Raw genomic sequence first — 40,456 nt, forward strand, 5'->3', positions numbered from 1 at the left:
TGGGGCAGTGTGCCCCTTTTATTATACAGAAAATGGCGTCGACAGATTTCTCTATCAACACCAAATATCATAGAACCTAATTAAGCAATCGTGTTTGAAACGGGTAACTACCAGTGATGGTGGCGCCCGTTTTTTTGTGCGATTTGGAGAGTGTGGCCTGAGTTAAATCGGTTACATGAAGAAGGTAATATTAATTTAATTGTAAATGGTTTATCCTATTTACTTTAATTTTTGACTCTGCTATCTTAGGAGTAACTAATAATTGGGAGACAGTAGGGGGAAATAGGCGTGACAAATGCGGATTTTTCAGCGCTGGTGAGTTACTTGGGGCAGCATTTACAGCACGAGCGGCAACGGCAGGGCATCAGTCTGGCACAAGTGGCAACAGGTCTGTGTCCAATCGGGCAAGTGAAGGCTATCGAGGGTGGACTGACGATTCCGGCACCAGAACTGTTGACAAGCCTCTGTCGGCGACTAAAGCTCCCACTGCAGCAACTGACCCAGACAGGGTACGTCATGCGCCGCCAGCTGGCTTTTAGCCAACGGGTGGAGACGCTAGCTCGGCGTCAGCAGCCCGTTAAGTTAATGACGTACTTGGATAACCGCGACCGCTTAGCCACGTTACGGACGGATCGGGATCTTCAGGTCTACTATTACTACTATGGCTGCAGTGTCTTTCAGGCGACTGGGGATACGCGGCGAGCGAGTCAGTATTTTCAAACGACCTTGACGTTGATGACCCCCCAGCATCCGCGGTGCTATCAGTCCTTGGAATTGGTAACACTGGCAACGCAAAATTATATCGAAATGTTGGCTGGCCGAACGGATGATGCAGGGTTCACCTTGGCCGTGAAAATGATTCGTGAGGACCGGGTACTCGATAGCCATGCGGGTATCAGCACCATTTATTACCTGTACGCCGCGACCCTGTTTCGGCGAGGGCAAGCTAATTTGGCCGGTCAGATTCTCCAGGAGGGGGTCAAGTGGGCAGTCCAACACCAGACGTCTGCCCGGTTAGCGGATGATTTCGGTTTGTTAGCCACCCATGCTGCCGCCGTTAAAAGCGTGTCCAGCTAAAATAAATAAAAAAGTTGTCCCAATAAAAAAATATTCGCGGTCGTTTTGCGGAGTTAACTATATAGCGTAGGCAATACCCCGTCGGTCGGCCCCGATTTGCTTAAGTTTTAGATATATGCTATACTACTAGCTTGTGAGTATCTGGCTTACGCTAGTGTCTCTCCTTGCTTCCGCATTGCAGCGGGGGCCTGAAGTCCATAAGGAGGTGTAACATTCATGGAATCTACTAAATACGAAATCACCTACATCATTCGTCCAGACCTTGACGATGCCGCTAAGACCGCACTGGTTGAACGCTTCGACAAGTTACTGACTGACAACGGTGCAGAATTGATCAACTCGAAAGACTGGTCAAAGCGTCGGTTCGCATACGAAATTGGTGGCTTTAACGAAGGTATCTATCACGTTATCACGTTAAACGCTTCTGATGACGAAGCTTTAAACGAATTCGACCGTTTAGCTAAGATCAATGACAGCATCTTACGTCATATGATCGTTAAGCGCGAAGACTAATTTAAACTTAAATTTGAGAGGAGTTATTCAGCAATGATCAACCGAGTAGTACTTACTGGCCGACTGACACGGGATGTTGACTTACGCTACACCCAAGGCGGTGCTGCTGTTGCCACATTTACGCTGGCCGTTGATCGGCGGTTCACCAACAAAACTGGTGAACGAGAAGCTGATTTCGTAAGTTGCGTCATCTGGCGCAAGTCTGCGGAAAACTTTGCGAACTTCTTCCACAAGGGTTCCCTTGTCGGAATTGAAGGACGCATCCAGACCCGGAATTACGAAAATCAACAAGGCCAACGTGTTTACGTGACCGAAGTTGTTGTCGAGGACTTTTCATTCCTCGAACCACGTTCTCGCAACGCGAACAACAATGAGGGCGGTAACTACAATGGCGGCTCTATGAATAATAATGCTCCTCAAAATCAGAATCAAAATGCCAATCCGTTTACGAGCGGGAACCCGACGGCAACCCCGTCAGCTCCTGATCAAAACATGAATTCCAATCCGGCTGGTAACCAGGGTAATTCTGGAAACCAAGGAAATGCTGGGAATAATAACGCAGCTGATCCGTTCGCCAACACTGGGGATTCAATTGACATTTCCGATGATGATTTACCGTTCTAATTTCTAAATCACGAGGAGGGAAATATCCTATGGCAGGACAACGTCGTGGCGGCCGTCGCCGTCGTAAGGTTGACTTTATTGCAGCCAACCACATCGAATACATTGATTACAAAGACACTGACTTATTACGTCGGTTTATCTCCGAACGAGGCAAGATCTTACCTCGTCGGGTTACTGGCACGAGTGCCAAGAATCAACGTAAGTTAACCATCGCTATCAAGCGTTCACGGATTATGGGCTTAATGCCTTTCGTCAGTGAAGAAGGTTAATTCTAAATTAACGGGAGCCAATCACAGAAATGTGGTTGGTTCTTTTTTTGACCAATCTTTAGAAAAGCCTGATGTCGTTAGCCCCCGCGGCGGTTATCGCTGTGAATGGTTTTTATGTGATTTAATTTACAAGATTGTTTGGTAGCGTAGGTCCATGAGAAGGCCGTATACTGAGGCCACGATATTAATCGAAGGCCAAGATTAAATCGCCGGCTCGAGCCAGGTGCGACTGTCCCTGATTTTTTCGTTTGGTAAATAAGCGTGTACCCCCCTTGCGTACGCATAGAAACATTTTGTCCGTTTCGGCTAGCCACGTACCGTTAAGTTTTAGCAGTCACAACCACTTAATGACCTAGATCTTGAGCCACGGCATTACTTGGTTGCTTGGTTGTTGGCACTTCCTTTACCAGGTTAGCTTAATTAAGTCAGTGCCTAAACCTTTTCATTGAAAGCGATTACAATGAAGCTATTCTTACTATATGGAGGTATTACCGATGATTACAGCATTCGCAAGTCCATCTACTTACGTCCAAGGCGACCAATTGCTCAAGCAAGCGGCACGCTACATTGCACCATTTGGCGATCATGGGTTACTGCTGGCAGACGACATTGTGTGGGGCCTGATTGGCAAGGAATTCTACGAAGACTTAACGACGGACGGCTTGAAAATCGAGCATATTCATTTCAACGGTGAAAGTTCACCCGAAGAAATCGATCGGATCAAGGCAATCGGTGAGGAAAAGGATGCCAAGTTTGTGATTGCACTGGGTGGTGGAAAGACCAACGATACGACTAAAGCCGTTGGCGACCAACTTCACGTTCCGGTAGTTATCGTCCCGACGTTGGCGTCCAATGACTCACCATGTACTCGACTGAGTGTCATTTACTCGGCTAACGGGGAGTTCCTGAAGTACCAGTTCTACGACAAGAACCCCGATTTAGTCTTAGTTGATTCTTCCGTCATTGCTGGTGCACCGGTACGGTTCCTGATCGATGGGATCGCCGACGCGTTATCGACCAACGTGGAGGCGCAGACCGTTGCGCGGGCGCGGGCGACAACGTTATTGCCGTTGCAGACTGACCAGACTGCGGCTGGGATTGCCTTAGCTGAAAAATGCGAAGAGCTCCTGTTCACCTACACGGACCAAGCCGTCGCAGCGGCGGCCGATCACGTTGTTACGCCAGCACTCTCACATATCATTGAAGCCAACATCCTACTGAGTGGCGTTGGGGCAGAAAGTTCCGGACTAGCCGCAGCACATAGTTTTCAAAATGGGCTGACGGCATTGTCCGGTGACGTCCATCACATGTCTCACGGGCAAAAGGTTTCGTTTGGGACGTTGGTCAACCTGATCTTAGAGGGGGCGAGCGACGAACGCTTTGCACGCTACCTGAACTTCGAAGCCAAGCTGGGTCTGCCAACCACTTTAGCGGACCTGCACTTGGCCGATGCTACGGATGAGGATTTACTGAAGGTTGCCACGTTGACCACCCAAGAGGGCGAAACCATCCACAACATGGGCTTCCCAGTAACGCCTCGCGATGTGGTCGCAGCCATCAAAGCAGCAGATAGTCTGTCACGACGAATTCAAGGGTTAGATTAAATCGCGCGACAAAGAACGCTGCGGCCGGTGAGGGTCGGAGCGCTCTTTGTTAACTTTGAAAACAATGTTTCACGTGAAACAACAAGTCACCACTTTCGTCGCGGTCGCGGCCAATGAGGAGCAATGGCCCAGCGTGCAGCTTCTTCGGCAATGCTCAGTGAAACGATAAGACTGAAAACACTGGCGATGATCATGAATGGCCCACTCCCCAGTAGAAGGTCAATGAAATAATTTAACACGTAGAACGTGACGCCAAAAGCCACAATGAAAGCAGTTAGCCAGACGATAATTTTTTTGAAGTTCACAAGATTCTCTCCCATACATGCTGGTCTCAGTTTACAGGGACCGCAGCGGTAACGTCAAGGAAAGGTCTGCTTACACAATTTTATTTATTAAAGGTGGAAGAATTGCTACACTGGAGCTAATCAAAAGTTGAGGAGATGTTTTACCATGCAATCCCGTTTGATTCCCAGTTTTTCGTTCACCAGCGCTAAGGAAGCCTTGGCGTATTACCAAGATGTGTTCGGGGCCAGTGATGTCTACCGGTTTAGTCCATCGGCGGAGCAGGCGCAACAGTTCGGTCTGCCCACGGATGCTGACCTTGAAAGGATGACCATTCACGCCGGTTTTAGCATCTTGGGTATGAGTTTTCAATGTGCCGATGCCTTTCGCGGCGCGCCCACGCCGTCGAATCAGGTCGATATGATTCTCGATATCAACGGCGATGATCCGGTAAGCGTTCAGGCGGCCGAGGACTTTTACGACCACCTAAAAGCGTCCGGTAAGGTCACCATTGATATGCCATTTGCGCCCCAGTTCTGGGGCGGTAAGATGGGACATTTCACTGACCAGTATGGGATTGCTTGGATGCTACACGTGATGCCATGGAGCCAGATTCAAGAGCCAACTGCGAAATAATGAAAAAATGAATAGATTAGCCTTATCAACCCCAGCAAACGAACCAGCTTGCTGGGGTTGATTTGGTTATGTTATAATTAATCTAATTATTTTTTAATTATATTATAATCTGAAAAGAGGAAACAAGTTGCGTAAATTTTTCGCCTTCGCCAAACGCCAAACGGTTTTACTTCTTCTACTAATTCCGGTCGCCGCTTTTATCGAAATTTCTGTGGCGACGTTGTTGCAGCTTATCACGGACACGGCTAGTGGGAAGGGGCAACTGAGTTATGGGCACCTACTCTTATTGGTCGCGGGTTACGTGGTAATCGACGCGTTCTTCTACTTTTGGAGTGCCTACGCGAAGGCCAAGTGGCAGAACACCATCAGTACCGGGGTCCGGTCGAGCCTGCTAAAGACGTATCTGACGACGACGGACCTGGCCGTTCCCGCTGCTAATGGGCAGGACAGTCGGTTTAATCAGCTGACCAATAACTTAACTATTTTTCAGGATGATTACTTGCGGTCGACCATCAATATTTATGCTGAGCTGTGTCAGTTCGTGATTGCCATCGGGATGTCGCTGTTTATCCAGCCACTACTGTGCTTAGTGGTTATAGCGCTTTGTTTGCCGGGATTATTGATTCCATTGCTGAACCAACACCTGTTAAAAACGTCTAAGAACCGGGTAATCAAGGCTTCAGCAACTTACACGCAGACCCTCCAAAATATTCTGGGCGGTTTGCGGACGATTCAGCTATTCAACGTCAATGGCCTGATGCGCCAACTGTTTGACCGGTCGAATCAAACGTGGCTTCAGGCACAAAATAACGACCAGCGTAATCGTAAGGTCATCAGTGGTTTGGCACAATTTCTCGATAACTTTTTGTACCTGGGAACTTGGGTCGGCGGTATTTATTTTGTGATGCACGGCCATATTTCGTTGGGGCAATTGGTGGCGTTCTCCCAGTTGATGATTTTTATTGCCGAGCCGTTGCAGATGGCCTCGGACCTGATCACGGATTTTGTCGGTGGCAATCAGGTCGCTAAGAAACTCCGTCCAAGTCTGTACGTGCCTAAAAATGTGCGGAAACAGCCAATCAGTCATCTGCGCACGTTAACGTATCAGAAGGTTAGCGTTACCCGAGGGCAACAGGCTATTTTAAAGGATATTTCGCTAACAATGGCCGCTGATCGGCACTATTTAATTGTCGGCAAGACTGGTAGTGGTAAATCAACGTTACTCAATTTGCCGTTGCGTAATCAGTCTGGTTATCAGGGCACGTTACGCGTCAACGACCAACCACAGGCCACGGTAGACTTGCCGAGTTTACGGATGCGAGTGGGCGTGGCCGAACAGGATGGGTATATTTTTACCGGCACGTTGGGGGAGAATCTGAGCCTGTTTCGGACCGAGTTCACGGCCGAACAATTGTATACCGCTTTGAAACGGGCCCAACTCCCGAAATATGCGACGACAGCGGGGCTAGCGAAGCCTTTGACGACTACCGGCGGCCAGCTTTCGGGTGGTGAGGTCAAACGGCTCTTGATTGCGCGAACGTTGCTCCAACCAGTCGATTTCCATTTGTTCGATGAGCCGGCAAGTGGGTTGGACCCGCAGACGGCGACCGCAATTGAACGACTGCTGATGACGATTACTGGCGGTTGGGCAACCATTACCCACCGGTATAACGCGGAGCTATTTGCGTTTGCCGACGAAATCATTGTGGTTGATGCTGGTCGGGTCGTGGCGCGGGGTGTTGCTAGGGATAGTGTGATTCAGGCCCAGCTGAAGCGGTTGAATTTAACGCGTGATTAAGGATTAGGCAATCAAGGCTAGTCCTTTTTGCTTTTGGAGAAGCAAATATTGACCACGTTCTGAATAGAGCTGGATTAATGTGGCTGACACGTACCAAAAAACAGTTGGCCAGTGTATTGATTGTCATGAAAATTAGCGAGGCGTAGTCAGTCCACGATAGCGAGATCAGATGTAGATCCATCTAGATGGTAAATTGGTTAGAGGCTCCGGCTAGTTACATAACCTTAATATGTTCAAAGGAAGAAGTCAGGTATACTAAAGATAAATTAGGGGGGCTTATAATGAAGAAAGTAGCACAGGGGTTATTAATGATTGGCGTGGCACTTAGTGGGGTGGGTGTCTTGGCGACTAGCCAACCAGCCCAAGCTAAAAGCTATGCCAAGGTGACGAAATATGGCACCAATCACAAGGAGTCATCCACGTATTTCTCCTTTACGGGCAAATATGCCCTTTACACCAAGCCAGGGACAATCAAGGGTGCAAAGTTAGTTAAGAGTAAACAGCAACTTCTGACACTGAACGCGGCCAAGACGGGTGAAAAGACCTTTATGTGGCGGCGCAAGGCAACGACTAATCGTGGTGCGGTGTACTACAAGGTCGAAACCTTCGACCACAGCATCAAGGGTTGGATCTATGCGGGGAAGACGAAGCAACCTAGCTCAGGGATGATCTATTATAAACACACAGAAAAGGACCCGGCCGGCGGGGTGCAATTCTTCTCCTCGTTGGCGGATAGCGCGTTGACGACCGAAGAAAAGACGCACCTTTACCGCTTAACGACGCCAGGGACTGTAGATGATGGGACGCAACTCTTCTATTCAATTCCGGACTGGGCAGGCTTTGATGGCAAGTCCCAACCCAACAAGAAGAGTACGGTGGTGAATAAGAACGATGTCTTTGCCATTGATAATGCCAAGACCCGTGTTCGCGAAGGGGACCGGTGGGTCGTGGCGTACGATGTTAATCGTCGAGGAGTTGGTGGTTATATCAAAGAAAGCGGCCTGACAGCAATTCCAACGCCTAAGGCTAGCGAAGGCGTGACGATTAATTATCGTGATACCCAGACCGATAAATTACTCAGCTCATTTATTTTGCCGATATTAACGGGGGGCAAGACGACCTCAATTGTGAATATTAATAACTTCCAAATGCCAGCGGGCTATGCGAATGACACAGAAAATGTGTCATCAAAGGTTAAACTCGGCTTTGCCAATCAAACGACGACGAATGTCAAAGTGGGCAGTCAGTTGAACTATTACGTTATCAAGTAATTCGGGACAAAACGGGTAGAAATTATAGAATATGCGCGAACTGAACAGGTGAGAGTGGAACACAACTCAAAAAGTTGCTCCTTTCAGAATTATTAGATTCTGAAAGGAGCAACTTTTGTTTTACGCCACTATGGTACCGAAACGTGGGACACCAGGCAGCTTGTTGCGCTTAACCCGATAGCGAGAATTAAGCCAGGATCAAGGATAATCCCTGCTATCACGTTAATACACGCAAACTAACCGTCTTGTATCCCACTTTCGTTTATTTTTGTCAGACGCTGGTTACTGTGCATAACGCTGAATCACGGCTACTAACGTTTCAGCGGCGTTAGGTAGACCAACGTGATCGTTGTAATAGCTGGCAAACCGGCCATCGTCCACGTACATCTGAGCCAAGCCTTGATGGGCCGCGGTTGTGTAATTGTTCCACGTGAAACATAACCATTGGCGGTGGAGTTGGTAGACTTCCTTTGCCGTCGAACTGGTCAAGTCGCCACTTGCCGCGACCTTTTTGAGGGCGATAAACAAGCGCTTTTCTATCTCTTGCATGGCTTGATAGTCGGCTTCACGCAACCTACCAAAGCGGTGTTCGCTGGCCGCCACGGTTTCTTGACCGTACAACTGGCGGGCTTCCGCGCCAAATTCGCGGTCATTTTCGGTGAGCTGTTGCCGTTTAAATGCAGCAAATTTTTCTGAATCGGTCATCTGGGGACCTCCTTTGCGGGCCGCCAATGTGCGGTCCAATGTTTGCAGCAAGTTGGTCAGGTGATCACGTTGCGCGGCCAATTCCGCACGTTGTTGGGTTAAGGCGGCCGTTTGGTCAATCGATGATTTGGTCAGTAACGACTGAATTTCTGCTAGACTAAAGCCGAACGTTTGGAAGTAACGAATCAGTTGTAACCGATCGACAACTGCTGGTGAATATTCCCGGTAACCATTATCCGGATTACGACTAGCGGGCAACAGCCCAATTTGATCATAGTAGCGTAACGTCCGCGGGCTGACACCGGCAAGTTGCGCGAGTGCTTGAATGCTGTAGGCCACGAGGACCACCTCCTGTCTTGCTTAAAATCTACTATACGGGTTGCCGTAGCGTCAAGGTCAAGGATAAAATCCGGCCACACTTAAATCTGCAATCAGGCCCGTCATAGCGGGCTTTTATCCGGGAGACAAGTTTTGTGATTACCCCGGAGTGTGATAAAATAGGGGTATTATTTGTAAGTTGCGGCTGGTGCTTTTTCCTGGTCCGCACAAATTTTCCAGACGAATCAGATGAGGAGAAAAATGAATAAATTATTTTCGCGAGCTAACGTGCCTGAATTCTTACAGAACCGGCGCTTGCGGGGCATTGCTGGGATGACGGCATTACTTGCCATCTTGGGAATCGTCCTGTCATTTTTGCTCAATTGGATCTTCGGCATCGTGATTTTGATCCTAGTGGGGATTTCAACGCTGGTGACGTTTAATACCATGGCCGAAATCGGTGCCGACACGACGCAGTACATTTCCGACCTGTCGTTTCGGATTCAACAGGGTGAGCAAGAGGCGCTGATCCGTATGCCGCCTGGTGTGATGATCCTGGGAGACAACAATCAGATTGAGTGGGTGAATCCTTACCTCCAGAAATATTTTGGTGATCAGGATATCTTGAACCGGACCATCGCAACAGTCGCTCCAGACTTGGCGAAGTTGATTGACGCCGCCGAGCCCAAGACGATGACGACGGTTCGTTGGCAAGATTACCGCTTCACACTGTATGTCCAACCGGATTTTCATGCCATTTACCTCTATGACATCACGCACTACGAGTTGATTCAAGAGCAATATGACGACGAAAAAATTGCGATCGGCCAAGTCTTCTTGGATAACTACGATGAAATTACGCAGTCAATGACCGATCAAGATATTTCGAACCTGCGAAATTACGTCACCAATGAGCTCTCGGCGTGGGTTCAGCAGTTTGACATGTACTTAAAGCAACTGGACGATGATCACTACTTCATTCTGGCCTACGCCAAGTCGCTAGCCGCCATTGAGGCCGATAAATTTAAGATTCTGGATACCATTCGGGAAAGTACGTCGAAGCAAAACTTCCCGTTGACCCTGAGTATCGGAATTGCATATGGTGATCCGAACTTAAACAAGCTGGCTGACCAGGCGCAAAGCAACCTCGACCTTGCCCTCGGCCGGGGTGGGGATCAAGTTGTTGTGAAGGCCGCTGACCAGGAAGCCCGCTACTATGGCGGGAAGACCAATCCGATGGAAAAACGGACGCGGGTGCGGGCTCGGATGATTTCACAAGCCCTCCAAGAGCTGATGAACGAGTCCGACCAAATCTTCGTTCAGGGCCATTCACAACCCGACATGGATTCCCTGGGAGCTTGTCTGGGGATTCGCCGGATTGCACAAATGAACCAAAAGACCTGTTGGATTGTGCTGGATAAGGAAACTGTTCACTCCGATGTTCAACGGTTGCTGGACAACTTGAAGGCCTATCCCGAAATCGATGCCGCAATCATTTCGCCGGAAGAGGCGTTGGAAAAGGCCACTGACCAGAGCATGTTGCTGATGGTCGACCATTCCAAACCGTCGATTTCGATTTCCGCCGAGCTCTACCATCGTATGGAAAACCGGGTCATGATCATTGATCATCACCGGCGAGGGGAAGAGTTCCCTGAAAATCCACTGCTGGTCTACATCGAACCGTACGCTAGTTCGACGTGTGAATTGATTACCGAGATGTTTGAGTACCAGTCACAAGAGAGTGAACCCATCAATAAGCTGGAAGCAACGGCGATGTTGACTGGAATCTTCGTCGACACGAAGCACTTCTCGTTGCGGACCGGGACGCGGACGTTTGACGCTGCCAGTTATTTGCGGTCTGCCGGTGCCGATGCCGTCAAGATGCAGCAATACATGAAGGAAAATGTTGACAGTTACCTGCAACGGAATCATTTGATTGAGATGGTCGAGTTCGTCAATGAGGACATGGCCATCGTTGCTGGTGAAGAGGATCAGACTTATGATCCCGTCACTGCGGCCCAAGCGGCGGATGATTTGCTCAACATGTCCGGTGTTGATGCCTCATTTGTCATCACGCGCAGAGCGGATGGTCGCGTTGGTATTTCCGCCCGGTCACTGGGTGAAATCAATGTGCAGCTGACCATGGAAGCCATGGGCGGTGGTGGTCACCTGTCCAACGCCGCGACGCAGATTGCCGACAAGACGGTAACTGAGGTCAAGCAACAGTTGCTGGACATTTTGAACAAGTCGGACGAACCGGAACCGGTGACAAGTTAGGGATAATTAGGGTGCAACGACGTATGCCATTTTAAATCTGTGCGTCAGTTAAGCGGGACTGTCAGGGGAGGCAATACCGCAGCTTGTGATCTGAATGATGCGCGCAAAATCACGCTCACAACGAGCCACCCGGTTGTGACCGACTGGTAAGGCGAAATGGCGATAGCAATTTCGCCCCACAATGATTAATTGCTTCTTACCAGTAGGTAGCGTAGGATTAATTTAGAAATGAAATTAGAGGAGTGACCGCCATGAAAGTCATTTTTATCAAAGATGTTCGCGGGAAAGGTAAGCGCGGGGAAATTAAAAACGTTCCCGACGGCTATGCCCAAAACTTTTTGATCAAGCGGGGGCTGGCTAAGGAAGCCAACCAATCCGCCATGAGTCAGTTATCCGCAGAACGCAAAGCTGAACAACGGCGTGAAGCCGAAGATTTGGCCGAAGCAAAAGAATTGCAAAAGCACTTGGAAGACAAGAAAACGGTTGTTGAAATCGTGGCTAAGGCTGGGGAAGACGACCGGTTATTCGGTTCCATTCCTAGCAAGCAAATCGTCCAGGCCTTAGATAAGCAGTTCGACCTAAAAATCGACAAGCGTAAAGTCGACTTACCAGAACCCATCCGGACGCTTGGGTTCACCAACGTTCCAGTTAAATTACACAGTGATGTGATCGCCAAGATTCGGGTTCACGTGGCTGCTAAGCAAAAATAAAGTTTTAAGCAGAGTCAGTTGTCTTTTGTCCCACGTTTCAGCCAAGTAAATTTGAAGATACCAAAAGAGTCTGGGGGTTGTCCCAGGCTTTTTTTCGTCTTCACAATAGCGGAGTGGATTGATTCCCTCGTGCTGCGAAGTAGTGTATGCTTCAGTGTAATAGCTGGAGTCACGTGAGGAGGTGTTGACGAAATGTCTAAACGAGATAATACAGCATTGGCACGGTTTATAACGTCGCTAGGTAGTCTAAATGATTATGGGAGTACCGTTGCTCAGACGAAACAGGCACTAGATTTGAAGTCGTCACAACCGTTGAATCAGAGTGGGGAAGACATCGCCATTTTTCAAGACGCACTGGGGGGGATTGCGGCAGTGAAACAGACTGGTTTTTCCGTCGCTGGCATTATCGCCATCAATTGCGCGTTCACGACACCATCGGTTGAGCAGCCAACGTTACCAGGTCACTTACGAAATGGGTTTTATAACGCAGATGACCGCATTGCAATCACGATTGATTCGCGGGCAAGACTGAGTTATTTTCCACCGGAAGTCGTCACTCAAGCAAATCTCCAAACGATTGTGACAGCTTTTCAGGAGTCAAAGCAAGATGAGGTAGCAGCTTGGCGCGTTTTCGCTGACCTGGCAAAGCTACAGCCATTTCAGGATGGGAATAAGCGGACCGCCCTGATTGCGGCTAACGCGGCGGCGAATACCTGGGCACACGAAAACTATTTGGTATTGCCATTTAATGATCTCGACCGCGTGGATTTTACGACGGCGCTGATGCGCTATTATTTGGCAACAGATAAATCTGCGTCCCAACTGGCTTTTGATCGGATGATGGCGGTCTTACCGTCGAATCGTGAGCAGCAACTCCACCGGCCAATCTCGTCCACAGAGGATGCGCGACCGCAACAGGTACGGATCAAACCGATGCTACGTAAGGGTTGAGGGATAGCATTTACCTAGTATGAGATTACATGGTAAAATGTAGCTTTAAACGTGTATAATCGAATGGAATTATAGTTGAGAAATTACCGTCGTCAACCAATAGTTGGCAGCGATATCGTTGAAGCCAGTAAGCAACAAGTTAAGAGGTAATCGGTTAAGCATGGATAATAATGTACTGACAGACCACACACCACCACAGAACCTCGATGCCGAAAAGGCCGTCCTCGGGGCGATCTTTTTGAGTACCGATGCCTTGGTAGATGCGCTGGAATATCTGGAACCGGAGGACTTTTACCGCCGGGAACACCAGATTATTTTCCAAGCGATGATTGATTTGAACGACCGCGATGAGGCCATTGACGTGGTTACCATTACGGACCGGTTGACGGCGAAAAACGAGTTGGAAGATGTGGGTGGGATCACTTACATCGCTGACTTGGCTGGTGCCGTGCCGACCGCGGCCAACGCGACCTACTACGCAAAAATTGTGCAAGAGAAGGCCATTTTACGGCGGCTGATTCAAACGGCCACCAACATTGTCACCCAGGGGTACCAACAGGACGAAGACGTCTCTGACTTGCTCGACAATGCTGAACGCGACATCATGAGTGTTGCCGAGACTCGGAACCAATCTGGATTCAAGCCGATTCGTGACGTGTTGAACTCCTCCTTTGAAGAAATCAATAAACTGTCCGAGCAAGGTGACGTCATCACCGGGCTGTCGACAGGTTACGCCGAATTGGATAAAATGACGACCGGACTGCATAACGACGAATTGATGATTCTCGCTGCTCGTCCAGCCGTCGGGAAGACCGCGTTTGCACTGAACATTGCGCAAAATGTGGGGACCAAAACGGACAAGACCGTCGCTATTTTTAGCTTGGAAATGAGTGCCGAGTCGCTGGTCAACCGGATGTTGTGTGCGGAAGGGTCGATTGATGCCAACCATTTGCGGACGGGACAACTGTCTGAAGAAGAGTGGCAGAACCTGATCGTCGCCATGGGCAGTCTGGCTAAGGCCAGCATTTATATCGATGATACGGCCGGAAATAAGATTACGGAAATTCGGGCAAAATGTCGCCGACTCGCTAAGGAAAAGGGCAACTTGGGGTTGATCGTAATCGATTACCTGCAACTGATCGAAGGGACCAACCACGAAAGTCGACAGCAAGAAGTTTCCGATATTTCTCGGCAACTGAAGAAGCTCGCCAAGGAACTGCATGTGCCCGTTATCGCGCTATCGCAACTCTCACGGGGAGTCGAACAGCGGCAGGATAAGCGGCCAGTATTGTCTGATATCCGGGAATCTGGGTCGATCGAACAAGATGCCGACATCGTCTCCTTCCTGTATCGGGATGATTACTATGAACGTGAGGGTGATGAGGATGGCGGTGGCGACAACAGTGACCCCCGTGATGATGGCGACCAAGATGTCGGCGAAGTCGAAGTCATTATTGAAAAGAACCGGTCGGGTCCTCGGGGCACGGTCAAATTGCTCTTTGTGAAATCATTTAATAAATTTTCGTCTGTCGCGTATACACCGGACCAAAATTAAGCGTCATTGTGGAGGAGTCTGAGGACACACCCGTTAGAACCAAAAAAGCGTATAAATTTATCCGGATGAATTTGATATTAATCAATTTACGGGGCATCATCATTATGGTTAACGTTATAATTAGAGGATAAATAGTGTTTATACGCAAAATTCATAGGAGTGTGCCAGAAAGTTCACACTTTCATCATATTTTCCGATTAGTATATGAAATATAGAAGTTAACCAATCGGTTGCTTCTACCAAAGATTAACAATCTTTTTTCATGTACTCCTCCTCCCCTGGAATAATGAAAAAATAGTTAACGTCATTCTTATATAATGACGTTACCCCTACTCCGATGACCATCGCTTTCCCCGAGCGGTGGTTTTTTTGTGTCTACAGAATCTAAAATCGAGCCTGGAGACTCAGCATTTTCGAGGCTTCAAGTTGTGTTCGCACCGATCCAGCCCATATCTGCTGGCCGGTAAGGCGATGGTTGGAAAACGTTGCCCAATTTTAGACCCAGTATCGTGGTAACAACGGTCATAATGTGTGTTTTGGAACTTTCAACCTTAATGCTCGCCAGCTAATCGCCTTTTTGTCCCACGCTCTGGTTAGGTTGCTTCGTGAAATTAGGCGGCCTAAATGCGGACTGCTGTGGGTTCATGAACGCACTGTGTATTTAGCAACGGCGACAAGTTAGGCCACCGGCCAATCCAGGTGCACGCATAACGCGTCAGGTCGAAGAATAGCGTATGGTGTATTGAAAACTAGTGGTCGGGTGTAGGTGTGCAGTGTGCGGTGCTAAGGGGGAATCGTAATGACCGTAATTGGACTTTTTCGCACAAATCGACGTCGGTTTAGTTTAATTGTGGGACTCATTATTTTGTCAACAATTGGCATGACGTTGGGGAGTTATGTCTTGACGTATGCAATCAATGGCTTAAAAGCGGGTCGGATTGACTTGTTCGCATGGAATCTGGTGGCCATGATTAGCAGTATGCTTGTGGGATTTGGCAGTGACACGCTAGGAAGTTACTTATTTAGTCGACAGACTCAGCAATACTTACATGTGATTCGGGAAAGACTTGTCCGCGGGTTTCTGGTATCCGGGAACCAATCAACGGCTAAAATGCAGAACACGTTAACGAATGACTTGAGAATTTTAGCGGCTGATCGGGCGCATAGCTGGTTGACGCTATTTACGCAGTCCCTCGGTTTTGTGTTTTATAGTGTGGCACTGCTTACCTTCCATTGGTCGTTGTTAGTTCTGGTTTTAGTTCTGACTGGAATCATGTTGTGGGTGCCAAGGTTTTTAACCGCGCGCTTACAGGTGGCAACTAATCGGGTCTCGACGAGTAACAATGCCTATTTGGAATCGATTAGCCGGTGGCTGGGTGGCTTAGCCGAAATCAAGCGGTATGCAGCGCAGTCCAAGCTCTTTAAGGTGCTCCAAAATACCGGCCACGATTTGGAAGACAGTACCGTTCATCGCACCGCGACGATTTCCCAGTTGGACATAGTCAACATTACGTTCAATGTCTGCTCGCAACTGATAATTTTATCGTTTGTTGGTTTTCTGATTACGCAAAAGATGGTGATGTTTGGGGTTATTGTGAGTGCGGGAAACTTCACCAGTTTAATCTTCGGTAGTGTCGTGCAGATTTCAAATGCGTTAGGGACTGCGAAATCAACGCAGATCTTGAGCCGTCAAGTTCAGACGCAATTAGACGCTGTGCCGGAAGTAAAAGCGACTGCGGATACGACAGATTTACCAATCATTCAGAGTATCGTGGGGCAAGGACTGTGCTTGAAGTACGCTACGGATGAGGTGATTACATATCCCGACTTTGTTATCCGTCGTGGCGAGAAGATTCTGCTGACGGGAGATAGTGGGAGTGGCAAAACAACCCTTTTTAAATTAATTCTAGGCGAGTTACAGCCGACCCAGGGGAGCATTCGCTTTTTAGACAAACAGGGACAACCAATCGAGAGGGTCCCCGAGCTATTTGGCTACGTGCCGCAAGAATCGGTCTTGTTCCCGGTAACAATTGGCCAAAATATTACGATGTTTGATTCAAAACTGGACGATCAGGTTCCTAATATCGTCAGAGATGTGGCCCTAGACGGTGACCTGGCGAAAATGGCAGCCGGTATCGATACCGTCGTGGACCTGAATAACCTCAACATCTCCGGTGGTCAAATGCAACGGATTGTTCTAGCCCGCGCACAGATACACGACTGCCAACTGCTGTTGATCGATGAAGGGACGTCGGCAATTGATCGGGCGAATACGTTGCGGGCGTTGCACAGCTTGTTGCGAAAAGACAACACGGTTATTTTTATCGCCCACCACTTTGATCAGAGCTTGGTCGACTTATTTGACCGTACGATTCAATTAAGTAAATAAGGATAAGAAAGCCGTGACCAGCAAAGAAGTGTGCAGGTCACGGCTTATTTTGAGTAATTCAGATGTTTCACATGAAACATTCTAAACTATTTTCTCTAAATTTAAACGTAATGCCCCAAAGCTAGCCGGAAACGTCGTCATCGCGGCGATATCATGGGGACCATCGGCTGTAACCGTGGTCACGCCACAAAAGTCCATTTTTAACCACGCGCAGGAATACCGAACAGCATTGGCAATGCCGGCCGCCTTGATTTCCGGTTGGTCAGCTCCCACTATGAGCAGGTAGACACGTTTACCTGCAAAGGGAAAGCCGTTGGTATAGCTGTCGAACCAGCGGTCCATGAAGACCTTCAGCGGAGCAGCCATGTCATACCAATAGACCGGGGTGGCGAGAACAATATCGTTGGCTGTCGCAAATTGGGCCATCAGCGATTCGTAGTCATCGGTAGGGTCTGCTTGCGGTCGGCCGGTGTCACGGTTGTCCTGAACGAAATTCAAGTGGTGATCCATGAGGTGAATCGTCGTGTGGGGAATATCGGTCAGCAGGCGTTCGCCCAAGGTTGCGGTGTTGCCCTGCTTGCGGGCACTAGCGTTAAATAGTAAGACTGTCATACACGTCTCCTCCTTAAAATCAGTTTAGGGAAAGCCACTGGCAAATGCAATTGACAACCCTCATGCAACGTCGTATAGTGTGCGGGGTCGTGGTCAAACGTGTTCGACATGGCCGAACCCCCGACTTAAACGGGAGGTATTTCAGATGAAAACAGTTGTCATTACTGGCGCCACGTCCGGCATGGGCCTTAGCGCCGTCAAACTTTTTAGTCAGCGGGGGTGGCAGGTCGTCTTGGCCGACTTAAACCCTGAAAAGGGGGCGCAAACGGTCACGGCGCTCACGCAGGCCGGGTATCAGCACCTCTTCTTTCACGCAACCGATGTCAGTCAGGCCAACTCGGTTCAAGCGCTAGCCACCGCAATTAGTGATCACGGCTGGACCGTCGATAGTGTCATCAACAACGCCGGAATCTTTGTCCCCGGTGAACTCCACGACGTCGAAGAAAGTGCGTGGGACCGGATCATGGCGGTCGACGTGAAGGCAATTTACCTGACCAGTCGGGCGTTCGTTCCCGGCATGATTACCCAGGGTCACGGAACTATCGTCAATACGGGCTCCATTTCGGGCCTGCGTGGTGACTACAATATGGCTGCTTATAACGCCGCGAAGGGGGCCGTGGTCAATCTTGTACGGGCTATGGCACTGGATTACGGGAAATACAATATTCGCGTAAACAATGTCGATCCGAGCGCAACCAAGACGCCAATGTTCATGGCCAATCCGCCGGAGGTCGTAGCCCAATTCGAGCAGGCTAATCCACTCAAACGGATCGCCAAACCAGAAGATATTGCCCGCGTCATGTACTTCTTGGCGAGTGACGAGTCCGACCCCATCAACGGGGAGAACTTGCCGGTGTCAGGTGGTCTAGAACAGCATTCCGGACAGCCCGTGCAATAGGTTAGGCAATTTGCGAACGGCGAGCAAGTCGTTGTTCCCCTGACACTTTAAGGCTATAATTCAGATAGTGCCAGGAGGGAGCGAGCCGAGCTGTGAATAAGAAAATCAACTATCTTTTTTTCGTGTGGGGCTTCTGTGCCTTTGCCGCGCTGCGCTTTCTGGGTAACGTTCCCAATGGCAGTTGGTTAAAGATTGGTGTGTGGGCGGTCCTAATTATCTTCGCCGTGATTCTCGGCGTTGTTGATTATAAATATAAGCATAAATAGAGAGTGGGCTCAAAGGCGATTAACTGGCGAGCATTAAGGCTGAAAGTCAAAACGTTTGCGTTACTCTTGCGACCGTAGAAATTATCATGGCTAAATTAGTGAAAACAGTCGCACTCCGGCTGCCAGGGATTCCGCTTGCTGTGGGGAACGCCTCCAGCCAAAGGACGGGCTTCTGGCTCGCCTGAAAGCCGCCAAGATCAGGCGTCTCCCAGGTCGTCCCAAGTTTAAGCACTGTAAATTCGGAGATACCAAAGGAGTCTGGGGGTGGTCCCAGGCTCCTTTTTGCATATGGTTGAAGCGGACCAAAAACAGCTGGTTCCGCTTAAAATTAAAGGTTAAAAGCCAAAATGTTCACCTTACTCTTGTGACCGTAAGAAGAGTCACCGCTAAATTAGTGACACTGGCTGCATGCCGGCTACCCGGGAGTTCACTTGCTGTGGGGAACGGTCTCCCGCCAAAGAACGGGCTTCCAGCTCGCCCGAACGCCGCCTTCTGTCCCGGACGGGTTACAAGCGTTCTTTCAATCGGGCTACTAAGTCAAGTAGGGCCGTTTCACCCGTCGCTAAGGCCGTTGCATCCCCGGGCGCCACGATACTCAAGCTCGCTAGCAATTGGTTGCGGTGGTTGCGTAAGCCGACAGCGACACAGCCAATGTGGGTGGCCTGTTCGCCGTGGTCGTATGCCACGTTATGCGCCATGATTCCGGGAAGTTCGGTACGGAATCGCTGCGCGGCAGGGGCCGAGACTGTGGTTAAATAGTGGTGTTGAAAGTCGGTCGTGGTGGCACTCAGCAAGAGTTTACCGGCAGCCGTGGTCGCCAGAGGGTCGTCCGTTCCGGGGGCTGCCGAGACGTGCTGGGGATGTGGTGCTTCAATTTTGGCTAGGTAGTGAGCGACGTCGCCACGGCGAACGGCCACGTGGACAGCAAGGTTGAGGTCGGTAGCCAGATGAATCAATTCAGGCTGCAACAGCGCCAGAAGCTGATCAGCTGGTAGGGCGTCGGCCAGAGCTAGGGCAGCACGTCCCAAGGAATAGGCCGTCGTTTGGGGGTTCTTGTAGAGGATCTCATCGGCAGTCAGCGTCGCCAAAATTCCGAATAAAGTCGTTTTGGGTAACTGAAAGACATCCTGGAGCGTTTTTAGAGACGTCTCTGGGTGACCGGCGATATAGTGGCAGATAGCAGTGGCCCGCTGAACGGATTGAATGCGTTTTGTCATAGTTTTCTCCTAAGTGGGGCTAGTGTTCTTGGAAGTCCCGTGCTAGAATTGATAAAGTCTAATTAAATTTTAATCTTAGATGACTAAAGGTGAATGGGCTTGAAAGCTGACTGCACGTGATTCGACGACGAGATTAGTGTCAAAGCGAGGTCGTCCGCGGTTTACTGACCAACAGAAAGCGTTGTTGACTAAGCACCATACATATATCTGACGGCTGATTAGGCAACGGGGTTGTCTTGTGGGCATCGTAAAAGGATGCCCATAAGGTGGCCCCCCACTTGTAGGCTGGCATTTGGCAGCTGTCGTGGAAAGTGCATGCGGGTCAGGTTACACAGGTTTATCTTTAGTTACGTAAGCCTAAGGAGGCGAGTTGGGTTGCAAGAGATCCGTTTACGCTGGTTATTGCTGGGTGCTTTGTTCAGCAGTATCGGCATGAGTTTTATTTGGCCGCTAACGACGATCTACCTCCACAATCGGTTGGGGGCGTCGCTAACGGTGGTTGGGGTGATCCTACTCCTATACTCCCTAGCAAATGTGTTGGGAAGTGTCCTGGGTGGTCGGCTATTTGACCGACTGAATCCGTACTATCTGACAATCGGTGGGGTGTGCGTCTCGCTGGCGACCTTGGCGGCTTTGATGGTCAATCACGGCTGGCCGGCGTTTCCAATCGCACTGATATTCCTGGGATTTGCCTCGGGGTGGACCCTGACGATGGTCAATTCGCTGGGGACCACGATTCACAGCCGCGATGGCCGCTACATCTTCAATATGCTCTACTTCGCGCAAAACTTAGGGGTCGTCCTGGGGACCGCCCTGGTTGGCTTTGTGTACGCGACGAGTGTGACGTTACTCTTTGGCATCGCCTTTAGCCTGTTCGTGTTCTTCTTTGTCGTGGTCGTCGTCTGCTACAAGGCACCGGCCGTGATGAATCGGCAGGTCGGCACCCAGGAAAAGACGGCCGTGCATATTGCGTTGCCCAACCGGCGGATCATGGGGACCTTTTTTGTGTCGCTAGTGGTCATCTGGATCATGTACGAGCAGTGGGTCTCCAACCTCTCCGTCTACATGACGGGGATGGGGATTCCGATGAAAGAATACAGCCTGTTGTGGACGTTAAATGCGGGTCTGATCGTCGCGTTTCAAGCCGGATTAAATTGGCTCGGTAACTACTTTAGCAATCTCTACTTACAGGTGTATGCTGGAATCTTCTTCGTGGCGTTGTCATTTGTCACGTTGATCTTTGCCAAGGACTACCTACACTTCGTGATCGCCATGATTATTCTTACGATGGGGGAGGCCACGGCCTTTCCCGCGATTCCGGCAATCGTTAACAGTTTAACGCCCAGCGTGGTCAAAGGAAAGTACCAGGGGATGGCGAACGCGTGGGCGTCTATGGGGCGGGCATTTGGGCCGCTCTTTGGCGGAGTCGTCATCGATAACTCTTCCTATACGTTGCTCTTCATCATTGCGGCGGTCGCTAATCTGTTGATTTTAGGACTCAACGGGTTAGTCATTTCCACGAACCGTCGTCACGTCGAAATTTTCAAATAATTTTGCTTGCATTTGGGTGTATAATTGGTTTAGAGTAACAACTAGGATTTTTAGGGAAATCGGGGAGAAGCAAAATGAAAAAGAGAGCACGGGGAATCAGCGGTCTGCTGATCGGCCTGGTTGCTGGGGGACTCCTGTTCGCTCAGACACCGCGCAATCAGTCGACCGTGACGGATTCGGTCGTTCAACCAACTTCTGGTCAGACGATGGTTAAATTGTCCAGTCAAACGGGGAAGGGTCACGTTCAGATCAAGACGCAAAAAACGACGAGTCAAGCGGGGAAGACGGTCAGTCGGCAAACGACAACGACGGCGACTACCCAACAACAGCATCAGCGCTGCGTGAATAAATAAAAAATTTTAGTCGATTTTTGGACATTTAAACACGACCTATACATTTGAGTTAACCTACGGCGACGCGGGTTAGCTCTTTTTTTGACGATTTTCCCCTGAAATATACATAAAAATGAATGTTTATAAAAGCATTGACATTAAAAATGAATGATGATAAATTAAATATCAATCAAACAGACGTTATCAAGAAGAGTAACTTCACCACAACAATCAAGCGAGCTTGGGACGATGGAAGCCAAGCGTGGACGGAGAAGCGAAGCGCATCTTGTAGTCGTGCCGGTGAATGTAGTAGCCGCCACTGGGTCGTGCCCATTACCGTACGGTGAGTTGGTCAGCGCCAACTCCACGAGAGATAAAACAAGGTGGTACCGCGAGCGAGTCGCCCTTGTTGACCTGAGGGGGTCAACGAGGACGGCTGGCTTTTTTTGATTCAGACAAACGAATGAGGGGTAATTAAAATGAAAAAATTATTGGGATTAGGATTTGGATTATTGGCAGTTGTTGCATTGGCCGGTTGTGGGACCACAGAAGCTCATAGTAGCGCGGACAAGGCATTGAACGTCACGATGGTTGGCAATCCCGCCACCGCTGACCCCGCCATTTCGGGGGACAGTAACAGTTCCAGCATGATCGGCCAGACTGAAGAAGGTCTGTATACGTTGAATGCGAGTGGTAAGGTGGTTGCTGGTGTGGCCGAAAAGGTGGTCAAGCCAACTGTGGGCGGCACCGTTTATACCTTTAAGATTAAGAAGAACGCAAAATGGCAAAACGGGGATCCCGTGACTGCCCAAGACTTCGTGACGAGTATGGATTGGCAGGTCAATCCCCAATCCAAGTCACAGGTCGCCAACAAGCTCCAGTACGTGAAGAACTACGCCGCCATTCAATCTGGCAAGAAGGACCCGTCGACGTTTGGGGTTAAGGCCTTAGATAAGAGTACCTTACAGATTACCCTATCGAAGCCGCAACCGTGGTTACCCGACATTTTAGCCACGGCAGTTTACCCCATCAAGACGGACCTCTTTAAAAAGTACGGGAGCAAGTATGGGACGTCTTCTGAAAAGACCATGTCCGAAGGGGCTTACAAGCTGGTCAACTGGAGCGGGGCCAACGATAGCTGGTCTTACGTGAAGAATGACCATTACTGGAACGCTAAGAATGTCAAAATCAAGAAGATCAACGTGCAGGTCGTCAAGGACCCAGGAACCTCGTCCAACCTCTTCAAGTCCGGTAAGGTCCAAGAAACCACGCTATCTGGTCAGTACATCAAGCAAAACGCCAACAATCCGGAGTTGACGACCACACTGAACAGCTCGATGCGGTTCCTAGAATTTAACGATAAACGGACAGTGACGCATAACACCAAGGTTCGGCAAGCCTTCTCCTACGTGGTCGACAGAAATGCGCTGACCAAGAACGTCTTACAGGATGGCTCTGCAGCCGCTAAGAGTCTGATTCCTTCCGGCGACGGCAATGATCCGAAGACGGGCGAAGACTTCTCTAAGGAAGTCGGAAACCTGGTGAGCTACGACCCCAGCAAGGCCACGAAGCTATGGAACGAAGCCAAGAAGGAACTCGGCATTAAGAAGGCGAGTCTGGAACTCCTGACGGCCGATACCGATGAACAGAAGCACACGGCGCAATATCTCCAGCAACAAGCACAGAAATACATGCCAGGCCTGACATTAACCATCAAGTCGATGCCATTAGCCCAACAGATCGCCAAGGGGGCAGCTGAAAACTTCGATATCGATTTGGACGGTTGGACCACTGATTTCCGGGACCCAGCAGACTTCTTACAAATGGCAGACGGCACGAGCTCGGTCAACTTCACTAAGTGGAACAACGCCCACTTCACGGATCTGATGAACGAAGTCAGCGACACGGCCAGCCACACCACGGAACAACGGTGGACGCTCATGAAGGAAGCAGACACCTACGTCACCAAGCAAGCGGGCTTAGTCCCACTGTATCAACAAGCCAAGGCCCACTTAGTCTCTAAATCCGTTGGTGGCTTGAAATATACCATGATGAGTGATGCGCAGTATAAGTATGCTTATTGGAAATAGAGTGCGGAGCGGGGCGCTTAGGTCCTGAGCATTAGTGGGAATAAATTTTCCGTTCGGCTATGCCGGACAGAAAATTTATTGTTACTAAGCGCAGGGACCTGCCCCGCGGAGCACGTTTCAGAAGCTGCCAGACTAGGGATGTCAACTACGAGTCCCAAGCTTAACGGTCTAAGGAAGTATCGCCTGAAAGTACCCGGTTGAGTACTGGGTCGGGTTAAGCGCAGGAAGCTGCCTTGTGGAGCACGTTTCAGAAGCTGCCAGATTAGGGATGTCAACTACGAGTCTCAAGCTTAATGGTCTAAGGAAGTCTCGCCTGAAAGTACTAGGTTGAGTACTGGGTTGGGTTAAGCGCAGGGACCTGCCCCGCGGAGCACGTTTCAGAAGCCGCCAGACTAGGGATATATCAACTGCGAGTCCCAAGCTTAACGGTCTAAGGAAGTCTCACCTGAAAGCGGGTGATCAAGCCGAGACTAGATTAAGCAAACCAATAGGATCGTTCTACTCGTCTACGAAACAATCGTTGTCCCAATAGGCCTAGACCAAATTTGTACCGCTATATTTTCACAAACTTTACCCCCACAGTGAGCGTCCGCCCTGAGAGACGCCACTCACTAAGTAAATTGAAACTAACCCCGCTAGAAAAAGTCGTTACGACAACCAGGTCGTAGCGGCTTTTTTGCTAGGTCAGCTATTAAGTCAGTTGCTAGTTTGAACCAACTGGTGACGATAAAACTATTTTAAAAAGATAGTCTATAATCGTGGTAATTAAGGGTAAAGTTATGTTACCCTAAAACATAGAGGGTTGGGGAACCCCCTGAATTGTTGCTTGGTCACGAGAAAGTTGGTCAGCAATGAGTCGCGTCAGAACACATGGTGAGACTATCGAGGAGGATGGTGTCATGCATTTACATGAGGTGTTTTTGGAGAAGGTTCATCAGACGGTTGACCTGTTAGAGGTCTTTATCTGTTTGTTGATACCAGTATTCCTGATCAAAGCCGCCGTGGACTTCTTCGTTCAGGGACAGTTGTTTTGGCGGGATTACGGGGTGTTGTTTTTACAATCAGTAGGCGGTTTTATCGTGGCGTTCTTGCTGATTGATTTGGTAGAAGTGATTCAGGATTATCGGTCACGGTAAGTACATAAGCATCGGTGGATGACGGACTCGTAATGGGTGCACCGGTTGCAATAAAAAACGCACGGCGGAAACCATCGGAGGTTCTGCTGTGCGTTTTATTGGCCATTGAGCGAAAGGTTGAAAGTGCAAGAACACCTAGTGTGACTGCTGTAACAGCAATACTGAGCCTAAAATCATGCCAGAATCAGGCATAATTCCTGTTATCACGTTAATGCTCGCAAACTAATCGCCTAATGTCCCACTCTCATTGCTTAATTTTGATGGGAGACCCGAAAGTTGTGATGCAGTCCGGGCATGATATGCTTGTCGGCAGCGGCGATAATGACGCCATTAAAGAGGATCGAGTAGAGCGTCCCCACGTTGACCGAGTACAGCTGATGGGTGCCGATGACGCAAACGGCGATCATGATGATCGGTGGGATGAAGTCGACGAACTGTGACGCCGTGGCGCGACCGCCGAGGTACATGAACCGCAGGATGTTGGACGTGTCATCGTTGGGATGCATGATGAGATTCGCCCGCTGGTAAATGGAGATGGAACTGGCGAAGATGGTCACACCAAGTACACTCAACAGCATTCGCCAACCGAGGGGCAGGTCGGGAATTCCCCATTTGGCAAAGAGATCGACGAACAGGTCGATGAAGTAGCTGAAACAAGAGATGAAGGCGACCTCACCGATGAAGCGGGGGATGTCGACCTGTCGAATCAGAAATTGGTTTAGCAGGGCACTGCAGACCCCGACAATCAGGAGAATGACCCCGACGTTGCCGTGAAGCCAGTAAGCAATGTTGACGGCCGCAGCGGTCCAAATCCCGCTACCGGCGTTGGCTGAGACGCTCAGCGCGTTACCAAAGGCATTTAACACGAGGCCAATCAACAGGGCCACGACCCGATAAGACATACGATTCTTCGTTTGTTGCTGTTCCAAAACCAATCACCCCTACAAAAGTTTCCGGTTGCGCTATCGGCTTCATCAAGATGGGGTGTCGATGATGGTTAGGCGGCCTCGGGAACATGCTTGTGGGGAGCAGGTCTGTACGACTTAACCCCAGTCAGTTCCCCCTCGGTTACGCCAAGCTGAAACTGACTGACACTAATACGTAAGGTCCAGTCGCCCCGCGCACACTCATAATGAATAAACATAAGCGTAGCGGATATTTATTAATTTGCTATACAAAAAAATCAGCAACCACGAAGTTAACTTCGTGAAAGCTGATTAGTAAGTGATGGGCAGTCAGGGGATCGAACCCTGGACCCACGGATTAAGAGTCCGTTGCTCTGCCAGCTGAGCTAACTGCCCATGTGATTAAGTTGTTGTGTGTCTTCCATATCAACGAGAACTATCATATCATGCAGACGGGGGGTGCGCAACCCCTTTTTAGAAAAAAACTGATTTTTATTCAAAAATATTGAGTATTTTATCAAACAGAGGGACGGAAAAACCGCGGGATACCGGGAAATTTGCGACTAGTCTTTTGCTACGAAAAAATTTTAGAAAACTTCGGATTTTTAGCTTGCCGGGTGTTGGCAGACGTTCAGGGCGGGGCTACCAACGTCAAAAAAAGTTGAAATTATTTTCTAATTGACGAAATTACGGTAAATTGTGCGGCCCCTATACCACCTTGGCGGCGAATTGTTTTCCGAGATAGTTGAAAAAAGAACAATTATTTCAAAATTAATTAAATAAACTATTTGATAGACAAAGTAAAACGCGTCTCTGACTGGCAGTCACGGTTCGCAACTAGTACGCCAAGCACCAGTAGAAATAGCGACTGTGGGCGTAAAGTGATGTTGACCACCTTAGAAGCTAATGGAAACGCTGTAGTCGGTAAGAATTGCCTGCATCAATCGTCAAAATAGACGGATCACACTGCAAATATTAAGAACCACATCTTATTTCCCGGGAAATAGTTCGTTAAGGGAAGCTTAAATCCCTAGTAGAACGGGACTGAAACGTGCCTCATGATGTGTTATAATTCAGATAGCGTTCTTTTCCCCGACACTGGAAACTTATCAGGTCGGACAACGCCACCTTAAAAACACCGGGTCAGCAACAAAGGCTGATCCACTATTCCTTGACTTTAAACGAAGAACCATAACCGTACATTAATCGTAGTGGCCCCATTGACGGTGGTAGTATGACACCCAACGGCCGGCCTGCCGGTAATCCTGCAATTATCGGACTCATTTGTATTTCCCTTTAAGGAGGAAATTTTTACTATGCCTAAGAAAATTCTCGTTGTTGATGATGAAAAGCCGATTACCGATATCATGAAGTTTAACCTTGAAAAAGAGGGCTATGAAGTTGACGTGGCCTACGACGGTGAAGCCGCCATTCAACAGGTCGAAGAGGGCAACCCCGACCTGGTGATCCTAGATTTGATGCTGCCAAAAGTTGACGGGCTGGAAGTTGCCCGTGAGATTCGTAAGAAGCATGACATGCCCATCATCATGGTGACCGCTAAGGATTCTGAGTTAGATAAGGTCCTGGGCCTCGAATTGGGTGCCGACGACTATGTGACCAAGCCGTTCTCTAACCGGGAACTTGTGGCCCGGGTCAAGGCAAACTTGCGGCGCCAGAATACAGCGGCACACGCCCAGCCCGAAGAACCAGAAAACCAAGACATTGAAATCGGTGATTTAACGATTCATCCGGAAGCTTATTCTGTGTCCAAGCGGGGCGCCAACATTGAGTTGACCCACCGGGAGTTCGAGTTGCTCCACTATTTGGCCCAACACATTGGGCAAGTTATGACCCGTGAGCACTTGTTACAGACGGTGTGGGGCTACGACTACTTTGGTGATGTGCGGACCGTGGACGTGACCGTTCGGCGGCTCAGAGAAAAGATTGAAGATGCGCCGAGTCACCCAACGTGGTTAGTGACGCGGCGGGGTGTCGGTTACTACTTACGAAACCCTGATTCCGACCAGGCTTAAGCTAGCGGTAACGCTAAATCTCGCATTGAGGAGTATGTGACTTCGTGAATAGCAAAATTAAATTCTTCCAGTCGATTCACTTTAAAATCGCGCTGGTCTTCGCGCTACTCCTACTATTGACGCTGGAAATCGTTGGTGCCGTGTTCGTGCGGCAGTTGGAGCGGCAAAATTTAAATACCTTTAAAGCCCAACAGGTCGTGCAAACGTACATCGTCAACCGTTTTTCTGACGAGTTGTCGACGACCAGTACGACCAAGGCCAATAAACAGATTAAGTCAACGTTGTCTGAAATCAACAATACCAATAACGCCCAAATTCGGATCATCGATAACAAGGGGACCATTCGGGGAACCAATGAAGTCGATAATCAAGGAATCGTTGGGCAAAAAACAACCGATAATAATATTAAAAACGCCATTTACAATAACCGCGACGTGGTCCGGACGACTTATAATTCGCAGAATAATAGTCGTTACTACACCACGATTACGCGGCTGATTCGTACTCAAGGAAATAACAGCGAATTAGTCGGGGTTATTTACATGCGGTCGAGTCTGGACTCGGTCTATCAAAATATCAATCAAATCACGCTGATCTACTTCTCAGCAACGTTTGTGGCGATTATTTTGGGACTGGTCATGGCCATCATTATTTCCCGGGCAATTACGCGACCAATCGATGAAATGAAGAAACAAACGCTGCGAATCGCGCGGGGAGACTATTCCGGGCACGTTCACGTCTACGGTAACGATGAGCTGGGGCAATTGGCGAGTGCCGTCAATAACCTGTCTGTGCGGGTCGAAGAGGCCCAAGAGTCGACCGAGTCCGAACGGCGGCGACTGGATTCCGTCATGGCCCACATGACCGACGGCGTTATCGCCACCGATCGTCGGGGGAACGTGACCATCATTAACGAAACGGCCACGAGCTTCCTGGATACCGATACGGATGACGCGGTGGGGAAATCCATTCTGGATCTGTTGGCAATTCGTGACGACTATACGTTGCGCGAACTGTTGGAAGACCCGGACGATTTAGTCTTGGATTTTTCGACCAAGGAACACGATCTCATCTTACAGGCCTACTTCTCACTGATTCAACGGGAATCCGGCTTCATTTCAGGACTGGTCTGTGTCTTGCATGACGTCACCGAACAGCAGAAGATCGATCAGGACCGGAAGGAATTCGTGTCCAACGTGTCCCATGAACTACGGACGCCGTTGACCAGTGTCCGGGCCTACATCGAATCGCTGTCTGAAGGGGCCTGGAAGGACCCCAAGGTGGCTCCGCAATTCTTGAAGGTCACCCAAGAGGAAACTGACCGGATGATTCGAATGATCAATGATCTGTTGACCTTGTCACGGATGGATTCTGGCACGCAAAAGGTCGATCTGGAAATGGTCAACTTAAACGAGCTCTTTAACTACGTGCTGGACCGCTTTGATATGATGTTGAAGCAAGACGACCGTCCCGAAAAGACCTATACCATCAAACGGGACTTTACGAAGCGCGATTTGTGGGTTGAAATCGACACCGACCGCTTCACGCAGGTGTTGGATAACTTAATGAATAACGCCATCAAGTACTCGCCAGATGGTGGGGTTGTAACGGCCCGCTTGCTGGAGACGCACAATAACGTCATTCTTAGTGTCTCTGACCAAGGGTTGGGGATTCCACGGGCAGATATTCCGCGGATCTTTGACCGGTTCTACCGTGTCGATAAGGCCCGCTCTCGTGCACAAGGCGGGACCGGACTGGGCTTAGCGATTTCTAAGGAAGTCGTCCAGATGTTGGGCGGCCGAATTTGGGTCGATAGTCGTGAAGGTCGCGGGTCAACGTTCTACATTTCCTTGCCTTACAAGCCGTACGATGAGGAGGATCTCTGGGATGAAGATAACTAAAGCATTCTTACCACTGGGATTGACCCTTGCCGTCGTCGTGAGTGTGACGTTGTCCGCCATGATTTGGACGAACCCTGCGCAGTATGAGCGCAACCGGCAACGGAGTTCGAATACGCCGACAACGGAGCTGAACACGCGCCCCCAGAAGGACGTGTATTTACCGACGCAGGTCTTATATACCAATGATTTAGGCAATCAAGAACTGTTAAATAACCGAAAAGTTAACTTAACGACGGAGATTCGTGAGTCTCTGGCAAAATGGGACTTGGGTCGGGTGCAAAAGCTGCAGGTCAGCTCGCAGGCGGCCTACATGCGCTATCTGAGAATGAATAGTAGTATTTTGATGTCGTATGCGGCCCCGATTAACGTTAAAATGTTCAATGAGGTCTTTGGCAGTCGGTTGAATCGAAATAACGCGGAAATCTCGCGAATTATGATTCCTCTAAATGACAGTAAACATCTGTACCTGTTGAACGATAAGAATCAGGAAGTCTATCAGGTTACCGTTCGTGACCGCAACGTCAAGGAGCTCCGTAAGATTCTAAAGGAGAACCTGTTTCGGATCAACGTGAAGATGCAGTGGCTGAATCAGGAAGCCGTGCCATACGTTACCAGCAGTGTGACGGTGCCATCCTATAGCTACTTGGTCAACCAGCAGTCCACGGACTACTTTACGACGCGCCTCCTGAACAAAGGGGAGTCAACCAACGTTTCGGCCAAGAAGAACAAGGACAATACCATTTATAGTGATGGGGCGTCGCGGCAACTGACGGTCTACAACAAGCGCGGAACGGCGTTGTACGAGGACTACAGTGCCTTACAGTCGACGTTTACGTTCAGTCAGGCGCTGACGGCTAGTTATAGTGCGGTCAAGTCCATTGGAATTCCGATGGAAAATTTGCGTTATTACGGCTACAACGATGCGAAGTCGACGGTCACGTACCGGAGCTTCGTTGAAGGGTTCCCTATTTTTAATCAAAGTAATTATGGTGCGGCACGGATTCAAATGTTGTCGCAGGGTGTCCGGCGGTATAATTTCTCGCTCTACAGCCTGCAGGTGCCTGTGCCGACCGATAGAAAAGCCGTTTCGCTGCCAAGCACGCAGAATGTGATGAATCGTTTGGCGGCAGCGGGATACAATAAGAGTAAAATTTCGACTGTGCAGTTAGGGTATCAGTGGGTGACGTCCACGTCGTCCGATAAGGTGGTCAACCTGACGCCAACCTGGTACGTTTACTACAATGGCGGCTGGAAGACCTACACGCAACTGCTGAAACAACAGCAGTAATTCCGGTAAAGGAGGGCGGTCCAGCATGGATTTTCGACGCATTGAATGGTTATTTTTAGTGGCGTTCATTGTCATTGATATTTTCTTGTTCGTCGCCTTCCAGCGCGATACGACGGGTCAGACCGATACGACCTCAAGTAAATCCGCGGATAGCGACACGACAATCGTCAAGGAAATGCACGCCGACGAGATTTCATTTAGTAGCCCGTCCAAGAAGAGCGGCGAGGGTTACTACATTTCCACGACCAATAACGATAGTATCAAGAGTGAATTGACAGCGCTGAGTGACCAAACTGTTCGTTACGAAACGGATGGGCTGATTACCTCGACGTTCAAGACGCCGGTGACCAACGTCGATATTAAGCATCCGGATAAGACGCTGGACACGGTGGTCAATAACGGCGCGCTGATTCTGTATGGCACGCACTACATGTACAACGCGCAGTTGTCGAGTCGCAATACGATTGTTTACACACAACACGTGACGGATGGGCAGATCTACTCGCGGTTTGGTGAAATTCGTTTCAGTATGACCAACGATGGTACGGTGACCGGCTATACGCAGGGATACCTAGCTAACGTCGCGACCTTGCGGGAAAAGACGGATACCATTTCCGAACGTAAGGCGTTGATTTGGCTGTACCAATATAACCAGATCTCCAATAACACCAAGGTCGTCTGGACCCAGCTGGCCTATACCCGCTACTTCGATCTGAAGAATAGTAGCGTGTATATTCCGACCTGGGTCATCGCGGTCAAAGCCAATAGTGGCAACAACGCGGGCGTCCTACAGATCAAGCGGGTCAACGCATTTACCGGGGCCATTCTCGATACAAACAGTAGCGTGAAATCGGTCAGTGGTGCGACGAGCGTGAGTGAATAAAAGAAAATTGAAACGGGAGATGGGGACGGTTCGTGATGGGCCGGCCCTTTTCCTTTGGACTGATATTTAGTTACAAAGCTGGCAAGATGCGGTATGATTACGGTATTGAAATTTACGTGTTCCCGGGTAAGTGGTTTGGCAGGTGTCTGAATTTGCCAGGAGCTGCCGCGGGAATAAGCGTTAGAAGCTAAGGAGAGGTCGAATTGGATTTGCGGACGAATACAGCAGTAGCAGATGATTTACGCATCAGCGTGTTGTCCAGTGGGAGTACGGGCAACGTATGCTACGTGGAGAGCCCCAACGAACGGATCATGATCGATGCGGGGTTGAGCGGCAAGAAGATTGAGAAATTAATGGGCGACATCGACCGCAATATGCAGGACGTCAATGCCTTGCTGGTGACGCATGAGCACTCGGATCACCGGCAGGCCGTAGGTATCTTGGCGCGGCGCTATGAACAGCTGAACGTCTATGCCAACCAGGGAACCTGGGATGCGATGAGTTCTAAAATAGGCAAGGTCGATTTGGCCCAAAAGCACCTGTTTGCGCCGGATACGGTCCAAACGTTTGGCGACATCGACGTCGAGAGCTTCTCCGTGTCACATGATGCGGCGGAACCCCAATTTTATGCGATTCACTACCATGGCAAGACCTTCGTCATTTTAACCGATACCGGCTACGTCTCAGAACACGTCGAGGGCGTGATTGCGGATGCGGACGCTTACTTGCTGGAGTGCAACCATGACGTGGAAATGCTGCGGATGGGCGAGTACTCGTGGCCACTGAAGCAGCGAATCTTGGGCGACAAGGGGCATCTGTCAAATGAAGAGGGTGCCGACGCGTTGATGGACGTGTTGGGTAACCGTACGAAGAAAATCTACCTGGGTCACCGGAGTCTGCACAATAACATGCAGTCGCTGTGTCACTTGACGGTGGCATCGATGATGGAGAATCGCGACTTTGGCGTGGGCCATGACTTCCAGTTGATCGATACGAATCCGGAAGAGGCAACACCACTAGTGGCGCTGTAGGTCAATTTGCTGCAAGTGAAATGACGTGTGACAGTGAGTGGTAGCACGCACAATTTTCTAAATTTCGGTAAATTTTAGGACTTCAGCACTGATTCATCAAAAAAACTTCACACTCGGTCGTTATGATAGTATTTATAAAAGACGGTCGGGGGACGTTGGCCAACTGACCGACGAATGAGGAGGGTTCGCGCGTTCGCGCAATGCTATGGATAATAATAACAATAATCAGTTTAATGATAACAATAATGATAATAATCAAGAAACTAATAATAACCAAACTACTAATAATAGCGAGGTAACGCCGACGCCAGAAACGCCAAAACGGCCACGGAAGAGCTTGACCTTAACCAAGGTCGCTGTTACCGCAGCCGTTGCGGGGCTCCTGGGTGGGGGTGTCGCTTACGGTGGGATTAATTATATTAATAATAGTGGCTTAAATGATACAGCTGTTCCTAGTGGTAGTAATTCGACCGGGAATACCAAGACCTCAAACGTCACCGTCAACGTAAATAGTCAGTCGACCAAGGCGTTTAACCAGGTCAAGGGGGCCATGGTCTCCGTGATCAATTTGCAAAAGGAAAGCAGTAACAGTACGCTAGGTCAACTGTTCGGGCAGGAGTCCTCTAGCTCGAGTTCCAGCAGTTCGAAAGCAGCGCTGGAAGAAGCATCCGAAGGTTCTGGTGTTGTCTACAAGAAGAATGGGAATACCGCGTACATCGTGACCAACAATCACGTGGTGTCCGGGTCATCCGCACTGCGCGTGGTAACGAGTTCGGGTAAGCAGCTACAGGCGAAGTTGGTCGGGAAAGACTCCGTGACCGACTTGGCCGTGCTGAAGGTGAACGGCGCTGACTTGAAGACGGTCGCTTCCTTTGGGAATTCCGACAAGATCAAGGTCGGTGAAACGGCGTTGGCAATCGGGTCACCACTGGGTAGCCAGTACGCGACTTCACTGACGGAAGGGATCATTTCTGCGAAGAAACGGACCGTGGAAACGACAAATTCGGCCGGCACGCAGACTGGGAACGCGACGGTTATTCAGACTGATGCGGCCATTAACCCCGGGAACTCTGGTGGGGCTTTGATCAACGTGGCCGGCCAAGTCGTCGGGATTACGTCGTCGAAGATTGCCAGTGACGCCGAAGGGACCAGCGTTGAAGGGATGGGCTTTGCCATTCCGTCGAACGAAGTGGTCAACATTATCAATCAATTAGTCAAGAAGGGCAAGGTCGTCCGGCCAGCGTTGGGGATTACCTATGTTGATTTGGCGAACGTGTCGAGTTCGCAACAGAAGTCGATCCTGAAGTTGCCATCTAGTGTGGAAAACGGGGTCGTGGTGATGAGTGCGAGCGCTGGGTCGCCGGCGAAGAAGGCTGGCTTGAGCAAGTACGACGTGATTACGGAGATGGGCGGTCACCAGATTTCAGACCAATCCACGCTGCGTGATATCCTGTACAAGTACAAGCTGAACGATACGGTCTCGATGACGTACTACCATAACGGTAAGAAGAAGACGACTACGGTCAAATTGACCGAAACGAGTTCGCAGCTAAAGACAACGACTTCGGCAAGTTCTGAATCCTAATTTAGACGAAATGAAAGCGACCGGTGGGATTTCTCACCGGTCGCTTTTTGGTTATGATAAACTGTTTAATGAAAAGCCGAAGTTTAGACGGAAGTAAGGGTGGATGAAAACGTCTCCGTTGGTTGTTCGGCCGAACGAAAGTGTCAAAATGGGGAAAGTAATTCAGACGGCTAAATCTGGTTGTGGATAACTGTGGATAACTCGGGGGACAAAAAAAGAAACGCCCCGACAGAAAAGTTATAAACAGGGTCGGACCGGTGATGGAACCGGTGCGAAAGTTATCCACAGGCCTTGGGAATAGCTGTGGATAGAAAAAGTTTTTATTGATGTGAGTAGTGAAAAAGCCAGTATCCATGCGGATTGTAAGCGGACAGCCCGAACGAACGTTTCGCTAAAAAACGGTGGATAACTAATTAGAGATTGACATTTTGCCAAAAAATAAATGTGGGGGGTCTGTAGAATGACCACCCCAATATCTAGGAAAACAGGTTGTGCACCTGTGGATAACTTTGTGGACAACCTGTGTATAGGAGGCTAATTATGAACATCAAGTTTGTCGTTGTGGGAAAGTTGAAGGAAAAGTACTTCAAGCAGGGAATCGAAGAGTACGCCAAGCGCCTGTCCAGATTCTGCAAATTTTCAATCGTCGAGGTTCCGGATGAAAAAGCGCCAGAAAGCATGTCGCAAGCAGAAATGGATCAGGTGATGGCGGCAGAGGGCGAACGCATCTTGAGTAAAATCAAGGACCGCGAATACGTCTATGCGTTGGCCATCCTGGGCAAGGAACGCTCGTCGGAGGAGTTCGCCAAGGAATTGAAGGACTTGACCACCTACGGCCACTCAGACATCACCTTCGTCATCGGGGGCTCGCTGGGTCTAACACCAGCGGTCTTGCAGCGCGCGAACACCCAGATTTCCTTTGGCCGCTTCACGTTGCCCCACCAGCTGATGCGATTGGTGCTGACGGAGCAGGTTTATCGGGCGTTTATGATTAATGAGGGGTCGCCGTATCATAAGTGATGCGATTAACAATGAGTATATATTTAAGGGGAGATACTAATTGGAAACCATAGATTTTCGAAAAATACGAGCAATTAATGGGAGCCAAGAAAACGGATTTGAAGAGTTTATTTGTGGACTGGCCAGGGAGTTTAATTTACCAGAGAAAAATTATTTTGTTGATAATAATGGTACAGGTGGTGATGGGGGTGTTGAATGCTATTGGGAACTAGAGGATGGTTCAGAATACGGTTGGCAAGCAAAGTATTTCCTAGACTCGCTAGGTCCGAGTCAATGGTCCCAACTAGATAATTCTGTTGAAACGGCGTTACGTTGTCATTCAAAACTGACCAAGTATTATATCTGCTTACCGAGAAATTTAAGTAATAGTAGAAAAAGTGTGAATGGAAATCGGGTAACTGCTGAACGAGATAAATGGAATAAGCATGTGGAAAAATGGAGTAAAATGGCGGTCGAAAAGAATATGCATATTGATTTTGTTCTTTGGGACTATGCAGAACTTAGGGATTTAGCTCTAAAATCAGATTATGCTGAAATGCTATCTTCATATTGGTTTGGTACGGAAAGTCTATCTGTAGAGAAGTTGGAAGCATTATTTAACAGTAGTCGACAATCATTAGGAGTCAGATATTCGGAGGAAAATAATATTGTTCTTCCCATTGAGAAACAGATGGGAGTATTGGTAAAGAATAAGGATTGGAAGAACGATACTAATAAGCTCATAAGAGATTTTTACACGCAGTTGAATCAAATTAATGGATGGGATAAAAAGACAGATAGTGAAGATATTGAGAGGGTATTGGAAGCAATTCGTGTGTGCCTTTTATCAATTAGAGACGTCGTTAACGATTATAGAAAAGACGATAATTGCATATTTACTAATGGTGAACTATTAAGAGAAAACTCCGAAAAGATTCTAACGAGTTTTGAAGATATTTTAAAGTTATTGCCTTATTCAGATTCCCAAAAAACAAGTATGGAAATGGAACAACTTAGTCGATACGAAGTAAATGTGACTAAGAACTTTTTTGTGGAATTAAGAGATTATCTTGGTGGTACATTATTTGAGGCTGGAAAAAATAGAACGTTGCTAGTTACAGGAATGGCAGGATGCGGTAAATCACATTTATTATGTGATTTTTCAAAGAGACAATTACGTGAAGGTACTCCTGTTGTTTATTTATTAGGTCAACATTATCAGGGTGGAGATCCTAAGGATTTCATATCGAGTGAGTTGGGACTGAGTGGTAATAGTTTAGATTTATTAGAGGTAATGGGGAATTCGCTACAAAAGCAAATTTTGATAACTATTGACGCTCTAAATGAAGGGGGGCATGGGCAAGAGTGGAAAGATTTCATGGTAGGATTTATTGACCAGGTTAAACGACATCCGCATTTGTGTTTATTGATTAGCTGTCGGGATACTTATGAGAATTATGTGGTTGGACATAATTTGATAGAATCTATCCCTAATATAATTCATAAAGGATTTGGTGGCAGGCGCGATGTAGCAGCACGAAGGTATTTAGAAAGTTATGGAGTGGAAGTACCAGATATTCCATTTCTGGCGGATGAGTTCATTAACCCATTGTTTTTACGAACGATTTGTGAGTCAATGAAGAAGAAAAATGAGCATTCCTTTGAGGAAAAGTCACTTAAGATTAAGCGGGCTATGAAGGATTATCGAAGATCTATAGAAGAAAACGTTAAAGAGAGGCTGGGAATTTCATCAAGAAGCATAGTTTCAAAAGCAATTAATGCATTTATAGATATAATATATCCAGAGAACATGTGGGGTGTTTCCTATGAGTTAGCGCATGAAACTTTTCGGAAGTTTTTTCAAACGGAAGGTAATGGGTCGTTACTGGAGATATTACTAGATGAAGGTTTATTAGCACGAGAGTTAGTTACTGACGGTGATGAAGATGAAAGAGAAATAGTTAGATTTACATTTGAAAAACTTACAGATTTTTATGTGGCAGAAAAAATTATTAAAAATCATTCCAGCGTTGATGAACTAAAGCAAGCATTTCTTCCGCAAAACGAACTTGGAAGATTATTAGTAAAGACCATAGGGTTACGTGGGATAATTGAAGTTTTATGTATTGAGATTCCAGAAAGTTATGGGGTAGAACTGGTTGATATTATTGATTGGGACCAAGACATCTTTAAGAGGAGTTTTGTTAACGAACAGGAATTCATTAATAATGAATTTTTACGCAGCCTTTCGCAAAGATCAGCGAAGAGTATTACTTCAAGAACAAATGAGTTGCTAAATAAAATCCATGTTAATGTACCTGGTGATATTAGATATGATGTGCTAATTCAGGTTTCGTTAGAAAGTGGACACCCTTGGAATGGTTTTTTTTTAGATAGGAATTTAAAAAGGATGAGTCTGGCCAATCGAGATGCCACATGGTCAGAATATACGGCAATAAGTGATTTCGATAGTAATCAAGAAGAATGGGCCGAGGGATCAGTGCGTGCTTTAGTTAATTGGGCGCTGAATACAAAGCTAATTAATTCAACGCCTGAGAGGGTTAAGTTGTTATCTATGGTACTTCTTTGGATTACGACAACGGTTAATATTCAGTTAAGAGAAGATGCGGTTAAGGCTCTATCTAAAGTATTAAGTATGAGGCCGGATAACTTGATATATTTAATTGAAAAATTTTCATTCATTAACGATGCTTATGTAATTAATAGCTTATACAGTGCGATATATACTGTAATTTTGAGTTTTAAAGATAGTAAGCGGATTGAAAGTATCGTCACAGCCATCCCTTGGGAAAGATTGATTACAAGTGAAACGTCTAATATAATTTTACGCGACTATTTGACGGGGATTTTTGAATATGCGAAGTTAAATGGAATCAGTAAGTTTAAAGGGTCTAATTTATTTCCAATTCATAAAAGGCGAACACTGCCTACATTAATATTTCCAAGTGATGATGATATAAAGAAACTGGATACTGAAAGTTCCAGGATTAAAATGTCAATTTTAGGGTATACGGGTGATTTTGGAACATATGTTATTAATAGTACTATTGATAAGTGGTCAAATACTAAAATCGAAGGAGGTAGGAAGGCTGAAACAAACCGAGATTTGGCAAGAAAAAAGTTTGAGAAATTAAGCGATAAAGAGAAAAATACTCTATTTGAGTATAAAAAGTTGAGTGGAAACAGGGATGCAATGGAAGCCATTGACATCTTAGGACATCTGGATAAAAGTAGCATATCATTATGTGCGAATGCAGAAGCCCATAAACCAATAGCAGAGATTGAGAATAAGATGAAGTTGATTCTGGACAATCTTGATAGTTCGGAAATTTCAAGGGAAGAATTTGAAAGAATTTCTAACGACTGGAATTCTAACTTCATTGTAAAGTTTAATGAAAAAGACGCTCAGCGTTGGATTGTTCAGCGAGCTTATAGTTTGGGATGGAATTCGGATTTATTTGATTCTTTTGAAAGAGCGTACTGTAATAATTCGTTTCGTTCTTATAAAAAGATTGAAAGAATAGGGAAAAAGTATCAATGGATTGCATTTTATGAGTTCTTAGCATATCTAAGCGAACAATATATCTATATTCCGGAGAAATGTTCAGATACTAATGATTCTGAGTTTAAGGGAGTTTGGCAGCTTGGACTTAGAAGAAAAGATAGTACTTTAAACAATAATTATTTAGATGCTCCTGAGAGCATGTGGTGGGAAACTTTACCCTACAAGGATCTTCCGAATATGAATCTAATAGAGCAAGATGCTTGGGTTGATAATGATGATATTCCAGATTTTAAATCGAGAATTCAATATAATAATCAAGAATGGTTGTCTTTATTTGAATTCAACGATTGGTCCGACAGACCAGAAGATGATCAGTCTGATAATTATACATCGAATCTGTGGTACCGTATAAATACTTGTGCAATTCTAAAAAATGATCTTTCAAAATTACAGAAAATAGTAGCTAAGCAACCATCGTTGATGTCACCGTATTTATTGCAATTACCAGGAAATAGCTCCCAACAGTTTTTTCAAGAATATCCGTGGCGCAACATATATTCAGAGGTAGCAGAAAATAATGAGTTTATTGATGTAGATGACGATAAGTCAGTTTATTGTAAAACGCTACTGTACACGTATAGATGGGAAGATGAGGATCTTCCACAGGATAGTATGGATACAGATATATATATGCCATTGAGAGAATTGATTAACGAGATTAAACTTACTAGCGATGGACGTGGTTCTTGGTATGATAATAAAAATAAAGTTTTTGTTGATCCAAGTGTATGTTATGGAGGACGGTCTAAAGCTTTGATGCGTAAAGAATGCTTGGAGAAATGGGTAGATGACCAGGACATGATGCTGGTTTGGCTTATTGGTGGAGAAAAGCGTATGTATAGTAACCGTAGTTATGCTGAAAATAATAAAGTTTCGGAATTTGGCGGAATGTATTACTTAAGTGAAGATGGAGTAATTGAAGGAGAAAGTTGGAAAAAGTAGTTATTTAATGTGTTACGCAAGTCCGTATCATAAATGGCTCTTTGTCAACCGGTGTTGATGGAGGGAATTTCAGAGGTTCAATTCATTTACGAATTGGGCCTCTTTTTTGTACCCTGATGTTGAATTCAATTTGTATTCTGTAACGGAAGTTAATCCAGTTTCGATAACCGTAAGCAGTACGTTTGATTTGCTTGATTTTACGATTGATACCTTCAATAGGCC

General features: G+C 47.8%; 33 protein-coding genes and 1 tRNA gene. 27 read left to right on the forward strand and 7 right to left on the reverse strand.

The window, feature by feature from the left end:
- Window positions 1-288: 288 nt before the first annotated feature.
- The 5 genes from EKM89_RS10250 (at window position 289) to EKM89_RS10270 (ending at window position 4,087) form a co-directional block, all read left to right on the forward strand.
- On the forward strand, window positions 289-1,077 hold the full coding sequence (locus EKM89_RS10250) for a helix-turn-helix domain-containing protein (RefSeq protein ID WP_164510568.1): 789 nt from the start codon (window positions 289-291) through the stop codon (window positions 1,075-1,077).
- A gap of 216 nt (window positions 1,078-1,293) precedes the next feature.
- Complete coding sequence (gene rpsF / locus EKM89_RS10255) at window positions 1,294-1,590, forward strand: 30S ribosomal protein S6 (RefSeq protein ID WP_125688267.1); 297 nt, start codon at window positions 1,294-1,296, stop codon at window positions 1,588-1,590.
- Window positions 1,591-1,623: 33 nt separating this feature from the next.
- Window positions 1,624-2,214 (forward strand): single-stranded DNA-binding protein, encoded by a 591-nt coding sequence (gene ssb / locus EKM89_RS10260; RefSeq protein ID WP_125688269.1) that lies wholly within the window; start codon window positions 1,624-1,626, stop codon window positions 2,212-2,214.
- A gap of 29 nt (window positions 2,215-2,243) precedes the next feature.
- Window positions 2,244-2,483: a 30S ribosomal protein S18 gene (gene rpsR, locus EKM89_RS10265; protein WP_048733694.1), complete on the forward strand. Its 240-nt coding sequence runs from the start codon at window positions 2,244-2,246 to the stop codon at window positions 2,481-2,483.
- 494 nt (window positions 2,484-2,977) lie between these two features.
- Window positions 2,978-4,087: a glycerol dehydrogenase gene (locus EKM89_RS10270; RefSeq protein ID WP_125688271.1), complete on the forward strand. Its 1,110-nt coding sequence runs from the start codon at window positions 2,978-2,980 to the stop codon at window positions 4,085-4,087.
- 86 nt (window positions 4,088-4,173) lie between these two features.
- Here the strand turns inward: EKM89_RS10270 and EKM89_RS10275 are convergent, their stop codons facing one another.
- Window positions 4,174-4,392, reverse strand: coding sequence for a hypothetical protein (locus EKM89_RS10275; protein ID WP_125688273.1), 219 nt, complete (start codon window positions 4,390-4,392; stop codon window positions 4,174-4,176).
- 145 nt (window positions 4,393-4,537) lie between these two features.
- On the opposite strand from EKM89_RS10275, the gene EKM89_RS10280 reads away from it, so the two are divergent.
- The 3 genes from EKM89_RS10280 to EKM89_RS10290 all read left to right on the forward strand — a co-directional run bounded on the left by EKM89_RS10280 (window position 4,538) and on the right by EKM89_RS10290 (window position 8,074).
- On the forward strand, window positions 4,538-5,005 hold the full coding sequence (locus EKM89_RS10280; protein WP_125688275.1) for a VOC family protein: 468 nt from the start codon (window positions 4,538-4,540) through the stop codon (window positions 5,003-5,005).
- A 127-nt stretch (window positions 5,006-5,132) separates the two neighbouring features.
- Complete coding sequence (locus EKM89_RS10285) at window positions 5,133-6,803, forward strand: ATP-binding cassette domain-containing protein (RefSeq protein ID WP_125688277.1); 1,671 nt, start codon at window positions 5,133-5,135, stop codon at window positions 6,801-6,803.
- A 281-nt stretch (window positions 6,804-7,084) separates the two neighbouring features.
- The gene (locus tag EKM89_RS10290) at window positions 7,085-8,074 is read left to right on the forward strand and encodes a hypothetical protein (protein ID WP_125688279.1); all 990 of its coding nucleotides are present in this window, start codon (window positions 7,085-7,087) and stop codon (window positions 8,072-8,074) included.
- A 282-nt stretch (window positions 8,075-8,356) separates the two neighbouring features.
- Here EKM89_RS10290 and EKM89_RS10295 read toward each other — a convergent pair whose 3' ends face one another.
- A complete protein-coding gene (locus EKM89_RS10295; protein WP_164510569.1) occupies window positions 8,357-9,118 on the reverse strand; it encodes a MerR family transcriptional regulator in 762 nt (253 codons plus the stop codon).
- A 240-nt stretch (window positions 9,119-9,358) separates the two neighbouring features.
- On the opposite strand from EKM89_RS10295, the gene EKM89_RS10300 reads away from it, so the two are divergent.
- The 5 genes from EKM89_RS10300 (at window position 9,359) to EKM89_RS10320 (ending at window position 16,979) form a co-directional block, all read left to right on the forward strand.
- Complete coding sequence (locus EKM89_RS10300) at window positions 9,359-11,374, forward strand: DHH family phosphoesterase (RefSeq protein ID WP_125688283.1); 2,016 nt, start codon at window positions 9,359-9,361, stop codon at window positions 11,372-11,374.
- A 251-nt stretch (window positions 11,375-11,625) separates the two neighbouring features.
- Window positions 11,626-12,084, forward strand: coding sequence for a 50S ribosomal protein L9 (rplI, locus tag EKM89_RS10305; protein WP_125688285.1), 459 nt, complete (start codon window positions 11,626-11,628; stop codon window positions 12,082-12,084).
- Window positions 12,085-12,276: 192 nt separating this feature from the next.
- Window positions 12,277-13,035 (forward strand): Fic family protein, encoded by a 759-nt coding sequence (locus EKM89_RS10310; RefSeq protein ID WP_125688287.1) that lies wholly within the window; start codon window positions 12,277-12,279, stop codon window positions 13,033-13,035.
- A 160-nt stretch (window positions 13,036-13,195) separates the two neighbouring features.
- A complete protein-coding gene (dnaB, locus tag EKM89_RS10315; RefSeq protein ID WP_125688289.1) occupies window positions 13,196-14,590 on the forward strand; it encodes a replicative DNA helicase in 1,395 nt (464 codons plus the stop codon).
- Between the two features lie 799 nt (window positions 14,591-15,389).
- A complete protein-coding gene (locus EKM89_RS10320) occupies window positions 15,390-16,979 on the forward strand; it encodes an ATP-binding cassette domain-containing protein (RefSeq protein WP_125688291.1) in 1,590 nt (529 codons plus the stop codon).
- Window positions 16,980-17,060: 81 nt separating this feature from the next.
- Here the strand turns inward: EKM89_RS10320 and EKM89_RS10325 are convergent, their stop codons facing one another.
- On the reverse strand, window positions 17,061-17,591 hold the full coding sequence (locus tag EKM89_RS10325) for a flavodoxin family protein (RefSeq protein ID WP_125688293.1): 531 nt from the start codon (window positions 17,589-17,591) through the stop codon (window positions 17,061-17,063).
- Between the two features lie 145 nt (window positions 17,592-17,736).
- On the opposite strand from EKM89_RS10325, the gene EKM89_RS10330 reads away from it, so the two are divergent.
- Both EKM89_RS10330 and EKM89_RS14095 read left to right on the forward strand, forming a co-directional pair.
- Window positions 17,737-18,489 (forward strand): SDR family NAD(P)-dependent oxidoreductase, encoded by a 753-nt coding sequence (locus EKM89_RS10330; RefSeq protein ID WP_125688295.1) that lies wholly within the window; start codon window positions 17,737-17,739, stop codon window positions 18,487-18,489.
- 92 nt (window positions 18,490-18,581) lie between these two features.
- The gene (locus EKM89_RS14095) at window positions 18,582-18,755 is read left to right on the forward strand and encodes a hypothetical protein (protein ID WP_164510570.1); all 174 of its coding nucleotides are present in this window, start codon (window positions 18,582-18,584) and stop codon (window positions 18,753-18,755) included.
- A gap of 506 nt (window positions 18,756-19,261) precedes the next feature.
- Here EKM89_RS14095 and EKM89_RS10335 read toward each other — a convergent pair.
- Window positions 19,262-19,972 carry an IclR family transcriptional regulator gene (locus EKM89_RS10335; RefSeq protein WP_125688297.1) on the reverse strand — a complete coding sequence of 237 codons (711 nt, stop codon included), beginning with the start codon at window positions 19,970-19,972 and terminating at the stop codon, window positions 19,262-19,264.
- A 375-nt stretch (window positions 19,973-20,347) separates the two neighbouring features.
- On the opposite strand from EKM89_RS10335, the gene EKM89_RS10340 reads away from it, so the two are divergent.
- From EKM89_RS10340 to EKM89_RS10355, 4 genes are all read left to right on the forward strand, one after another.
- Window positions 20,348-21,523 carry an MFS transporter gene (locus EKM89_RS10340; protein WP_225421865.1) on the forward strand — a complete coding sequence of 392 codons (1,176 nt, stop codon included), beginning with the start codon at window positions 20,348-20,350 and terminating at the stop codon, window positions 21,521-21,523.
- A 74-nt stretch (window positions 21,524-21,597) separates the two neighbouring features.
- Window positions 21,598-21,876, forward strand: coding sequence for a hypothetical protein (locus tag EKM89_RS10345; protein ID WP_125688301.1), 279 nt, complete (start codon window positions 21,598-21,600; stop codon window positions 21,874-21,876).
- A gap of 458 nt (window positions 21,877-22,334) precedes the next feature.
- A complete protein-coding gene (locus EKM89_RS10350; protein ID WP_125688303.1) occupies window positions 22,335-23,945 on the forward strand; it encodes a peptide ABC transporter substrate-binding protein in 1,611 nt (536 codons plus the stop codon).
- 899 nt (window positions 23,946-24,844) lie between these two features.
- Window positions 24,845-25,081 carry a hypothetical protein gene (locus tag EKM89_RS10355; protein WP_125688305.1) on the forward strand — a complete coding sequence of 79 codons (237 nt, stop codon included), beginning with the start codon at window positions 24,845-24,847 and terminating at the stop codon, window positions 25,079-25,081.
- Window positions 25,082-25,332: 251 nt separating this feature from the next.
- On the opposite strand, the gene EKM89_RS10360 is transcribed toward EKM89_RS10355, so the two are convergent.
- Complete coding sequence (locus EKM89_RS10360) at window positions 25,333-26,010, reverse strand: hypothetical protein (RefSeq protein WP_225421866.1); 678 nt, start codon at window positions 26,008-26,010, stop codon at window positions 25,333-25,335.
- 299 nt (window positions 26,011-26,309) lie between these two features.
- Window positions 26,310-26,382: transfer RNA gene (locus EKM89_RS10365), tRNA-Lys, on the reverse strand.
- A gap of 920 nt (window positions 26,383-27,302) precedes the next feature.
- On the opposite strand from EKM89_RS10365, the gene yycF reads away from it, so the two are divergent.
- From yycF to EKM89_RS10405, 8 genes are all read left to right on the forward strand, one after another.
- Window positions 27,303-28,019, forward strand: a complete 717-nt coding sequence (yycF, locus tag EKM89_RS10370) for a response regulator YycF (protein WP_048733642.1) — start codon at window positions 27,303-27,305, stop codon at window positions 28,017-28,019.
- Between the two features lie 44 nt (window positions 28,020-28,063).
- On the forward strand, window positions 28,064-29,920 hold the full coding sequence (gene walK, locus EKM89_RS10375) for a cell wall metabolism sensor histidine kinase WalK (RefSeq protein ID WP_125688306.1): 1,857 nt from the start codon (window positions 28,064-28,066) through the stop codon (window positions 29,918-29,920).
- Window positions 29,907-31,208, forward strand: a complete 1,302-nt coding sequence (locus EKM89_RS10380; RefSeq protein ID WP_125688308.1) for a YycH family regulatory protein — start codon at window positions 29,907-29,909, stop codon at window positions 31,206-31,208. The genes walK and EKM89_RS10380 overlap by 14 nt, the downstream gene beginning before the upstream one ends.
- Before the next feature lie 25 nt (window positions 31,209-31,233).
- Window positions 31,234-32,091: a two-component system regulatory protein YycI gene (locus EKM89_RS10385; protein ID WP_125688310.1), complete on the forward strand. Its 858-nt coding sequence runs from the start codon at window positions 31,234-31,236 to the stop codon at window positions 32,089-32,091.
- Window positions 32,092-32,294: 203 nt separating this feature from the next.
- Complete coding sequence (locus tag EKM89_RS10390) at window positions 32,295-33,122, forward strand: MBL fold metallo-hydrolase (protein WP_125688313.1); 828 nt, start codon at window positions 32,295-32,297, stop codon at window positions 33,120-33,122.
- 205 nt (window positions 33,123-33,327) lie between these two features.
- A complete protein-coding gene (locus EKM89_RS10395) occupies window positions 33,328-34,707 on the forward strand; it encodes a S1C family serine protease (RefSeq protein WP_125688315.1) in 1,380 nt (459 codons plus the stop codon).
- Between the two features lie 540 nt (window positions 34,708-35,247).
- The gene (gene rlmH, locus EKM89_RS10400; RefSeq protein WP_125688317.1) at window positions 35,248-35,727 is read left to right on the forward strand and encodes a 23S rRNA (pseudouridine(1915)-N(3))-methyltransferase RlmH; all 480 of its coding nucleotides are present in this window, start codon (window positions 35,248-35,250) and stop codon (window positions 35,725-35,727) included.
- Between the two features lie 40 nt (window positions 35,728-35,767).
- Complete coding sequence (locus EKM89_RS10405; RefSeq protein WP_125688319.1) at window positions 35,768-40,234, forward strand: NACHT domain-containing protein; 4,467 nt, start codon at window positions 35,768-35,770, stop codon at window positions 40,232-40,234.
- A gap of 82 nt (window positions 40,235-40,316) precedes the next feature.
- Here EKM89_RS10405 and EKM89_RS10410 read toward each other — a convergent pair.
- Window positions 40,317-40,456, reverse strand: a 140-nt coding sequence (locus tag EKM89_RS10410) for a transposase (RefSeq protein ID WP_164510571.1), incomplete at its 5' end; no start/stop codon positions are given.

It is taken from the genome of Levilactobacillus fujinensis, assembly GCF_003946335.1.
In the GTDB taxonomy this organism is placed as follows: Bacteria; Bacillota; Bacilli; order Lactobacillales; family Lactobacillaceae; genus Levilactobacillus; species Levilactobacillus fujinensis.

Bases quoted from the DNA above. Each gene is read 5' to 3' on its own strand.
- rpsF (WP_125688267.1), top strand. From the start codon at position 1,294: ATGGAATCTACTAAATACGAAATCACCTACATCATTCGTCCAGACCTT.
- ssb (WP_125688269.1), top strand. From the start codon at position 1,624: ATGATCAACCGAGTAGTACTTACTGGCCGACTGACACGGGATGTTGAC.
- rpsR (WP_048733694.1), top strand. From the start codon at position 2,244: ATGGCAGGACAACGTCGTGGCGGCCGTCGCCGTCGTAAGGTTGACTTT.
- EKM89_RS10270 (WP_125688271.1), top strand. From the start codon at position 2,978: ATGATTACAGCATTCGCAAGTCCATCTACTTACGTCCAAGGCGACCAA.
- EKM89_RS10280 (WP_125688275.1), top strand. From the start codon at position 4,538: ATGCAATCCCGTTTGATTCCCAGTTTTTCGTTCACCAGCGCTAAGGAA.
- EKM89_RS10290 (WP_125688279.1), top strand. From the start codon at position 7,085: ATGAAGAAAGTAGCACAGGGGTTATTAATGATTGGCGTGGCACTTAGT.
- EKM89_RS10300 (WP_125688283.1), top strand. From the start codon at position 9,359: ATGAATAAATTATTTTCGCGAGCTAACGTGCCTGAATTCTTACAGAAC.
- rplI (WP_125688285.1), top strand. From the start codon at position 11,626: ATGAAAGTCATTTTTATCAAAGATGTTCGCGGGAAAGGTAAGCGCGGG.
- EKM89_RS10310 (WP_125688287.1), top strand. From the start codon at position 12,277: ATGTCTAAACGAGATAATACAGCATTGGCACGGTTTATAACGTCGCTA.
- dnaB (WP_125688289.1), top strand. From the start codon at position 13,196: ATGGATAATAATGTACTGACAGACCACACACCACCACAGAACCTCGAT.
- EKM89_RS10320 (WP_125688291.1), top strand. From the start codon at position 15,390: ATGACCGTAATTGGACTTTTTCGCACAAATCGACGTCGGTTTAGTTTA.
- EKM89_RS10325 (WP_125688293.1), bottom strand. From the start codon at position 17,591: ATGACAGTCTTACTATTTAACGCTAGTGCCCGCAAGCAGGGCAACACC.
- EKM89_RS10330 (WP_125688295.1), top strand. From the start codon at position 17,737: ATGAAAACAGTTGTCATTACTGGCGCCACGTCCGGCATGGGCCTTAGC.
- EKM89_RS10335 (WP_125688297.1), bottom strand. From the start codon at position 19,972: ATGACAAAACGCATTCAATCCGTTCAGCGGGCCACTGCTATCTGCCAC.
- EKM89_RS10345 (WP_125688301.1), top strand. From the start codon at position 21,598: ATGAAAAAGAGAGCACGGGGAATCAGCGGTCTGCTGATCGGCCTGGTT.
- EKM89_RS10350 (WP_125688303.1), top strand. From the start codon at position 22,335: ATGAAAAAATTATTGGGATTAGGATTTGGATTATTGGCAGTTGTTGCA.
- EKM89_RS10355 (WP_125688305.1), top strand. From the start codon at position 24,845: ATGCATTTACATGAGGTGTTTTTGGAGAAGGTTCATCAGACGGTTGAC.
- yycF (WP_048733642.1), top strand. From the start codon at position 27,303: ATGCCTAAGAAAATTCTCGTTGTTGATGATGAAAAGCCGATTACCGAT.
- EKM89_RS10380 (WP_125688308.1), top strand. From the start codon at position 29,907: ATGAAGATAACTAAAGCATTCTTACCACTGGGATTGACCCTTGCCGTC.
- EKM89_RS10385 (WP_125688310.1), top strand. From the start codon at position 31,234: ATGGATTTTCGACGCATTGAATGGTTATTTTTAGTGGCGTTCATTGTC.
- EKM89_RS10395 (WP_125688315.1), top strand. From the start codon at position 33,328: ATGGATAATAATAACAATAATCAGTTTAATGATAACAATAATGATAAT.
- rlmH (WP_125688317.1), top strand. From the start codon at position 35,248: ATGAACATCAAGTTTGTCGTTGTGGGAAAGTTGAAGGAAAAGTACTTC.